Here is a 47,936-nt window from a genome sequence, read left to right as displayed (position 1 = left end):
CCAAGGGCCTCAACGGCGCGTGCCGGGTCGACGACGCACCCGAGGATGCCCTGTGCGTCCACGGTCCACACATGGCTGCCGTCCAAGACGACGTCCTGAAGGCAATCGGCCTGCTAGACCCACAGTGAAAGCAAGGCCCGGACCCGGATATCCGGGCCTTCGTCATGCCCGAAAACTTTCCTCCCGGTCGCTGCTGTCCGTGGCCTGGCTTCCGGCCCCAGGGGGTGAAGAAGCCGAGCCCGAGGGAGGAGACGTAGTCACCTGCGTCATGGCCCTGCCGCGATCACCAAGCCGAACTCACCCCGGAGGCAGTACCGATGACCCTGCAGACACCCAGGGCAACACCCACGCCGAACGCCGCTACTCTGAACACGCCACCCTGGGCCAGGGCCGAGACCTCACAGGGACGCTCTCAGGCAGAGGGCCGCAGCAGGACCGCCGACCGCGAGGCGTACCCCACGCGGACGACACCACCTCAGGTGTCCGCCGTCTCTGCACCTCCTTCCGCAAGGAGACCCCCGATGGCCCAGGAGCCGCGCTCCCCCATCCCTGTCCAGCCCGCCCCGCCCAGCCCGCAGAACATGCCGGCACCACCTCCCCCGGAGAAGCCACCGCTCCTGTCGCTTCGCACTGCGGTGATCCTCTTCATGGCCGTCGCCACCGGAGTCGGCATAGGGGCGCTCACCTTCGTCACGACGAAGTCGTACCCCGAGGCCATTCGTAGCGGCCTAATCGCTGCCGGGGCCTGCACGGTGGGACTGCACACTCTGATCGGCTGATTTCACAGAGGCCCCGGGGACATGTCCGGGGCCTCTGTGCGTTCCACTCGGATCAGGTACTCACCTCAGCGACCGGTGCCCGCGATCAGGGCTCAGAAGGGTGGTTCGTCGCTGTACTTCTTCTGAGTGTCGCTCACATTTTGAGGTGGGCTAGTGGCCCAGGGATCGCCCAGCGACTGCGCGCGAGAACTGCCCCAACCCCCTGTTTGATCCGGAGAAGTTGCCCAAGGGGATGGGCCCTGCTGTGGGTGCGGCGAGCTGTCGTCAGGTGCCACGCGGTCTACGGCGTCGTTCCAGAGATCACGGAGGTAATCGCGAGCCGTGCGATGGTCCTCATCGTCATCGTTGTAGCCTCCGGCATCGGGGAATCTTCGCCACGTCGGATCCTGCTCGGCCATGCGGCAGAGAGCCTCGTGTACCGCTTTCACCTTGGGCCAGGTGCTTGTGGTCTCGCCTTTGAGGAGCCTGCGGACTGTCTCACGACTCACTTGAACAGGCTCGTTCAACTGCCCAGCGGCCGTCGCGACTTGAGCCGGGGTGGGCCGCCCGGAGAGTCGGAAGTAGACATGCAACTCGGTCACGAAGTCTCTGAGAGGCCCCAGCGGGAGCTCCTCCGCACTCGGGAGGCGCAGCATCTGGGGCATTTCAACTCCCGCTCGTTAGGACACAGTTGGGGTCATCAAGCCTAGCTTGTCCCCTGCATGACACCCATGGAGAACAAGGAAATGCAGGTATTTGCCAGTACGACCTGGCAAGGACTTGGGAAGACACATCATGGGCCTGAGTAGCCCCGCATAGGCCCAGAAGAACTTTCCTTAACCAACCTCTGTTTTTGCTGGTCAGAGCGTGTTTCGGGGTGCTTTCGTTGATGTCGGCCGCCCCGCCTGACACACCGGTGTCTCGGTGGGTGGACAACGGCACGGCCGCCGCCGGAAACGGCGACGGCCCCCTGGTGGGCAGGGAGCCGTCTGCAGAAGACCCGATCAACTACGAAGGAGCAGCTCGTGTCTGACCCCGAGCGTAAGGGCCAGCAGCCCTCATCGGAAGGCCGTCGTAGCCGTTGGCAGCGACGCCTTCAACGGCTACGCAACGAGACCGGCCTCTATCTCGTGCGCGGCGCCGCCACTGCAGCTGGTGGCGTAGTCGTGAGCTATGGATGGGTCTGGATTCAGAGCAAGGCCTGATCACCCAGCATCGGGGCCCGCGGTGGCTATCCGAGCCAGGTGCGCGGGGTCGCAGCGCGGCGAACAACGCCACAGGACCCGGTCGCATTGCGTACCGGGCCCTGTGGCGTTGTGGGTGGTGGGGTTCGGGGGCGGCTCAGTCCCGGCGCTTCTTGCGGCGTCGGAGCCAACCGGCGAGTCCCGCCCGCCGACGGCGCCGCGGTGGCAGCGGCGGTGAGACAAGCCGCGGCGGACGGGAAGGCTTGGGCGGGACCGGCGGCACGGCAGGCTTGACGGGCTTCTGGTCGGTGGACGGCACGGCAGGAGCGGGAGGCGGGGTCCGAGGCGGGCCCGCAGGCGGACTCTGCGGAGCTGCGGGGGCCGGGGGTTGTGGCCGCTGCTGCGTGGAGTCGGGCGCCGCAACTGCCGACCAGCGGCCTTGGTGGGGCGGTGTGCTCGCGTGGAGGGGGTGCGGGCGGCCCGTTCGGTGGCGCGTTGGTGCGGGGTCAGGGCGGGCGGGCCCGGTGGCGTCGGCAGGGAGGGCGGCGCGGTCCGGGGCGTGGCAGGGGGCGGTGTCGTCGTGCGGCGCGTGGGAACGTCGCGGCGTCTCTGCCATGCCTCGTCGGCGAACAGCACCCTGTTCCATCAACACAGTCCTCGAGAGCGGTACATCGAGGCCAACTCGGCTGTTCGCCGCCGAGTTGGCCTCGGCTTGTCGGCTGTTGGGACGGATCGAATCGCCCCAGACCCTGAACTCCGCCTCTGTGACCGTTCGGAGTCGAGCCAGATTGGAAGCGTCGTCACTGTCGTGGAGGGATGCCCCCTCACGTCAATGGCGACTTTCATGCCGTGCCACTCGGGCCTCGGAACCAGGGACAACGGCGGTACGTGTCTGATGGAGTGACCTGGGGAGGGCACCTGACACGGCGGCGTTCCCAGGCCGGATCTGACCTTTCAGAGAAGAGGGCATGGATGCTGTCAGAGGCAATGACCGCGTTGGCCGCGGTGGGAGGCACAACGGTGGTGCAGGCCGCAAGCACTGACGCATGGGCGGGGCTGCGCCAGCAGCTCGGCCGTTGGCTTGGCCGGGGAGACCCGCAGCGCGAGAACGCCGAACTGGAGCGCCTCGACGAGACCGCCGGCGAGCTGGACACGGCCGAGCCGGCCGAACTCGAGCGGGTGCGCATCCGTCAGGAGGCGGCGTGGCAGGTCCGTATCGAGACCGTGCTGGAAAGCCTCGACGATACCCGGCGAGCCCAGGCCGCTGAGCAACTGAGCGCTCTGCTTAGCCAGCGCATTCCCCCAGGCGGCGTGTCAGCCGGCCAGAGCGTGCAAGCCGTCGGCGGTAACGTAGCTATCCGTGCCGACCATGGGTCCGCATCCGCCTGGAACATGGGCGGTGTGACTTTGGGAAACCCTCCGCAGCCGGGACTGCCCCAGGGCTGAGCGGGCCCGGTACCAGCACCTCAGCCTCAAGCCCAGCTCCCCCCGCATCGGTCCAGGCAACACGTGGTGGGGTCGCCGCCTACAGCATCGGGCAGCTCCACCAGCATTTTTCCGAGAGGCACGGTGCTGGCCGAATCGATCGTCCTCGGCCTGTCGCGTCGTGGACGGCGCAGCAGCTCGGTGTCCACCCCGCCATCCATGGCACGCCTCGACCAGCTGACGACGGCACTTTCGTACTCCCGAATTACGTAGAACGGGACCACGACTGGCAGCTGCGCGCCCAGCTGTTCAAGGCAGCGTCCACCGGCCAGACGGCGCTGGTACTCGTACGTGGGGAGTCCTGTACGGGCAAGACTCGTGCCTCCTTCGAGGCTATCCGCGCCTGTCTCAAGGACTGGCAGCTGGTTTTCCCGAAGAACGCCAGGAGGCTCCTCGCTCTACTCGATGCCGACGCCCTCGCCCCGCGCACCGTGTTGTGGCTCAACGACGCCCAGAATTTCCTCATCGGGACCGACGCGGAGGAGGCCGCCGCCGCATTGCAGAGTCGCCTGGAGCGCCCTGGACCGTTAGTGATCCTGGGCACGCTGTGGCCCGAGCACTACCGCACCCTGACCGCCACCCCAGAGTCTGCCAAGGGCACGTACCCGAACGCCCGGTCCCTCCTCCACGGAGTCAATCCAGTCGACGTTCCGGTATCTTTCACTGCCACAGCCCTGCAAAGTTCGCTCGTTCACCACGACCGATCGCTGGCCACGGCCATGAGCACGTGCACCAGCGGAAGAATCGCTCAGACCCTCGCGGCAGGCCCACAATTGGTTGACCACTATCACCAGGGCACCAGCCTCAACCCCTGTGGCCACGCTGTCGTCACCGCAGCCATGGACGCCCGCCGCCTCGGCCACACCTCCCCCCTGCCGGCCGCATTCCTCACGGCCGCTGCCCCTGGCTACCTGACTGAGCAACAACGTGCCGCCGCAGACCCCGACACCTGGTTCGCCCACGCTCTCAACTATGCGCGTGAAAGGGTCATGGGCGTGGTCGCAGCACTGGAACCTGTCGCCGGCACGGATGGCATGGGCGCCCTCCCAGGTATCTACCGCCTGAGCGACTACCTCGACCACCACGCACGCACCATCCGCTCCCGTGCCTTCCCGCCGCGCTCCTTCTGGACTGCGGCAGGCGACTACGCAGCCAGCACAGCGGACTTGGAGGCCCTGGCAGCAGCAGCCGATCATCGGGGCCGATATGGCATCGCTGCAGACTTGTACCAGCGGGCCGCCGACGCCGGGGGCACGGATGCCCTGTCGGAGCTGGCTTGGCGGCGGGGGCAGGCCGGGGATCTCCGCGGTGCAGAACAGCTGCTCCAGCGGCTCATCGACGCCGGAGACCCGGGCGCCCTGTCGCAGCTGGCGCAGTTGCGCCAGCGGGCTGGAAACTTTGACGGCGCAGAAGCCCTCGCGCAGCGGGCCGCCGACACCGGAGACCCGGGCCCCCTGGTGGAGTTGGCGTGGCGGCTCGGGGAGGCTGGGGATCTGGACGGTGCGGAACGAGTCGCTCAACGGGCCGCCGATGCGGGAAACGTCAATGCCCTGGTGCGACTGGCACGGCGGCTCGGGGAGGCTGGGGATCTCGACGGCGCAGAACGGCTCGCCCAACAGGCCGCCGACATCGGAGGCAGGGACGCTCTCATACGGCTGGCGCGGGCACACGAACGGGACGGAGACCCCGAAGGCGCGAAACGATGGCGACGATTCGGGCTGTAGGCCGACGGACCGGCTCGCCTGGTGGACCGCCTGCCTCAACGGCCTGCCCCGGCTAGCCCTGACGGCCCGCCAGCACTGAACACAAGAACTTGAACAGGGAACACCACGGCATGACGGGTTGTGCCCGCGAGCACCTCAACCACCAGCCCATGCGCCTGGCTGGCCGGGTTGGTGAACACCAGACGTTGGGCTTTGAGGACGCGGTAGAGGGAGTGCGGTCCCTGGCGGCCTGGGCGGCGTCTTCTCATGTCGCGGCCGAGCAGCCCAGCCGGCACTGCTCCCGGCGTCGCTAGCCGTTCAAGAAGTGGAGGCCGAAGGCGAACTTGGCCACGAGCGCGGCGGCAACGACGGCCAGCGTGATGAGACGGCCCTGCCACGCCTGTGGGCCCCAGCCGATGCCGTGGCGCTTGGGACCGAACCAACTCTGCTCCCCCTCAGCCCGGCCACCGCTACGGGCACGGGGGCGGCCCCGGCCCACCCAGGCCCGGTACACGAGGGCGGCCGCGACCCCGAGCCCGACCACGGCCCACCGGATCACGCGCGAGGTCACCAGGGAAGCGCCAGTGGGCAGCGAGAACGCAAGCGCGACGGTGACGCCTGCCTCCGCGAGGCAGACGATCCCGACGATCAACGTCAGGCCGGTAAGCCGCCGTTGGAGTCTGCCGGCGTCGTCAATTGGCGCCAGGGCCGCGTGCACCCGTTCGTCGCGGCTGGCGAGGGCACGGACCAAGACCAGGCTTCGGCGTGCCACCCGACTCTGCGATCTGACCGCACGTCCGGAGCCGGACGACACCTCGTCTGTGAGGTCATGGGGTGGCGGTCCACAAGCAGACCTCGCCGTTCTTCTTGAAGCTGTTCCACGGGTAGCTGGCGCTGGCCAGGGTCTGCCCATCAGGGCTGAACACCACCGAGAAGACGTCATTTGTGTGTGCCTCGGCCAGGGTGGCGAGTTCCTCACCGGTGTCCGTGTCCCACAGGCGTACCGCGTTGTCGTTGCCGCCGCTGGCCAGGATGCGGCCGTCCGGGCTGAAGGCCACCGAACGCACGATCGACAACGACTTCTGGTAGCTCGCCCCCTGTGCGCCGGTGAGCCCGGCGAGAGTCTGGCGCCGTTTGCCGGTATGGACGTTGCGGAGGTGGAGTTGACCGAAGCCGCCGCTCGCCAGGGTCTGCCCATCCGGGCTGAACGCCAGCGAGAGGATGGGGTCCCTCGGGGACATCAGGGAGAAGATTCGGTCGCCGGTGCCGGTGTCCCAGGCGAAGATGTGCCCGTCCGAGACACCGGCCAGCGTCTGCCCGTCAGGGCTGAACACCAGGTCATTGACATCGTCGGGATGCGAGCCCAGGACACGGTGCAGCTCGCCACTGTGCACGTCCCACAGACGGACCTTGCCGGAGCCGCCGGCGGCAAGGAGGCGGCCGTCGGGGCTGAACGCGACCGCGTCCAGCGTGGTCAGCAACCCGGTGTGCTTCAGCTCGCGGACCGGCTCCCCGGTGTGCGGGTTCCACAGCCGAATCAGCTTGTCAGTGCGGGTTGCGGCCAGGGTGCGGCTGTCCGGGCTGAACGCAACCGACTTCATCCCTGTCAGCGGTTTGCCGTGCCAGGCAGCCAGCTCACGGCGCTGGTCGCCGGTGGCGGCGTCCCACAGGAGAATGCCCCGCCCGGCGCCAGCCAGGGTGTGGCCGTCGGGACTGAACGCCAACGCGCAGGCACCGTCGGGGACAGTCAGCGTCATGCGCAGCTCGAAGCCGGTTCGCCGCACGGCGGCCTGCCGGCTGTGGTGGCCAGAGTTGGCGTCCGTCTGTGAGGGTTCGGTCCTGTCGGCAGCCAGGCCTGTCGCTGGGTCGTTTCCGCTGGCCGAAGGGTTTTCCAGGTCCTCTCGCGTGAGCAGCCGAGTGGGTGCTGCCCGGTCGAGCTGCTGCAGGGCACGGGAGACGTCAGCGGCGGTTTCGTGCCGCTCGGCCGGGTCCTTCTTCATGAGTCTGCGTACGAGATCGTCCCACGCGCCGGGGATGTCGGGCCGCACCGAACTGGGAGCGGGTGGTTCCTGGCTGAGGTGGGCCGTCAGATAGCCGACGCCGTCGGGTGCTTGGAAGGGCAGTCGGCCGGTGATCAGCTCGAACAGCAGACACCCGAGTGCGTAGAGGTCGCTGCTGGGCTCCGGGTAGCCGCGTGCCTGCTCGGGGGCCATGTACGGCGGCGTGCCGACGATGAACCCGGTCTGGGTGAGACGGTCGGCGGTGGCATACGGGTCGGCCGTCCTCGCGACGCCGAAGTCGAGGACCTTCACCGTGCCGGTGTGCGTGATGTAGATGTTGGACGGCTTGATGTCCCGGTGCATCACGCCCGCTGCATGCGCCTCGGTGAGGGCGTCGCAGACCTGCGCGCCCCACCGGGCCGCCTCTTCCAGGCTGACGTCACCTCGGGCCAGCTTGGCGTCCAGGCCCTCGCCCCGGACCAGTTCCATCACGAGAAACGGGCGAGCACTTCGGGATCTCACAGATGCACGTCTCCCGCCTCATCCACACCAGCTGCCGGCGCGTACGCGACGAAGCCACCCGCGACCAGCAGCCGGGCCACGACGCACAGGCCGCCTGAAGCTGAGCCCCGGACCTTGCGTTGCGCCCGCGCGTTCACGTCGTCGGGCCGTTGATGTTTCCAAGGGGGCTGGTCCCGCGACGCAGGAACGGCTTCCTCCCATGGCAAACGGGCATGCAATGGCGTCGAAGCACGGCGCATCCGTGTCGTTCCCGTCCGTTTACTGCACGACGGGCGGGTCCTGACCCTCGTCGAGCAGTTGGTCGAGTTCCGCGTCGGCCTGCCTCGACTGTGCTTCTCTGCCGAACGGCATCATGGCGTGGCTGCGCTCCAGGTAGAACAGCAGCGCCTGGTGGTTGATGTGGATGCGGGCCTCGCCCCGCTCATCGCGGACGCGTAGCAGGACGCCGAGCGGCGTGCTCTGCTCGGCCACAGGTTCCACGGTGACGTCTCCGATGCCTGCTGTGCCGGTGAGGCCGGCGGACAGCAGGTCCCGCGAGATGACCCAGCTGGCGCTGCCGTGGCCGGGCCGGGACACGATCAGGCCGACGACGAGCGGGTCATCGGTGGAATACCTGAGCATGATGTCGCACCGCTCACGTTCACCGCCGGACAGGGTGACGAACCCCCGTGCGATGCCTTCGAGTTGACTGTCATAGTCAGGACTCACCCTGCCCATCCCTTCCCCCGTTGCAGCTGTACGCCGACAACTCGCGCCATCGCACGTACGTCTCAAAGATCGAACCTAGACATGCAGCCGGGCATGTCCCCGACACCTGCCGGGTTGGGCATCAACCCTTCGCAACATGTTGGGAAAAGTTCACACACCACCTCACAGCCGCATTCCCAACGACGTGCTTTGCGGGCAGGGCGGCAGGCCGCCCAGTGCTGGATACGGCGCATCGACGTCCCAGGCACGTCGTTCAGGTGCTCGGTTTCGTGCCGTGGCAGGACATCGACCCGATCTTGTACAGCAGGCCGTACGACGTCGGCCCCGACGGGCCGCCGGCCGAGCGGCCGTATGCGCTGCTCGTCGAGGCGCTCGCCCGCACCGGACAGGCCGGCGTGTGCAAGGTCGCCGTCCGCTCCCGGGAACGGATCGCACTGCTGCGGCCACGCCACGGCATCCTCATCCTCCACACGCTGCTGTGGCAGGACGAGCTGCGCGATCCCGGAGACCTCGCCCCGTCCGCACCCGTCACCGATCGGGAGCTGGAGCTCGCCGAGGTACTGATGCGCGAGCTCCAGGGCGTCGGGGTCGGCCAGCTGCGGGACGAGTACCGGCAGGCGCTTGAGGAGCTGGTCGCAGCGAAGCTGTCCGGCGACGAGCTGGCCGCGCCGCCCGAGCCGGTGCCGGCGGTGGACTCGATGGCCGCGCTTCAGGAGTCGGTGCGAGCCGCACGCGCGCACCAGGACGGCTGCGGAAGGCGGGACGGCCGGGCGGTACTGCCGGGAGTGCGGGAGCGGAGAAAAGCAGTGACCGGCCGGGGGCCTCTCGCGGGCCCGGAGAGCCACGGAGGCCGGCCCCCGACCGGTGTCTGTGCTGGGAACCGCCGGAACTATTCGGGTCGATGTTCCCCAGAGCGCGGAGCGGCCCCGTTCCGTCGAGGCAGGTACCACAGGTGATCGCGTTCATCGGGCCCCCTGGCACGCCGTGACGGTGACGGTGGCGCCTGGGGCAGCACGCCGAACAGAGTCAGGCAGTGGCTTGCCACCCGGGTTCCAGGCTGTCGAGGAGGGCACGGAAGGCGCTGTCGGCCCGACTCCAATCGCCGTCCGCCAGAGGGGCGATCACGAGACCGAAGCCGGCGTCGGTCAGGAGAGTGGCCTGCGTCCGGGCCCGGGCCCGGGTCATGCCAAGGTCCCGGAAGACGGAGGTGAGCAGGTCCGTCCATCCGGTGACAAGGTCACGCATGACGGGCCCGTAGCGGTCCGGGGGCAGCACGCTGGCACTCATGATCTCGAGATAGAGCGGGAGTGAGGCGCGTACGTCGGGGGCGCTGAACTGTCGCCACACCTCCTCGATGAAGCGGCGCAGGCCCGCCGGGTCCGTGGGCGAGCCGACGGCCTCCAGCAGGTTGCGGGTGCGCAGGAGGGGCCGGCTCTCGAAGACGGAAAGCGCTTCGGCGATCATTCGCTCCTTGGTGCCGAAGTAGTAAAGGAGCATGCGGTCGCTGGTGCCCAGGGCGCTGGCCAGCGGGCGCAGGGAGGGGTCCGTGATCCCGTTGCGCAGCACGTACTCACGGACCCGGTCGAGAAGGTCACGTCGCTTGGCCGGATCGGGCGGGCGAGGCATGCAGGCTCCCGGATGCGTGAAGGGCGGCGGCACCCAGCCGTCCGTTTCAGGTCTTTTGTATAAATCTTTACTGTAGCGGGCGTTACATGTATATTTACGTGTAGCACCTGCTACGCGAACCGGGCGCCACACCCGCCCGGCGCGCACCGGCGGACCGTCCGCCGCAGGCTCAGAAGGGACTGATCCCCATGGCCACCCAGGCCATCGGCCGCTCTGCCATCTCCCGCCGAGGAGACCGGTCCTCTCGCGCCGCCACACCCTCGTGGGCCGCCCGGCAGTGGGCCCTGTGGTCCCGCATGCTGGCACCGGTGAAACCGCTGGACGCACCCCGCGGCCGCGCCACCGCATGGGACGCCTCCTGGCCCCTGCAACAAGAACTGACCTCCGCGGGCCGAGCCCGGCATCTGGTGACCGCACAACTGCGCGACTGGGCCCAGGACGAGCCGATCGACACCGCCGAGCTCCTGGTCAGCGAACTGGTCACCAACGCCCTGCGTCACACCCAGGGCCCACTCAGGCTCAACCTGCGGCTGCGCCACTCCCGCCTGCTGTGCGAGGTCGAAGACACCGAGCCCGCCAGCCCCGTACGCAACACCGTCGACCCGGACGCGGAAGGCGGCCGCGGCACCGAACTCCTCGACCTGCTCGCGGACACCTGGGGCACCATCCGGACAGCCACCGGCAAAACCATCTGGTTCGAACTGCAAGCCAAAGACCAGAATCAGCCGCAAGCAGGGCAAGCAGCGTGACGACAGCAGCCTGAAGGGCCCTTGCGGTCGCTGTCCTGGGACGGCCGGAGGGTACGACGGACCACCCGCCCTGGGCGGCCCCGGATCACGGAGGGTGTCCAGCGTGCCCCGTTTCCGCGGATGAGCCGATCTACGCCGCGCTGGCCGCCCGGTGGAGCGCGGCAGGGCGTTGTCGTGCCCGGCCGGCCAGGCGGACCGGGAGTGGACGATGCTGGCAAGCCGCCCGCCGTGGCCCACCCGATAGAAGACCGGCGTCGGTGCAACTGCCTTTCCCCGGGCACGCACGACGCCACCCGGCCGGCAGCTCCGGAAGCCTGCCCGACCACCCGGGGCTGCCGGGACCGGCCGGTCTGGTTGGGCCCCCTTCCCGCCTGGCAGCCTCACTGCATCGAGCGAGACGCCCCCGCTGGCCGGGCGGGTATCCGAACGTGGTGAACACCTGTGACCGCAGCACTGTGCCGGCATCCGTGACCATCGGCGGCATCGTCCGGGTCGGCGACGACGCCCGCATCAAGGCCCTCGAACGCCTCGCCCAGGTCGCCGACATCGCCGCCCTCTTGCTGCTGCGCCGCCGTCTCAACGAAGATCTGCCCTCGCAGCCGGTACCTGCCTGCGGCACTGCCCCCCGCGGCCGAGCGGCCGCGTCGACGCCCCGCGCCCGCCGGGTCTGGACAGGACGTCTGGTCAGGGGTTCTCTGGATACACGGCCCACCGCCTCATGCGCGACACCGCAATTCCAGGGGGCGCCGTGTACGACACGATCCATGTGGACGTCCACGCCACCGGGCCCGGCACCTGCCGGGTGACCGTGGCGGGGGACCTCGACGTGATCAGCGCCCCCACCGTCCGCGACACCCTGCGCGAGGCGATCAGCAGGCACCCGGGCGGCGTCGAGGTTCACTGTGCGCAGATCTCCTTCTGCGACTGTTCCGGCCTGTCCGCGCTGATAGCCGCCGCCCGCGCGGCGAAGGCCGACGGCGTGGAACTGCGGCTGCACGCGGTTCCGCACGTGCTGGCCCGGCTGCTGCGGCTCACCCACGTCGGCAGCGCCTTCACCATCGAGCGACCATAGGTGGGCCGTGTCTGAACCTCTGGTTCATCAGCCCCAGGCTTCAACTGCGGTGGAGATCATCGCGTTGGCTTTATCGACGACTCACGCCGTTCTCGTGGACAAAGCCACCAGGGTGGACTGCGGAACCGGCCAGCGAGCTGACCGGAGGGTGGGGGAACGGGGCGTGACGAGCTCGAGCCGGACGAGCTGCAGTGCTTCGTACTGCGCCGGTGATCGCGCTCCGCGGCAGGGGGTTGCTGGCCTTGACGACAAGTTCCAAGAGACCAACGACGCCGCAGCGACTCCTCGTCCATCATTGCTGTCATGGACCTTGCTGGAATCGCGGCGATCCTTGCCCTCGCGGGGATACCAGTGAGTGTGCTTCTGGGGCGATGGCAGATGCGCACAGCCCTGGCTCAGGCAAGAGAGAGCCACCGCACAGCCATGGAGGTCGCAGAGGCGAACCACCGAAGCGCGTTAGAGCTAGCCCGTCATGGTGCTGAGGCTGAACGTGATCGGTGGCTGCTGGAAGCCCGACGTGCTGAGTATCGATACTTTCAGAACGCATTGGGCCAACTCCGACGAGCACTGTCCTCGCAAGCCACTACCGAAGAGGAACTGCGAGCGGCTTACGACGAGGTCCACGACAGCAGCCACCGCATCGCAGAAGTTGGCCCGGACGAGGTCCACAACGTCGTTGCCGTCATTCGCCGCCAGTGCTACACGATTCCGATCTCATGGCCAAACTCGGCAGAGCAACGGATAGATCTGTGGACAGAAACCGTCGCACCTCTCCGCGTCGAACTCGATGCGGCCATACGCGCTTCCGTGGGCAGCCCGAGGCCGCCGGTCCAGGGCGACACCTTGCGCCTACGTCGTCCTTAAAGCGGACCTCAAAATCCTCGTCTTGGTAGTTCAGAGAAGTGACAAGGCCAAAGCTGATCGCTCCGGACCAGACGGCGTGGGGCATCCGTGGACGACCTCCAGGCCCCCCTGGCGGGCAGTGTGGGATCTCGAATCCCGTGTCATTTTCTCCGGCGCAGTGTCACGCCGATGTCATGTCGCAGGTCAGCGCTCGCGTCTCACGTTTCCTGTCGCAGTGAGCCCGTCGGATTCTCACCGCTTCTCGTTCGTGCTGTCGGATTCTCACTGCATCGCGCGCCCCCGTCGTGGCGTGTAGTCCTTTCCCCTCTCCTGGGTAGGTTGCCGTGTATCGACAGGGGGAGGGCACATGCTGAAGAAGATCGCTGCCATGGGGGCGGCTGGGGTGCTGTGCTGGGGGCTGAATCCGGCTCCGGCGAGCGCGGCGACCGCGTCGATGGAGTACGTGCACATCGAGAGCGTCGCGGACGTGGGTGAGTGCCTGGACTACCGGTCCGACTGGGGGCCGTACACGACGACGTGCAACGAGGGCGCGTACCAGACGTGGCTGATGTCCCCGTCCGCGGAGACGGAGACGGAGCTGCGGCAGAATGCCGGGGCGCGGCTGTGTCTGGTGGCGCGCAACGGGGTGCCGGTGATGCGGGACTGTATCGCCGGGGACCAGGCGGCGCTGTGGACGCTGCACGATGGCGGCGGGGCAGGGTGGCAGCTGGTGAACAAGGCGACGAAGACGTGTCTGGTCGCGGGATCCGACGACCACCACCGTGTCGGCCTGAACACGTGCTCGACCGGGGGCTCGCGAAGTTGGACCCTGTACACCTGACCATCCTGGAGTCGGTCATCCCCTACGACACCACGAGTTCAACCTCGGCAGCCCGGAACCATGATCAGCCTCAGCCACCTTGCACCGTGGGCCAGCGATAGGACACCAGGCACATACCGGAGGCTCTGCCTCCATCGAGAGCGCGACTTCCGCGAAAGCCAGGTGGTCTGAGAATCCGGAGCCGCCGTGCCCGCAGTACACCGACAGAGTCCAGCCCATCGCCTACGACCCCGACCGCGGCCGCTCGACCTGCGCCCCGCCACCCAGGCCTATGCCGCGCAACTCCGGCTCCTGGGCGGCCAGCTCGCCCAGCAGATCAACGACAAAATGGACCGCGATGTCGTCCGCAGCATCCGCGTCCTGCCCGTCGGCGTCCTCACCATCAGCACGCGGCGAACGCCCTGCAGGAGACGCCTCGGCCGCAGGCGCCGGTGCGCACCAGCGAGGACGCCTCGCCGGTTTCCGCCACAACCGCGAATTGCTCCTCGCTCACCGCCCGCAGCACGATCCCACCGACCCACCGGTGCTGACAGCCCTCGAGTGTCAAAACGCCGTTTTGAAGAATCCGGCGAACCGGGAGCCCGCGGCCCAGTTCACCGACGCCGTCGCCGAACTGGGCCGCCTCACCTCCGAGTCCCCCGCCCGACGCGAAGCCATCCATCAGGCGGCCATCGCCCGCGCGCGCCGGAGGTGATGCTCCTGTCCGCCGCCCCGCCTTCGACGGCGCATGACCCGGGCCAACACTGCGGTGGATCTACGGGACCGTGTAGTCGCGCTCACCGCGCAAGCCGATCGGAGCCATCCGTGGACCAGCCGCTCGCCGACGCCCCCTGCCCCACGCCCGAACAGCGGAGGCGTGGCACCGCGAACAGGAAGACCTCGAGCGGACGTGGCTGGACGACCACATCCGCACTCTCCTCCGCCCGTACATAACCGCCTGACGAACGGATCCACCCCGATGCCTGCTCCCACGATGCCGCCTGTCCCCCGCCAGCAGCCCAGGTCGACCCCACGGCCCGTACGGGAACGGCCGCCGTACAAGGACCTGTTCCGCGATCCGGTCTACGCCGACGGACCGTACCGCGAGGTCGAGGACGACGACTGAGGATCTACGGCCAGGGCGTTTACCGCGGTATACGCCTGACGCTCCGCCTCTTCAAAACGGCGTTTTGAAGACCGTCAGCCCCACCGGTCCCCACCGATGAACCCCGCGGTTTCAAAACAGCGTTTTGAAACCCACCCGATCCGGCGACTCACCGGGCCCTCACCGGCCCGCTCCGTACCGTCCGTGCCATGCTGTCCCGGTCCGCTAGTACTGGCCCCTCAGGGGTCGGGAAGCATACGGAACTTACGGAGAACAACCCATGGCACGGATCACCGCGCTTATCAACCGCAAGGGCGGAGTCGGCAAGTCGACACTCGCCGTGAACCTTGCGGCCATCACCGCCCACGTACTCGGCCCCGCTCCCAAGGACGAACCCGACTACGTCGCCGCGGTCTCATCAGACCCCCAAGGCTCAGCCACCTGGTGGTCGGAACGAGTCGGGGACGACCTCCCCTTCTCCTTCATCCAGACCAAGACCAGGCAGGACCTGCCGTACTTCGTCGAACTGAAGAAATCACGGAAGGTCAAGCACGGCTTCTTCGACACCCCCGGCTGGATGGACCTACCCGAAGACGAACGCGAGGTCGCCGGCGACCCCTTCGGCAAGAGCGCCGCAGCCGACGCGATGCGCGCCGTCCTGGACGTCGTCGACGACATCATCATCCCCATCGAGCCCGAGCCCCTCGGCTTCATCCCCACCCAGCAGACCATCGAGGAAGTCGTGCGGCCGCTCGGCCTCAACTACCTCGTCGTCGTCAACAACTGGGACCCGCGCGACGGCGTCGCTGACCTCGAGCAAACCCAGGCCTTCGTGAAGGCGCAGGGCTGGCCCCTGGCCCGCACCGTCATCCGCCACTACAAGGTCCACACTCGGGCGGCACTCGAAGGCAAAGTTGTCACCCAGTACCAGAAGAACCGGGTCGCCATGGAGGCCCGTGAGGACTTCTACCAGCTGGCCCTGGAGATCGGCGCGGGCGGAAAGGTCCGACGCTGATGGCTGCACGACAGGACTGGAACGTGCTGCTGGGGACAAACAACCCCAAGGCGTCCAAGGGCGGGAAGAAGGGCGATCCGAAGGCGGAGGATGCGTCCGCGCTGCAGGAGCCCGCAGGGCCGCCGACGACCGTGCTGATGCACACCATCACCGGGAACCCGGAGAACCCGCGGCAGCCCGAGGACTACACCGACGATGACTCCGAGTTCGTCGAACTGAAGGACACGATGGTCGAGGTGGGCCAGCTTCAGCCTCTCGCTGTTGTCTCTCACGACCGTTACGTGCTCAGCAAGCCCGAGTTCGCCAAGGCTGTGAAGGGGCACGACTGGGTTGTCGTCACGGGCAACCGTCGTCTGGCCGCAGCGCGGCAGCTCGGCTGGACCCGCATCGACATCCGCGTCCAGGACCGTCTCGGTGACGACGACAAGATCGATGACGCCGTCATCATCGAGAACATCCACCGCAAGAACATCGACCCGGTCAGGGAAGCCGAGTTCCTCGCCCGCATGGTGGAGAAGCACGGCAGCCAGGAAGAGGTCGGCCGGCGGATCGGCAAGACGCAGATGTACGTCTCGCATCGCCTCGCCCTCCTCAAGCTGGCTCCTGAAGTCCAGGAGGAGCTCGAAGCGGGACGGTTGAAGCCGTCGCAGGTTCGCGGCCTGGCCGCCAAGCCCGTGGAAGAGCAGCTCGCCAAGGTTGATGAGATCAAGCAGGCCAAGCTGAAGCCGAAGAAGGACGTGCCGCCGGTTCAAAACGCCGTTTTGAAGCCGACGCTCGAGCCGGCAACGGAGGCGGACGCGGACCACGCAGAGGGGACTCTTCAAAACGGCGTTTTGAAGACGGCCAACCCTGAGCACACTGCGAAGCCCGACTCGGTCCCGGAACCTCGCGCGCACGATCAGCAGGTAAGCACCGCAGCCGCGGTCCACGCGGGTCAAGGCGCGGGTGAGGCGTCGCGGTCCGGCAGGCCGCTTCGGTACGACGAGCCTGGCTACATCAACGGCCTCCTCAGAACGAACATGGCCCCGTTGGACTTCGCCCTACTCAGCGGGTACATGCTCGAGGCGGTCGCTTGCGACCAGCCCCATCTACTTGGGCAGGTGCTCAAGGGTGCTTTCGCGAAGTTGGAGGGCGACTCGCTCAAGGAAGCGATGGCGGTCGTGCTCGACGCGGTGAAGGACCCCGAACGCTGAGTTCCGATCGAGGCCCCGCCCTCCCGCCGTCATAGTGGGGGAGCGGGGCCTTCTTCGTTTGCGGTCAGCTCTGGTGGAAACTGCGTGTCGGCGCCGCTGTTTACCAGCGCGACTCTGCCTGGACCGTGGCTGGTGTGGATTCAATGTGGGGTGGGCGAGTCTGGACGGCGTGCTGCAATGCCCAGAAGATCGGGAAGGGGCTGGCTGCCGTCATCTTCAGCTGTTTCCACCATCAGGAACCCCGCCGCGACGATCGTGTTGAGAAGCGCGGGAAGTGGCACGTTGACCACGCCGACCCGGCTGCGGATTCCATCGCCGAGCAGAGGATGCCGTTCCACTCGCTCATGGCGTCGATATCCCGGCTGAACGGTGCAGACGCCACCAGCATCACGTTCGACATACACACCGCCAAAGCACGGATGGGAGCCCACGACCGCCAGTCGGCCGCCGGGCCGCAGCACCCGGTAGGCCTCGCGGAACACAGCTGCCAGGTCGTCGAAGTCGGTAGTCGTCATGATCGTGGCGACAGCATCGAAGGACTGGTCCGGCAGCGGCAGGGAATCTGCGCTGGCCACCATGGCGTCGACCCCGAGGCGGCCGGCAATCTCCACCTGACGGGGGGAGACATCCACCCCGAGGACCTGCCATCCCAAGGCAGCCAGCGCAGGTGCATGGGCACCGCCGCCGCACCCCAGATCAAGGCACTTGCCATGGCCGGGACCCAGGAGCTTCTCGATCAGCCGGTCTGCGGCCTCAGCGATCGGCTGACCGATTCCGCTGGTCACAAAAGTGTCGTACCAGTCTGCGTGATCGTCGTAGCGAGGTTGAGGGGTCATGGGGGCAGCCGATCAAACAGCCGATGGCCCTGTCGAGCAATATGGGGGCCCAGCAGTTCTTGGCTGAGTACCACCAACTCAAGTCCTATACCGCTGTTCTCCGAGCGAGTCGGCGGATCATGAGGATGACTGCGCTCCAGCCAAGGTGCGCCTCGGCGTGGGCGAGGAGCCGCTCGCTCCCAAGGCAAGGTGGCCAAGCGGCTCGGCAAGACACCTCCCTGGGATCGCCTGCCCAGCGATCCGAGCGAGCTCATGTCAGCAGCGACCTCGAGCTGATCCGTCCAGACGCACAAAAGCGGCCCCCGTCGCCCGGTGGAAGTCCGGGCGACGGGGGCCACTCATGCACTCAGGTGAATGTGAGCCGTGGGCGCCGTACGTATGGCTCAGCGGGTCAGGTTGGCGAGGAAGGACTCGGTTGCCGACCACGGGGTCAGCTCGATGCCGAAGCTGCTGGGTGCGTCGGGTCCTTGTATGTGGACCAAACGACCGGACAGGTAGACGACGTCGCCGGTGCGGAATGCCCCGGTGTATGCGCCGAGGTAGCTGCGGAGGTGGGTGATGCGGCGGGCGAAGACGGACGGTTCGTCGACCGTGGACTCCGTGACCGTGTCCACTTCGATCCCGTAGAGCGCCGGCGTGACGAGGCCCTCGGAGTGATCCGTGATCCGGGCCAGGACGGAGATCGCCCCGACCTCTTTGGCGACCACCCCGGCGAACGTCTTGTCGCCGTCGGCCCTCAGCGGCTCACAGTTGATGTGCGCTCCCGCACCGGCTGTCAGGCCCTGCAGTTTGCGGGCCTCCTGGCGCATGAGCGCGTCGAAGCTTCCTCCCACCATGTACTTGGCGCGCCGTACGTACAGCCGGGTGAGGGTCTCGCCCTCATACGGGTAGATGAGGGCGCGTTCCGCGAACAGCGCTTGCGCCGCCTCGTAGCCGCGCGGCCCGTAGCAAACCAGATCGATGTCGGAGCGGGCGTTACAGGCGCCGACCAGGAAGGACCCGGTCACGCCGATGACGTCCGCAGCGTCGGCAGCGACGATCCAGTTGATGATGTCGATCAGGTCGTTGCTGACCGCTGTTTGGTCCAGGAGGCCGGGGTCCTGGTGCAGTGCGGTGAGGGTCTGGCGGCAGGAGTAGTGGGTGGCGATGTCCTCGCGGGGCACGCCGGTGATGACGCACCCCACGGCGGGGGAGTAGATGTAGCACTCGGGCCGGTCGGCGAGGATTCCGAACGCTTTGGAAACGACGCTGTTCTGCCGGTACGTCCGGCCGAACAACACCCGGTCGCCGCGGACGTCCGGGTAGTACTTGACGTACCCCAGGAAGTGCGTGCCGGGATGGACGTCGCCGATGACTTTGAAGATCACACCGGCGCGGTCCAGGAGGTAGTCGCGGTCACGGATGGTCGCCAGTGCTGTGCCCAGCGGCGAACTCGTCGAGGCCGGGGAAGAGGGCGGTATCGACCGTCCCGGTGTACTCATACTGCTCGAGTCCCTTCGTGAAGAGATGACGGCGGTACTGCCACTTCAGGTGCTTGTCCGTACGGGAGGGGTCGGTGGGCCGCATCAGGGCGAGGAAGAACAGGGCCTTGACGAGCAGGTATGCGCCCAGGTTCTGGCTGACCGGCTGTCCGATTGCGTTCAGGCTCGCGTCGTTCAGCACGGCGAGGTAGCTACGCCGCTGGCCGGGGCTGGCGGTGTAGCCCTTGTTGCCGCCCTTGAAGGCGATGATTTCCAGGGCCGGGAGGACGTCGTACCCGAGTGGGACCAGGCCGTGGTGCTGCCAGTCGATGACACCGGCCGGCAGGACGTTGGGCAGGCCGTAGTCGAGGTGGCCCGCCGTCAGCGGAACTGTGCCCAGACGGTCCAGCGCGTGCTCGAGCGCGGCGTGCGTCCGGGTGTTGTCCAGGTCCGGGTTCTCCTCGAAGACGTTCTGGGTGAACCCGGCGCTGTCCAGCCACAGCCGCAGCGCGCCGGGCGTGGGCTGCACGAGGTGGGCGGCCTGGGCGTGCAGCAGCCGGGCTGCGACCTGCGCGGCGGTGTCGGTGACGTCGTCGGCCAGGGTGCGGCCGCCGTCCAGTGAGGCAACCGCCCGGTCGTGCAGGGTCTGGTCGCCCAGCGACTCCTCCACGACGTAGTAGTGGCCGTCGTCGGTGAAGCCGTCCTCCAGAACATGCGGGACCGGGTAGCCCAGGTCCGCGATCCGGCGCTGGAATTCCGTCTCAGCCTGGAGCTCGGGCCCGCCGGTGCGCCGGTAGCGCGTTTTGTCGGCGGAGACGTACACCGCACCGTCGTCGGAGGCAGTCCGCTTCTTGACGAACCGCCAGCCGCTCTCGTTCTCGTTCATCAGCTCGCTCCTTCCGGCTCCTCTGCGAAGCCGTGGGTGACCGGGAACTCGGGGATGGCCCGGGACAGAGTCCGCACGTCCATGACCCAGCGCATATCACCGGCCGCGACGCGGCGTCGCAGTTCTGCGAGGACGTCACTCCCGGGTGTGTCCGACCGGGCCAGGTGGGCGCGGCGCCAGAATTTCAGCAGGGCTGGGAGCTGTGCCGCGGTGATGCCCGCCCGGATGTGCAGTGAGCACAGGGGCAGGAACCAGGTGAGGAACAGCTCTCGTAGCGCCGGGCTGACGCGGTGCACCTCGCACAGTCGGTGCAGCGCCGTGGTGTCGTCGTAGGGGATGCGCCCGTGCAGCGCGTACCGCAGCCGCGTTCCGTTGTGCCGCCGGAACAGGGCCCCGTAGGCAGCGACGTTCGCCGCGGCGTTCTCCGTGACCGTCATCACCGGCTGTGCGGCGTTGGACCGGGCAGCAGCGGCCAGCACGGTTATGTGCACGCCGACCCGCGGGTCCAGGACCAGGCCGTCGAGCCCGAGGGGCGCGAGGCTGATGCCGTGGTCGCGGGTGCGGGACAGGATCAGCCGATCCGGGACGTTCTGGGCAATGGTCAGCAGATGTCCCGGCGGCCTGGCCCGGTGGGCGTGGAAGTCATCACGTGCGAGCACCGGAGTGCCGGGGGACCGGTCCCAGACCAGCAACTGCCGGGTGTGAAGCCGGGAGCCCTGGTGCCCGCACATCCGGCAGTCATGGGCGACGGAGCCGGTCATGTGACCGCAGCGGGCGCAGAGATGGACCGCAGCGGGAATGACCGCCAAGGCGCCTTCCAGAAGGAGGCGTTCGGTCATCTCCAGCGCGAGGGCGGCCACGACGGGCGCGGTGTCGGTGAGGACGCCACCAGCCGGGGCCGCGCCCGGCCCGTACTTGGCGGCGATCGCGCGTTCCTCCCGTTCCTGGCGACGGACGGTGTCTCGGTCGGGGGCATCACGGTGGCGCAGGTCCCCGGTCAGAGTGACGGTGTTCCACAGATGCGGGACTGGCCCGGTGTCAAGGAGGGTGTTGAGTGCGTCCGCTGCCCGGATACCGGCCGCTTTGCCGGGCCGTTCGGCGATGGTGAAGGGGCCATTCTGCACGGGCCCGTTGAGGTACAGGACGTTCATGGCCGCGGCCTCCTCAGCAGTCAGGCTGGATGGTGCCGCGGGCGTGGAACAGGCCGTCGACCTGTTCGTAGACCAGGACGGCGGCGTTGGGTGTCTTGCGCACACGGGCCTCGTCGACCAGCTCGGTCACCGGCCGGCGCTCCAGGACGGCGCGCAGCGCGAGGATCGCGGTGTGGTGCGTGAACGCCACGACATCCGCCGCCAGCTCGGTGTGCAGGCCGTCAACGAAGGCCGTGGCCCGCCGCAGGACACCGCAGGCGAGGGACTCGCCGTCGACGCCGGGAGGCGTCCACAGGTGCTTGCGGGTCTGCCGGTCCTCCGTCCCCTCGGGATAGGTGGCGAACAGCTCGTCTTTGGTCATGTAGGTGGCTGCGCCGTAGTGCTGCTCGTTGAGGAGCTCGGTCATCTCAAAGGGCAGGCCGGGCATGGCAAGCGCGGCGGTGTCGAGGGCGCGGCGGTACTGCGAGGTGCGGATCGCCGGGTCGGGTCCGGTTCCGGTCAGGTCCCCCAGCGTCTGCCGCAGCCACAGGCACTGGAGGAAGCCACGGGGCGTCAGGCCAACCACGTCCCGGGACAGGGCATGCGCAGCTGGCCCGGTCCAAGGGCGAGGGTTGTCGTAGAAGCCGGTGTATTTGGTTGCGTTCTCGATGGATTCGGCATGGCGAACGAGGAAGAGCATCTTCATCCTTTCTGTGAAGGTGTCGTGCCAGAGCCCGCCGTGCCCACGCGGGAGGCGGGCACGGCGCTCTGTGTTCTCAGCGGCTACTGGTGAGCGGCGTTGGCGACCGCTCTGAAGCCAGCACTCACAGATGCGGCTCCGGGCGGCGCAGCCACGTCACGAGCCGGGAGCGGGACGGGGCCTTGTCCTTGATGCCTTCGGCGAGTAGCTCCTCCAGCTCCCTCAGCCGTTCTTCGGCGAAGTACTGGGGCTGGTAGTCCTCGTAGCGGCAGACCGAGCACAGGTGATCGTGTCCGGCGAACTCGAGCCACGGCGCGCAACCGACGTCCTGGCAGTCCGGCCGGCTGGGGTCCTCGCCGATGCCAGCGCAGTAGGGGCAGGGGGTGAAGCGGTAGTCGATGGGGGCGCCGTGGTGGATGTCGGAGTGGAGCTGGGCGAGGCCGCGGACTCCGATCTCGCGCAGCAGGGCGTCGGCCGCGAGGACCTGGCGGTCGATGTCGGTGTGGTGGTGGTCGGCGAGCATCTGGGCGGCGGTACGCCAGGCGAGGGTGGAGCGGTCGACCGTGATGGGGAACGTACTGGTCCACGGGTCGGTGGGGTCGGCGGGCGGTGCGTCGGTCGTCACGGTGAGCGGGATGCCTAGGCTGGTGAGCTGGGTGGTGACGTTGCTGATGCGGCGGGTGAACTGGTCGAAGACGGTGCCGGGGGCCGGGATCGCGTCGGCGTGGCCGTCTGCGGCGGGATGCGTCTGGTGGTTCATCAGCTGGCCTCCGCCAGGGTCTTGGTGGTGCGGGGGGAGCGGGGTCGGGGGGTGTACTGCGCGCGGAGCAGGAGCTCGCAGTTGCGGCGCTGTTGCTCGGGCGTGAGGGGCTTGGCCTTCGGGCCGTCCCGGTGCCAGAGCGGGGAGGCCGGCGGCTCGGGATAGGCGAGGGCGGGGTCGTCGTGCTGCGAGGTGTTGTTCACGGGGGCCTCCAGGTGGAGGAGCTCAGGCATGGTTGTCGTCGCGCCGGCGCTTGGGTTGGACGTCGGAGGCGAACCTCCCGAGGCGGGTCTCGGTGGGGTGCTCGGAGATCCAGGACTCAGCGCACACCTTGTGAGCGGGCTCTCTGGAGTGGGAGCGCAGCGGTGTGGGCTGCTCGCACAGCGCGCAGGGGGCGCATCTGCCAGTGGTCGTAGTGCTGGCTGTCGCGCCAGTCGAGAAGGCCGCCGGGAGCCGGGACGCAGCCCGGCTCGAACGGCGGCTTCTTGTCTCGCTCGCGGGTCACGGCCGCAGGTCGGGCAACTGCTGGAGGACCTGCGAGAGCAGGTCCGGTGTCGGTTTCCAGGGTCCGAGCTGCCCGCCGACGGGGACGGGCAACGGCAGCTCCTGGACGTCCTGGCCTGCGACTGCGCATCGCCAGGCCGGGCCAGGGCGTACCGCGACCGCGGTGCAGGGGATCGGGTCGGTGATGACGACGGACATCACGGTGCCGGGGTAGCGGCCGGCGGGGTGCAGCACGAGTCCGAGGACGGCCCCGTACGCCTCATCGAGGCCGGACAGGGAGACCACCAGGACGTCGCGTCCGTCGAGCAGGGACCAGACGTCGGCGCGCTTGACCTCTTGGGACACAGGGCGTCGCCCTCGCCCGCCAGGTCCTGGCCGAGGCCGAGCGCTGCGAGCTGGTGGTCAGAGGGGCGTGACGATGTCGTGCGCGGCGGTGAAGCCCTCGGCGAGCAGGGCCTTGGGGGTGGCCGCGAGCGCGAGGGTGTGCTGCCAGACGAGGACGTCGTCGGGCACCTGCCGGTTGGCGGGCCGCGCGGCGTTGCGGGCCCGGCAGGTGTCAAGGTGCGGCAGGAAACGCAGCGCGACGATCGGGCAGCCGTGGCGCCGTGCTCGCTCGACCAACTGCGCCCTGACGCCGGGTTCAACGTTGGTGGAGTCGAGGAACACCGAGGTGCCTGCGGCCAAGTGCTGCTCCAAGAGCAGGTTCTGGCGCTCGACCGCGGCCGGGGTAGCGGACTGGTCGCCCGCGTCTCCGCTGATCTCTTCGCGTAGTGCGTCAAGGCAGACGACCGTGGCGACGTCGGCGGCCGCGGCCGCGAACGTCGACTTCCCGGAGCCCGCTGCGCCCACGGCTACGAGGAGCGTGCCCGGCTGGATGCTGCGCATCAGGTCCGCGTCCGCAGACGTCGGGCCGTCGTCTTCCTGCGGGCTGTGGACGGCCGTCCATCGGTCGGGCCCGCCGGCGCGCGTGTGGCGCCAGTCCTGGCGCGCGCCGGTGACCTGATCCGCCCAGTCCATGGCGGCCTCCAGGTCGCGGTCGAAGGCGTCCAGGAATGTCTCGTGGCAGTCGAGGAACCGGCCGTCGCGGTGGAGCTGCCAGCCGAGAACGTCGCCGGATAGCTGAGCTGGAGCAAGGGTGTAGCGCGGGAACATGGTCTCTCCAGAGGTCATGAGAAAGCCCCCGGCGGGTGCCAGGGGCGCGGGTGTCCGGCCGGTACCGGTGAGGCCTGGCCGCGTGGGATGGTGGCGTGATGAACGAGCAGACGCACGTGGCCGATTGGGTGAGCACGGTCACCGCTGAGGCGCGCGCGACGAGGGGGCGGGTGTTCTCGGCGAGTGTGCCGATCAGTGACCCCGCCTCGGCCTTTGCTTCGGAGCCGCTGTTGGCTCAGGTCATCGATCAGGTCGAGGGTCAGGGATGGCGGCTGGAAAGCGTGAGCACCTACGGCTCGCCGGAGTCGTCCTACGCGGCCGCGCAGTTTTGCGCGCTGCTGGTCTTCCGGAGCACGTACAAAGGCTTGGTGTAGGAAGCCGCGCCAAAGTCGGCTGCCCGAACTTGCCCTACCCCGTGAGGCGGAGCTCGGCGGCCAGCTCATGCGCGCCCGCGCGGCGAGCCTTCGTGTCGTCGATGAGATCACCCAGAGCGACAGCGCCGGGGAGTGTGCTCCGACCCTGTGACGCCTAGGTAAGCGCGGGTCAATGCCATGGAGTAGAACTCGCAGGTCGTGGCTGCTCATAGATGTAGGTGCCGGGGGTGGGTTCGTAGCCGCGCGCGCAGGGGTCACAGCTCCCGATCCGGCGCAGAGGCAGCCGGTGGTCGTACCTGCGGCGGCACAGCGGGCATGTCCGGCGCGCGGATTCCGCGCGGTCGAGGGCCCACTCCTGGGCGAGCGTGGGAATTCGCTTCGGGCGGGCGAGGCGGATGTCGAGCAGCCAGGCCCGGGTGGGGTGGATGCAGGCGTATCCGGGCCGGAAGGCGCACGCCTTGCAACGCAGCACTCCCACGATGGGCTGCCCGCCGGGGGACATGCCTTGCTCGCGCAGCTGTAAGCGCGTGAGGAGGTGGGGCGGAACGGCGCCTCGGTCGTACTCGGAAACCAGCGGGTTCGCGGATTCTGAAGGTCGACCGGAAGCGAACCTGCTGGTCGTGGCCAGCCGTTGAGGGGGTGGGCACTCGGGTTGAGCGCTGCTTGAATGCTCCAGTGATCGAACTAGTGGTTCTCCTCGTAGCGGCCGGGCTGACGGGGTGGCTGTTTCGCCGGAAGGCGAAGCAACGTGCAGACAGTGCCGCTCAGGGAAGTGTGATCAAGGTTCCCTGCATGCTCAGTCATCCCTCGCTTGCAGGCCGGTGGCTCCGGGGGAGAATGTTGATTGGCCCCTCCACGATGGCCTGGGAGCCCCGCACCAAGGCCGGGGCGGCACTATCACTTCCGGCAGGGTTGCGGCAGGTCAGCCTGCGTTCACCTTCGCTGCGCGAAGCAATGAAGATCAACGGTGGGTCCAGGATCGTTGAGTGCAACTCCTCCGAAGGCGCTGTTCTCATTGCCGTGATGCCGAATGACTTGGATCACGTAATCACTGCCCTGAGCAGGAACGGAGCCGAGTAAGCAGCGGCACATTCAGGCACGTCGGCGCCGTGTGCACCGCCGTCGTCCGGCTGCCCGGTGAGCAACGTCAGACGGCGGCGGCTTCCTGAATCCCCTACAGCCTCGCAAGTTACTGGCCGAACTAGCACAATCTGCCAGTAACTCGAAGAAGCTGAAACGCACGGCTGACAAGCAGCGAGAACGCCCCCACCTGCTCACTTGCGATGATTCCCCGTACCAAAGTCCTCACGGAACCCGCGTGAACTCCAGTTGGCAGCATCCCGGACGTCAGGAGCGGGGCCGGCACTTTGGACTTGCGAGCCATGGTCAGCCCCTCCACTGCGCGGGGAGCGAGCGCTGTGAGCGCAGGTATCGCGGGCCGGGGACGTGCGGGCGGGGGCGGCCGATGCGGCGACGCGGGCGGGAGGTGAGCACGGTGGTGCCTCCAAGTTGGCGCACAGCGCTGCGCCCCGCCGAACGGTCGGCGGGGCGCAGCGGGTGACGGTTCAGGCGGGCGTGTGCGTGCGGTGCGGGCTGGGGGTGGCGGGTGCCGGGGAGGTGTGGCCCGGGCGGGGGTGCTGCGGCTGTTGGTCGGGGGCGCCGTGCAGGTGGGTGCCGATCAGGTAGCCGAGGAAGAGCCCGAGGGCGGCCATGACTTTGTGTCGATTGGCGCGCCACCAAGTCGGCTGCGGCGGTTCTATCAGCACACCCATCACTTTCGGCGGGGGCGGCAAGCTGGTCTCCCTTAGTCGGGGGCATGGGTCGTGCTTAAGGCCGGACGGCCTGCCCGCGTCCTCGCTCCATGCGGGTGCGAGGGCCGGGCGGGTCGGCCGGAGGTCAGCGTGCGGTCTCCGGGGTGCTGTGGGTGGAGTGGGGTGCACGTTGCGGGTCAGCGGCTCTGTTCGTCTGGGCGAACTGGAGCGCGGCCAGCACGAGTAGCGCGGCGACAACGGCTTGGAGGGTGAGCGGCAGGCCAGTGCGTTCCCGGATGACGACGACCTGGACTCGCGAGGATCCGGGCATGGCAAATCTCCTCAGCAGGTGGGGGCTTGGGGGCAGACGTTCAAGGGCCTACACCCCGTGGGGGTGCAGGCCCTTGAGGACTTGGTACGGATCAGAGGCTGGACGGCAGCCGCTTGCCGCTGTCGCCGTCGAACGCGGCTCCGGTGGGGGACAGGCGCACGGTCATGGACTGAGCGCGTGAGCCCTCTTTCCACTTGCGTCCGCCAACGGCGATGCGCACGGTCACGTCGGCCAGCGGGTCGGCCACGGGCAGCTCGATCTCGGGGTCGCGCGGGTACCAGCCGTCCTTGCGGATGGTGCTCGCGGTCTTCCCGTCGGCGTCGATGCGCAGAAAGCGAGCGTTGGCGTCGAAGTACGAGCGCAGCTCCAGGATCACGCGCGTCTTGTCGCTGCTCCATCGTCCGACGACGTCGGCTTTGACGCCGTCGATGGACAGTGCCGCCGTGGCGCGGCCGCGGTACTCCGCAGCCGTGGCCGTGCGCTGCTGATGTTCTTGGGCGTCGCTGGCGTTCTGCCAGATGGCCGCAGAGATGATGCCGAGTGCCGCGATGGCGGCGACGTAGGGCCAGGCGCGGCGGCGCGGTGGCCGCTGCGTCTCGCCCTCGACCTCGAGGTCCGGGTCGGAGGCGGGAGGCTCGGGCACGGTGTGCCATCCCGGTGTTGTGGTGTCGTCGGTCTGCTCGAACCACGGTGCGGGTTGAGGTTCCTGGCCCATGCGCACGACGTTAGCGCGTAGCTGCACGGCCTGGCTGTGGTCTCCGGAGAGCTCTGCGATATCGGCGCGGGTGGAGATCCAGGCCGCTACCTGAGCCGACATGAACCCGTGGGTGTTGATGTCCTCCCGCTCCCCGATCGCGGCCAGGCCCGCAGCCTCACTGAACCGTCCCTCGCGCGCGGCCTGGAGGGCTCGTTCATGACGGGGGTCCCGGGCGTGCGGGATCGGGACCTCGACGGGAACGTCAACGTCGATGACGTTCGGAGGCAGCTCCCAGTCGTCCCAGCCGTCGTCCACGATCTCGGCCTCATACACGGGCTCTTCGCCGACCTGGGCAGGCAAGTGCGCGGTCTCGCCGTCGGCATCCTGGCCCTCGTCGGTGTCGGCTGCGTCCTGTTCCTGTCCGACCTCGACGACGGGGTCGGACATCGTGGCGGCGTGGCGGTCGGCGTGGGCCTGCTGCGCGGCACGGCGCCGGGTGCCGGTGTCGGTGAGCTTGGTGTCCTCCTCGTCGATGACAGTCTGGATGATGTCGAAGTAGCCGCTGCCCACCTTCCAGACGGCCTGGCCGGGCCCCAGTTCGGGGATGCGGTCGATGAGCACCTGCGGCATGCCGAGGATCGCGCCGACGATGGCTGCTTCTTCTGGGCCGAGTCGCCCGACGTGCGCGACCTCGCACAGCCGCGCCAGGTCCTGCGCCCGTCCCTCCCCGAGGTCCGACAGGGTGTGCATCAGTACGTTCAGCTCCAACGCGGCCTTGCGGCTGTTCTTAAGCAGGCGCTGGATCAGTTCCGCGGTGGCCGGCGAGAGCAGCAGTTGCCAGGCTTCTTCGAGGACCAGGTGCCGGTGCACCGCGGTCGACTGCGGCAGCCAGATCTGTTCGACCCAGCACGCCACCGCGGCCATCAGCGACGGGATCGCGGGCGAATTGCGGTCGAGGGTGGTGAAGTCGAAGCTGAGGATGGGCAGATCGGTCGGAGGCAGCGACGAGTCGAGACCGTCGAAGATGCCGCGCAGCGACCCTTCGGTGTAACGCGACAGGGCCATCGCGGTCATCTCGCCCCACTCGGCGAGCCGGGCTGCGGACCACTGGCCGTCTTCCGGATCGACCAAGGCCCGCACGAGGCCGTTGAGGTGCGTGGCCTTCGGGTGGGTCAGCGCGTGCTGGAGAGCGTGGGTGGCGCGGATGTCGAGTGCATCGGGTTCACTGGCCAGGATGAGCGAGCGCACCAGCTGCTCGCGGACCTGAGGCGAGAACAAGTCGCTGACCGGATTGAGGGTGAAGGCGCCGGCCTCGATGACGCGGCCGCCGAGGCTTTCGACCAGGGGGCGCCATTCGCCGGTCGCGTTGTCCTCTCCGAAGCTGTCGACGACGACGGCCTGGTGCCCGTTCTCGGTGATCTCCCGTCGGATCCGGACCTTGCCCGTGGTGCTCTTGCCGCTACCGAGACCTCCCAGACCGATCGAGTTGGTTGAGGGCAGGGTGTGCGTGTCGACGACGACAGGGGAGAGGTGGAACGGTCGCTCGTCCAGGAGAGAGCGGCCGATCGGGATGCCGGGGAACCCCGAGGCGCTGGCGACGAGGGGCGCGGTAATCGCTGCGTGGGACGTGGCGAGACGGATCATCAGAGGATGGCCCCCTTCTGTGTCGAGGCTCCGTGCGGGGTGGTCATCACGTGGGCGCGGTGCTGCTGGCCGGGCAGCCAGTCCAGGCCGATGCGGTGCCGGTCGGTGATCAGTGACGCTTCCCATCGGGCGTCCATCACCGTGTCGGGGTCGTCGCCCCACACCGTCAGGTAGGCGTCGAGGTCCACGAGGGTGTCGCCCTCGATGAGTGCGCCCTGTGTGGTCCCGGCGGCGGCCTCGTTGGCGGCTGCTTTCACCTTGTCCGTGGTGAAGGCGCTTCCGGCAGCGGACTGCCAGCGCGCCGAACGGCGGGACTGACCAGCAGGCAGTGGCCGGTACAGCACGGCCAGGCTGCGGTTGAAGTCCCAGAACTCCGGCCGTTCGCTGCGGCTGCCGCCTTGGGTGTGCCGCTTGAGAGGATTGCCGATGATGATGTTGGTCATCAGTGCGCCGTCGGTGACGTCGGGCCAGCGTGTGATGCGCGCCGTGGCGGCGTAGCGTCCGTCCTCCAGCTGCACCCATCCCGGACCGCGTTCGATGACATCGGGGACCGGCTCGGGCTCCGCCTGGTCGAGGTAGCCGAGGCGGCCGAACTCGCCGGCCAGGAGGTCGAGGATGCGCTCCGGGTGCCCGAGGGACTTGGGCACGTGGACGGACAGCGTCTGTGTGTGGTCGGTGTACTCACCGACTTCCGCGTGGTGCGTGACGTGCACCTGAATGCCTGCGCTGCGGGCCTGCCCTGCCGTGTGGGTCAGGGCGCGGGAAAACGCGGCGTGCCAGGCCGCGCGGCGGGCGGGATCGTGCATGGTGCCGTGGTCGGGATACAGCACCCACGTCACGGTGGAGCCGCTGCGCTCGGTCATCGTGCGTGGCGACGTCCGCTCGCGCAGTCGCCGGTAGCCGACTGCGGCCCACCTGCCGAGGGAGCGCGGTCCGGGGGCTGCGTTGAGGACCAGGGCGGCCGCGCCGACAGCGCCGAATGCTGCGGGGGGCGGCGGGGCGATCATGGCGGACATCAGGACCGCGCTGCCCGCGAGCGCGTTGGCCTTGGTGAGCAGCGTTTCAGCGGGGCTCAGGCCGCGCTGCAGGGCGGGAATGCGGTAGCCGGGAGTGAGTGAGTACATGGGCGGGAGCTCCTTCACGGTCGGTGCCCGTGCGGGCTGTGCTGTGGTCCTCCGGGCCCGGCAGACCATGGCCCCGGGCGCCCGCAGTTCCCGACGAAGCGGGACGCGGGCGCCCGGGACCATGAGCAGCCGCGGTTACGGAGTGCGCGGCGGGGTCGGGGGCGGGGGTGTCGGTGCGGGTCGGGTGGTTGCAGGCCGTGGGGTACGGGACGCGGTGTTGGCCGAACTGGGGTTACCTGCGGCCGCGTTGTAGGCGGCGCGCGCCTGCCGGCGTGCCTGGATGATCGGTTCGTGCCGTGCTGCCCGGTCTCCGGCTTCGCGTCGGGCCTGCGCCACGGCGGAGGCCGTGGTCAGTCGGCCAGGACGTTGAGCGATCTTGATGCCGTAGGAGCCGAGCAGCTGGCCGCCGTCCTCGCGCATCGCCCTACGGGGCGTCATCACGGTCCGCGCGTGGCGGGGTGTGTCCTCCTGTTCGTAGAAGTCGGGAACGCCCGCGCGCACGGCAGTGCGTACCAGCCGGTTGTCGGTGCGGTTCTCCACGAAGCCGCGCGCCGCGCGGGCAAGCCGGGGGCCGAAGTACGGGATGCCGTAGAAGATCATCCGCAGCATGATGATGTCGGCGACCACGAGCAGCACGGCGTCCATGACGATCGAGCCCTTGACCACGGGCACGAACGGGGCGATCAGGAGTAGCGCGAACGGGGCGAAGATCAGGCCCAGCAGGCGCATTGCCCACGTCTTGACGGCACCCATGTCGCCTCCTCGTGCCAGCGAGGCCAACACCAGGGGTGCCATGCAGACGAATGCCAAGATCCCGAGTTGGCGGGTCATGAAAACGAGCACGGCGATGCCCAGGAACACGACGAGGACGCAGAGCATGAGGAAGCGGGCCAGCGGGTTGCTGGCGTCCGCGCCGTTCTTCAGGTCCTCGCGGATCGTGCCGAACAAGGTTCCCTCGTCGCTGCCGAATGCCTGACTGAATGCGGTGCTGACGGCCCGGTTCAGCAGCATCACCGCGCCGGGGACCGACGCCATGCCGGCCACGGCGGTGAGTGTCCAGCCGGTCGAGGCGCCCATCTGCTTCAGGCGCGGTGCGCCCTGCCATGCGGTCAGGGCGCACACGACGACTACCGACATGAAGATCGCGACGGCCAGGTGCTGCCCGAGCCACATGAACGAGGCGTAGACCGCGTTGTCCGGGGTCTTGGGCGCCCACGCGTCCTTCGGCGCGATCAGTCCCCTGATCGCCCCGAGGAAGTCGTCGACCATGTCTTTAGCGCTGTCGGCGGCGCCGCCGACGAATCCGCCGCCCCCGCCACCGTGGGGGCTGGGTACGTCGGGCGGGCCGTCTCCGTTACCGCGCTCGCAGTATTCGCGGCCGGGGCCTTTGATCATGTCGCACGGATCGGACATGCGTCATCAGCCCTTCGCCTGCGTCACGGTGGAGAACAGGGTGTCGCCGTAGAGGGCGAGCACGATGGCCACGAAGAGCGTGCCGACGCCGAGCATTCCCTTCCGCAGCGCGGTCTGCGGGTTGTTGGCTGCCCCGAGCAGCATTCGGATTGCGATGACGACGATCACCGCCGCGATGGCCTTGGTGACCAGGCCGCCACCGGTCAGCCCGATCGTCTTGAAGAAGTCGGAGAAACCGGTGCTGAGGTCCTGCGGCTTGGCGATGGTGACGAAGTTTCGCATTTCAGATCTCCTTGTTGTTGCTGGCTACGGGACGACCGACCGCGATCACATCGGGCATGGTGTCCATGGGGTCGTACCGGACATTGGATCCGGGGCGGGGTGCGTCGATCATCCAGCCGTTCCCGACATAGATTCCGACGTGATGAATTGCACCGTGACTTGATCCGTAGAAAATCAAGTCTCCGGGGCGAACATCTCCGGGCTTTACCGGCTCGGCGGCCGCGTACTGCTGGGCGGCCGTGCGGGGGAGTGAGATTCCAGCCTTGGCGTATGCGTAGAGCGTGAGCCCTGAGCAATCGAATCCCACCGTACTTTCCCCGGAATACCCCTTAGGGGAACAGCAGGTTCCCGTACTCGGCCCGCTCGCTTTTCCACCACCCCACGAATAGGGCCTGCCGATCATTTCCTTTGCGGCACTGATTGCCGTAGCGACCTGATCGGTGTTGGCCGACTTCCCCCCTGCCGGTGTGTTGGCCAGGGCACTGATCGACCGAACGTAATTTTGCGTCTCCTTGTAGGGAGGCACTCCGCCGTACTTCTTTACGGCGCCTGTCCCCGCGTTGTAGGCGGCGAGCATATTTTTCTGCTTGTCTCCGGGAACATCCTTGACGTCGTCGGCGATGTTGCAGAGGTACTTGGCCGCCGACGGGATGGCGTCCTTGGGGTTCGAGATATCTCGTTTCCCGTCGCCGTTACCGTCCACGCCGAAGTTTTCCCAGGTGGACGGCATGAATTGAGCGATGCCCCGCGCGCCGACAGGCGAAGCGGCATCGGGATTAAATCCCGATTCCTGCGTGAGAAGCGCGGCCAACAGATTCGGGCTGATTGCCGAACAGGTGTGTCCGGACTCCTCGACCAGGCTTCTGTATTTGGCGGGGACGGAGAGGCTGAGCGCCGTGCTGACCACTGGATCGTTGCCAGCGACCTGGATGAGGCTTGCCACTGCGACGGCCGCAGTTGCTGCGGCCAGGCCGGCCGTGAGAGCGACGCCGGATCGCAAAGGGACCCCCTTTCCCGTTGGTCTAGCTGTTTTCGCTGTTCAGACAGTGTTCTGAGCCTGTCCGGGAGCCTGCCTGGGGTCTGCCGAGGGTCCGCCGGAGCCTGTCCGGGCCCGTCCGTGGCGGACGGGCCCGGACAGGCTCTGGACGGGCGTCAGACGGACGTCCGGCAGGCTCGTGGACAGGTCACACGCCGGACGTCTCCGCGGCCAGCAGAGAGGCCAGCTTGAAGCCGCGCGCCGTACTCGAATCGTCTTTCTCCGACTTCATTCCGAGCATTTTCGCGACCTCCTTGCCCGCCTCAGAAGGGCGATGGTCCGTCACACCGAGCACCGGCGCGATGTCCAGAGTCGGAAGGAAATTGACACCCTTATCGCGCATCAGCTCGATGATCTGCTTGCGCGGCGACTCGGGCGCCTTCTCGAACGCGGCTTGCTGCCGCCCCTGGACCTCATCCACAACACTCCAGATGAACTCATCCGAGAAATTAAATCCCCGAATCAGAGTGGATGCGCCTCCGGCGAAGAGAACCCCTTGCCCCTTCACGCCCGGGTCAAGAAGCGTCGGGTTGATCGGGGCGACCGTCTCGAAATAGTTGTCTCCGAGAGCGACCTTTGCCGTCCCTTCCGACGCCACATACAGACACAGCCGGTAAAGGAATTGCTCACGCACCATGACGGGGATGGCGTTCTGTTCTGGCCGCTGCGTGAGCATCAGAACTCCGATGCCCGATTCCAGCGACTTGGAGACGAGCGACCGCGCCTTCTCTGCGATCCTGCGGGCCTCTTCCTTACCCGCCGTCGACCCGTCGTGAGCGAAGAAGTCCGCGGCCTCGTCGACGATGAAGAAGACAGGGCGGAACGTCGGCGCCTTCTGGCGCTTCTGAACCGCTTCCCGGATCTTTTCGTACCGCCCGTCGCTGCGCGCGTTGAGTTCGTCAAGCATGTCCTCCATGACGGCAGGATCATCGGACGCCTCGTAGCGACGGGATACCTTCTGGAAGCGCGTCAGGCCACAGAACTTCCCGTCCAGCAGGTACAGGTCGAATTCCCCGTACGCAATCAGCAGACAGGTAATGAGACCGTTGACCAGAGTGGTTTTACCCATCTGAGTCATGCCTGCGACCAGCATGGACGCTTTGTCGAATGTGGGGACTCCAGCAAGTTGCCCCACGACGTCATGCCCAAGAGGAACTCCGGCGAATGTCTCGACTTCCTGCCGGGTGGGCGGCGTAAACGGCTCGCTGAACGGCGGGCCGTGCAGGACCAGTAGGCGCGCGCGTCGCTCGGTGTCGCGCGAGCGCTCCAGTTTGGTCGCCTGGCGGGACGCGCCGAACGTGCCGGCGACGTTGCCCAACTTCTTCTCGACGTCGGCGTACGTGCGGCCCTTGGGCACGAGAAAGTCGTACTCCGTGCCGGTGCGCACCTGCGTGACCGTTGCCTCGTCGGCCCGGATGTTCTCGTCCTTGCCGATCACTCCGGCCGTGCGCAGCGCCGATGTGAGCTCCGGGTGCGCGGGGACGCTGTTCTCTGCCTCCTCCGCAGCAGTCACGGCCTCGGTGGCGCTCTTGTCCGGGCCGGGGCGTGCCTGGCTGCTGAGCAGCCGTAGCAAGCTTGTTCGCAGCTTCCAGGCGCCATAGCCCAGCAGCACGAGGAACCCGGCTGTGAGCAGCGCCGTTGCCCAAAGCGACAGCCCCAGCTTGTCCTTGATCGCTCCGAGGATGCCGAAGACGACGACCAGGCCGCCGATCCCTCCGGCCAGTTGTGCTGACAGGTCCTCGCTGGCCTGCTTCTTCCCCATGCCCCTCCCTCTCTGCAATTGACCGCCGTTCAGTGGTGAAGCTGGTGGTGCTCGCCGGGTCTGCTCCCTGGGTCTGCGACGCGAAGATCGCTCGCCAGGTCACTCGCCGGGTCTGCACCGTCGACTGCGTTACGTCCGGCAGTCGCGGAAAGGGCCAGGCCGCGCATCGCGCGGCCTGGCCCCAACCGGTGTATGCCGGGTGTGTGACGAAGGTTCAGACTTCCTGCTGCTCGTCCTCGGTCTCCTCCTCGTCGGCGCCCTCCTGGGCGAGGACCTCGCGCCACTGCTCCCGCAGCCGGTCCTCCGCCGCCACGAAGCCGTGCTTGCGGAACTGTCCGTTCGCGGGCCGGTAACCGCCGGGCGGGTTCGTGCCGTGGCGCAGCCACCGCAGGACGACCCGAATCTGCGCGTCACTGAGCTTCTGTGCGGGTGCCGGAACCGGCACACCCGCAACGGAAGCCAGTTCGTCGAGCGTGTACGGCGCGCCCTGCGGCCGTGCCGGAATCGTGCCGGGACCGCCGTTGACCTGCGTGCCGTCACCGGACGGGAGCAGTTCGGGCGTGACGGAACCGGCACGCGGCCGTGACGGCAGAGCCATCGGGGCGGCGGGGTCCCAGGTGCCGAGGGCGGGCAGTTCGATCGCGTGGACGATGTCCGGGAGCGGCTCGCTGAGAGACGCGTTCGTCGTGGTGGCCTGCTCCTTGAGCGCCCCGTGTGCGGCGTCCTCGGCTTCGAGCACCGTGAGTCGGTACTGGGTCTCTGCCTCGGTCACGCGCTTGCGGATGCTGGCCGCGGCCTCCAGGAACTCGACCCGGGCCGCGCCTTCTGCCTCCAGCGTCTCCAGGCGGTCGGCCAGGGTCTGGCGGGAGTCGGCGATGGAGCGGCGGGTGGCCGGCGATGTCCGGCGCCCCAGCGACGGCAGGATCAGCCACCACGCGATCTTCGTCGCTGCGATCGCCACGGGCACGATGACCACGGCCAGGTCGAAGGTGCCGCTGCCGGTGCTCTTGAGGATCAGGTCCGCGGTGGGGATTGCGGCGGTGATGCCGGTCAGCACCACACCGGCCCACAGCACGCGCCTGGCGCGGGGCTTGTGGTTCCCGGCCAGAATCTCGGTGGCCTGGAAGGCGACCCAGAGGATGTCGAGCGCGGCCAGGGTGGGCACGGCCCAGGCACCGAAGTGCGGGTCGAGGATGGTGAAGTTCACGAAGACGCTGACGGCGGCCACGCCCAGCGTGAGCGCGAGCAGCAACGCCGTCACCGCCGTGCGCGGGGTGATCCACTCACGGGGCGTGTCGTCGGCCGCGGGCGCGGCCTGCTTGGACTTGAAGGGGTTGAGCACGGGGGCCTCCTAACGGGCGATGAGGACGGCGAGAAGGACGATGAGCGGGCTGAACATGCCGCACAGGTAGACGAAGCGCATGACGCCTCCGGGTCAGTTGGTGGACGCGCCGGACAAGCGGCCGACCTTGGTCACATGGGCGTCCTGCGCCTCGATCAGCACCCGCGCCTGCTCCGCCAGCGGGGCGTACTGCGGCGAGCCCCAGTACTGGCCTCGGTAGGCCGAGGCGTCCGCGATGCACCAGGTCCGTGCTTCGGGGTGGCCGGCGCGCGCCAGGGCCTCGGCGTACCGGAGGTCGGAGTGCGAGTACTCGTCGTGCACCTCCGCGATTTCAACGGCGCGGTCGTCGAAAGCCTCAGCCGCGGCGCGCAGTCGCTCCTGCGCGTCGACAAGGCGGGAGAGCGCGGCCAGCCACTCCGTCGCGGCCTGCGGAGTGCGCAGGTAGTCGTAGGCCTCTTCCAGAGCCTTCGACTCCCGCTCGTACGCCGCCCACCGCTGCGCAGCGTCCTTGACCGTCGTGCAGAGAGCAGCGACGTACGCGGCGTCCAGCCAGCGCGCATACGCCGTCTCGTACACCTCGTGCAGGATCTTCCCGGCGATCTCGCGCAGCCGGTATTCCGCCGCGTCCTCGGACTTCGGCGTGTACTTCAGTCGCGGGTCGGCGCGGTACTCATGTGGCACCTGCGGCATCGTCGAGATGCCGGTGAACGGTTTGAAGTTGTAGTCGAGGCCATAGCCGCGCGGGTTCGGCTCCACCTTCTCCAGGTAGGCCGGGAGGTACGGGGCGAGTCGGTTGAGGACGTCGCTCATCTCGTCGCCGGAGAACGTCCAGTAGCCAACAGACATAGGGACTCCGTTCTGTGTCGGGGCGGTGAGGTGCGGTTCGGCGGTGCGCGGCGATGAACTGGGCCCCTCGAAGACCGTCTTGATGGACAGGCCGGAGGCGTCCAGAGGCGAGCGGAGGGGAGAGAGCAGGGTCACTGTGTGCTCCTGTCACTGGGTACATGGAGGCCAGCAACGCGGTGCCCGACGTCCCACGCAGGCGCGGCCGCCATCGCGGCGGTCCGCAGCAGCAGGTGGGGCAGAGGGCGGGCCGCGCAGATGGTGGCGGCCCGGCGGGCCGATCAGGCAGCCGTCAGGCCGCGGCGAGGGGCCGGTGCGGGGCGACGATCTGGCCGTCGGGCAGCAGCTCACCGGTGTCCTCAAAGAGCACCAAGGCGTTGCACAACAGGCTCCAGCCCTGCTCCGGGTGAGCAGCCACGACCTGCGCGGCCTCGCGGTCCGAGCTGGCGGCCGACGGGCACTTCGGCGTGTGCGTGCACAGCGAGTCCGGCATCCGGGTGGTGCCGGTGAGGGGCGTCACGGTGTCGAGTTGAGGGCTGCTTTCCATGGGGCTCTCCTGCGGGGGAGGGAGCGATCCCGGGATTGTCCCGGGCTGGAGACGTGCAAAAAGGGCCGGCAGCCCGTTCATACGGACAGCCGTTGTGGTGCTGCGAGGTGGGCAGGAGTTGCTCGCTACTCCCGTCCAGCGGGAGTCAGCCGGTGCGCTTGCGGGCCGCCCGGCGCTTCATCCGGCGGCGGTCGTCCTCGTCGGTGCCGCCCCACACGCCGTGCTCCTGGCCGCTCTCCAGCGCCCACTGGAGGCAGCGCTCCATGACCAGGCAAGCACGGCAGACGGCCTTGGCCTCCTCCTTCTGGAGCAGGTCGGCGGTCGACTTCTCGCCGGGGAAGAACAGTTCAGGGTCTTCGTCGGCACACGCCGGCCGAAGCCGAACAGGAACGGTGGTGGCGACGGGGGCGTAGGAGGAGGTGCGTACGATGGTCTGCATGAGGGCCTCCCAGAAGGTCCGTAGTACGAAGCGGCCCCGGGGATGCGAGCCCCGGGGCTGTTTGCTTGTCGGCGGCCGGACGGCCGGAGCGGGGGAGCTCCCGGCGCTCTCCGCCGACCCCGCCCGGAAAGGCGCGGGGACGACGGGCAATGCCGGGGGATCAGCGCTGCTGCTTGGACTGCCGGGCGCGGTAGGCGTCCTGGAGGCGGGCGAACCGCTCCTGGATCGGCGCTCCGTCCACGCACGGCGTCTCGCCCTGGCAGGCAAGGCAGTTGGCGGTGTGCGCGGTGGAGTCGCTGAACGCCTTCATGTAGCGGACGTACAGGTCATCGGCCGGACGGGCACTCATCGGCGGTTGGCCTCCGACCGCTTGTTCTGCTCCCGGTTCTTCTGCGAGAGCGCCTCGCGCTCCGCGTCGGTGAGGCTGGTGATCACGCCGCCACCTCCCAACCGGCCAGCGCCGGAGTGAGGTTGGGCAGGAGCGCCAGGTCGACGTCGATGCGGGCGGCGTCCTCGGGCTCGTATCCCTTGGCGTCGTCCTCGCGCTCGATGTCGTCGACGATCCCGGCGGTCGGCCGCGACGCGGTACGTGCCATGCTGTTCTGCACAGGTCCTCCAGTCAGGTCCTGGACAGCCCCGGGGGGTTCCAAGTCGCCGGGGCTGTCGTCGTTCTGGCTGCCGTACGAGCAGCCACGGCCCCGGCCACCCCGATCGCTCGGGGTGGCCGGGGCCGTGGTTGTTCGTGCGGGTTCAGCGCGCGGGGCACTGGGGGTGGAGCGTCTCAAGCGGGACCGCCGGGCCCTCCGTAGGGGCGTCGCCGGCGGGCATCGCCCGGCGGTTCTTGTCAGCGGCCGCCACGCGGGGCAGCACCGCGTCCCAGTCGGCCACGCGTCCCGCCGGCCTGCGCTCCGCGCGAGCCCGCAGGGTCCGGTCGGTCTGCGGACTGAACGCCTTGGGCAGCACTGCGGTGGCCTGGCGGCTGGAGGCTTCCGTGATGGCGTCGGCCAGGGCCTGGCGCCATTCAGGGATCGTCATGTCCCACTCGATGCGGCGGTTGCTGCCCCGGCAGTGGATCGCGGCGTCGACGTCGGCCTTGCCGGTGTGGTGCGGGACCAGCTTCTGAACCTTGCTCTGCATGCCGGTGATGGGCACCCAGGTCTTGCAGTCCTCGCAGACCAGGACAGCCTTGAGCGGGTTGCGGAGGTCGATGTGCGAGGGCAGGAGCTGGGAGAGCTTGAGGGCAGGGAGGGCGCTGACTCGCTTCCGGCGGGTCCGGCGGGGGCGTTCCTTGGCGGTGGGCATCGCGGCGGTGATGGCCATGGTGGATCTCCTCATGTGGGAAGGGGAGGGGGTGCGTCGCGGTGCTCTCTCCGCCCGTCAGGCCGCGCGGGAGGTCCCGGCGTCCTGACGGACGGACAGCGCATAGCGCTGCGACGTGCAGTAGGAGTCGAGAACCCGGGGATTTGGTGTTGCCATCAACCCGGCCCCCTCTTGCGAGGTGGACGACTTCCTACGGTCTTGCGGTGTTTCGGGTGGAGCAGGGAACCGAGGGTCCGGCTCCCACATCCGGCGGCGTACGAGACGGCGTCCGGGTGAGGGAGCCGGGTCCATGAGGACCCGGCAGAGCTAGGCCGCGAGGGGCAGAGGTGCGGCGGTGGCCGGCGGCGCGATGCGCAGCTGCGCGGCGTACGGGATGAGCACATTGACCAGGCGCTCGCGCACCAGCTCGGTGACGGTCGGGTCGGTGACGGTGATGTCGTGGGCGGCGAGCAGGCGGCTCTCTCGAGCCTCGATCGCGGCGATGGCGGCGGTGATGTCCAGGCCGTCCAGCTGCTCGTGGGGCAGAGGGCCGGCGGCGTACATCTCAAGCGGCGTGCCGAAGGCGACGTCCAGGTCGATGTCGGCGAAGTCCGGGAGCGGCACCTCGACCGCCTCCAGGAGCGCGAGCGTCTCCGCGTCGAAGTGCTCGGTGGCGAGGCTGGCGGCGGGGCGGCGGGTGACGTTCATGGGGTAGTGCTCCTCTCGGACGTGCTGAGCTCGGGAGGCGTCCCGATGGCGAGTGGGCAGGGCGAAGCCGCACCTCTTCGGCGCCCCCGCCCTCACCTCGCTAGCGAGGTTCGGCGCTTCTTCAGTACACCGCTGCTCGTTAACGATGTCAATAAGCACGTTAGCGAGGTACGCTCTATCGGCGGCGGCCATACACACCGGGATGCCCTTGCCGGTTCCTCGATAGCCAGCGGCCGTAGGATCGCTAACGAGGTAGGGAGATGTATGGCGAGTGAGACGGGCGCGCAGCGGCCCAAGTACCAGCGGATTGCCGACGACCTGAAGGCGGCGATCGAGTCCGGCGACTACGCGCCCGGCGATCGACTGCCAGGCGAGAGCGCGCTCGCCGCTCAGTACAAAGTTGCCGTTCTCACCGCGCGCCAGGCGCTCAAGATCCTGCGGATCGAGGGCCTGGTGGAAACGAAGAAGGGCGCCGGCGCCCGCGTCATCGAGTTCCGCCCGATCCGACGCCACGGCATCCAACGGCTCGCCCGAGAGCAGTGGGGTGCCGGTAAATCCATTTGGTCCGCTGACGAAGAGCGTCCTGTCACGATCGACGTCCGAGTCGCCAGCGTGCCGGTTCCGGCGCACATCGCCCGAATGCTGGAGCTCGATGAAAACGAGCCCGTATGCGCTCGGTCCCGTCGCTTCGTGCTGGACGACAGACCGGTCATGCTCGCGACTTCCTACCTGCCCCTTGAGCTGGCCGAAGGCACCGCGATCATGCGCGTCGACACCGGAGAGGGCGGTACGTACGCCCGGCTCGCTGAGCTTGGCCACGGGCCCGTGCACTTCCGCGAGGAGATCCGCTGCAGGCTTCCCGTCGCCGAGGAAGCCGAAGGGCTGGCGATGCCCCTGGAGCGTCCCGTCATCAAGCTGTGTCGAACGGCCTACGACGCAGACCTTCGAGCGGTCGAAGTGAACGAGATGACCATGGACAGCGCGGCATACATCTTGGAATACGCGTTCGATGCCTGAGCTTTCGAACCTGCCCACTGCGACCCCCTCATGACTGCTCGTCGTGTGGGGGCCATCACACTCGCACTGAGCCGACCGGAACATCACAGCGGCTTGTCGAAGCCTGTGCGCACTCTCGTTCACGGGTTTTCAACATCCACGTACACATGGGATTTGGGGCCCGAGCCCTAGGCTCGCGCTCATGACGATGACGGAGGGGCAGAGGGTGGGGAAGCAGCGTGCAGGGTGGAGGCCGGATCTGCTGCGCGAGCAGCGAGAGGCCCACGGCCTGACTCTGGAGAAGGCCGGTGAGCGTCTCCGGGAGGTTGCAGAGCGGGCCAAGCTCAAGGGAATTCCTGCCGCGAATCCTCAGACCCTGTGGCAGCACGAGCAGGGCGAGGTCTTCCCCGGCCCTCACTACCGGCGCGCTTACTGCCTCCTCTACCGGGCCACCGAGCCCGACCTCGGCTTTCGTGCCGCCCTCCCGGGTGAGGAGACATCCTTCAAACTCACGCCGATGGACGACCGCCTCAACGGCGCCCATGTCCTGGCTGTTGAGCGGGCGATTCACCGCATTGCGCCGGGCTCGGACGAAGCCGACCACTTCGACTTGCAGCAGCGCATCATCGACGCGTGGAAGCGCAGGCACACGGGCGGTGACCCGCACCGCCCGGCCCTCATCCTGGTCGGCGGTTTCGCTGGCAGCGGGAAGACCGAGCTCGCCCGCTTTTTCGTCCAGCTCACCGGCTGGCCGCTACTCGACAAAGACCCGCTCACCCGCCCGCTCGTGGAGCGACTCCTGGTCGCGCTGGGCGGCGACGCGAACGACAGGCACACCGATCTCTACCGCGAAAAGGTCCGGCCGGTGGAGTACGACTGCTTGATGCAGTCGGCCATGGCCAACATCAAGTGCGGGATCAGTACCGTGCTGACTGCACCGTTCATCGCGGAGATGACAGACCCGGCCTGGGTGCAACGCCTGGCCAACCGCGCGGGATCGATGGGTGTCGACGTCTTCCCTGTGTGGGTTCGCTGCGACGAAGAGTCGATGCGCGAGTACATCGGATTCCGCTCCGCGGCCCGGGACGCCTGGAAGCTGGCGCGGTGGGAGGAGTACATGGCCACGATCGACCTGGAGCTGCGCCCGGCGGTGCCGCACCTGGTCGTCGACAACCGGCTGGGGACCGCGGTGACGCTCGCGGACCAGGCCCGGCAGGCGATGAGGGCGATGTACGCGTGAACTCGAAGCAGGGCGTGATCCTTTACGGCCCGCCAGCGGCGGGCAAGGACACCGTCACCACCGAGCTCACCGAGCTGAGCTCGAAGTACGCGCAGTTCAGGCGACTCAAGGTCGGGACGGGCAAGTCCGCCGGCTACCGAATGGGCACAGCGGAGCAGCTGCTCAAGCTGGAGGCCGCGGGCGACGTCGTCTACGTAAACGCGCGGTACGGCAACACGTACGTGATCGACCAGCCCGGCGTCAACGCAGCGTTCGCGGCCGGGGTGCCGGTGGTGCACCTCGGGCAGGTCAACGGCATCCAGGCCCTGGTCGATGGCTACCCGGCCGACTGGACGATGGTGCTGCTGTGGTGCCCGCGCGAGGTATCCGCGCAGCGGTCTGCGGGGCGAGGCGACAGAGACACCACGGCGCGCCTGGCGGCGTGGGATGCAACCCGTGAGGACCTGGACGCTCACCCGGACATGGCCTGGGATCTGACCGTGGACACCACGGTGGCATCCCCGCAGGAGGCGGCGCGGCTCATCGACCAGCTGCTGACGAAGCGGGCGGGAACGGCGACGGCATGATCGCAGGCTACGGCTGGGCGAGTCGGTCCAAGGCGTCGGTGAGCGTGAGCTCGCTGTCGTCCTTGAGGTCGGTCCACCGTGCCAGCGTGGACGCGGCCGCGCGCAGCATCTCCGGCGGAAGACCGGCGGCCGCGAGCGTGTCCGCGGCTTCTCCCAGCTCGGGACCCCAGCGCCAGGCGCGGGCCGCGGTCTTGGCGACGTACTCCGGCTCCGCGAGGTACGAGTCGGTCCGCCGGGAGGCGACCTCGATGAGTTCTTGGTCGACGCCGTGCTCGCGTGCCATCCCGACCGCGAGCGCCGCAAGCACGCGGCTCGTCTTCTGGAACGACGCGTACGACAGCTTCAGCGCGGACGCCTTCCCGACTTCCGCACCCAGCGTCCTCGTCTGCACGGCGGTGCCGGCGAACAGTGCCTCGATCCGCTCGGTCGCATCGGCCGGGCCGGACAGGTACAGCGTCGGGGTCTTCCCCCGCACCGGCGGGGAGCCGACGACCCCGCCGTCGACTACGGTCGCCGCGGGTTCGAGTAGCGCGGCGCTCCGCTGGGACCGCTCGGGGTTGATGGCGTTGGCTTCCACGTACACGCCGGTGAAGCCGAGTTCAGCGACGTCGTGGGCAAGGTCTTCGGCGGCTGCGGGCGGGCAGAGGCTGATGACGATGTCGCCGCGATCCAGCAGTTCGCCCAGTGTGGCCACCGGCGTCAGGCCGAACTGTGCGGCGCGCTTCGCGGTTGCGGGGCTGCGTCCGGTCTCGCACCACAGGACCTCGGCGGCGTTCGCCTGGGCGCAGGCGGCGACGGCGGCGCCCATGCTGCCGGGGTGGAGGATGCCGACGGTCGGCTGGTCCACGGTGCTACTCCGTCTCGTTGAGCAGGATGGTGATGGCGTCGGTGACGTCGTCGACAACGTGCTGCGCGACTGCGATTCCGTCGTGCCATGGGCGGCCGCGCAGCCAGATGGTGCGCAGGCCTGCGGCATGTCCGCCGCCGATGTCGCTGCCAGGGTTGTCGCCGATCATCCAGCCGCCGTCAGTGAGGTCGGTTCCGCAGCGACGCGCGGCGAGCTCGAAGAGCTGCCGGTCGGGTTTGCGGGTCTCGATGTCGCCGGAGACGGCTATACCGTCGACGTGGTGGGCGAGTCCGGTCACGGTGAGTTTGGCGCGTTGGATGTCGCTGGCGCCGTTGGTGGCGATCCCAATCGTCCAGCCTCTGACGCGGAGTCGAGCCAGGCCCTCGAGGACCTCGGGGGCGCAGCGGACGGCGGCCGCAATGCGGTTGACGTAGTCGTGCCACAACTGGGCGGGGTCGTCGGGGAGGTCGAAGCGGGCCATGAGCCGTTGGAAATCGGCGGGGTTGGCCCGGTCGGCGAGTTCGGTGTGCAGCCATTCCTGGATGACCGAGTTGTAGCCGTGGTCGTTACACAAGGCGGCGATGGCTTCAGTGAAGGCAATGCCGCGGTTGACCAGGGTGTTGTCCAGGTCGAAGAGGGCCAGCATGGGCAAGACCCTATCGGCGTATCAGAAGTTGATCCACGAGACCCATCGGATCGTGTATCTTTCAGGGATTCATTGATCATGGAAGGGTGGGGTCATGTTGCACGCGGATCCCATGCAGCGGGTCGACGCCCTGCTGGACGACATGCTGCCGTCGCCGCACATTCGGCAGCAGTTGCGTCGTGCCGCCGGGCTGACGCAGCAGGAGGTCGCGGACGCTGTGGGCGTGAAGCGACTCGCGGTGGCCCGCTGGGAGTTGGGCCAGACGCATCCGCGCCGGCCGCACCGGGCGGTCTACCTGCATCTGCTCAGGCGGCTCGCGGAGCGGTATCCCGACGCGGCGGGCCCGGATGCGGGCATGCCGACGCCAGCCTCGGAATCAAGGGGGTCGGGGTGACGTAGCCGCCACCAGCCGCGCGCGCCACGTAGCGGATTAACCACCCGCTGGCCTCGCGCGGCCCTTCGTTCCGACCGGATGAACCACCCAGTCGGCCGCTCAGTCCCGGTTGCCGCCGGTCCTGAGCTGCGGCTCATCGAGCCGCATTTCCAAACAGACGCAACACCGGCCACTAGCCACGGCCACCACAGCCGCAGCAGCTCCCGCTGTTGCACGGCCCCTAACCGGGGCCACACGCAGCGCCCCGACCAAGGGGCTCTGCACCAGAAGCAACCAGAGAGAACGGAGGTCCGCCCCTGGCTCATCTGGTCGCCCGCTCCTCCCGGAGGGGGCTCACCCGTCGATCCGTTGGCCGCCCGTCCCGTGTGGCGGGAGTGGTGCGGCCGTGAATCTGAAAGGTGTCTTCGTCATAGTGCCCGATCTAGCGGCGCAAGAAAAGCCGAGTTTTGCCCGTTTCCTGACGCTTAGCCCGAGTCGTGCGCACTGCACAACGGAGGTCACACGCCAGTTTTGCGCGTTTCGCGTAGGTCGTCATGATCACATCTTGATCGCAGAGCGCCTGTGTCAGCGAGGCGTTGTGGCGCCGAAGCCGGTGGGTGCTCCCGAGCAGGGCGTCCTGTCCAGCGGAACGACGTCCACGCTCCGAACCCGGCCCACGGACGTGCTCAAAGTGGCCGTCGGTGGCAGGAATCTATCCACAGGCAATCCGTTGCAAGGTGCCCGGATAGATCTTGCTATCGCTCTGAGTCAGGTGTTTCAGTGAGTGCCGTGGCGGCGAACGCCGCGGAGTACGTGGGCCGTTCGGCCGGGTGGGATCGGCGGCGCAGTCGGCGGGCCGTGCCAGGTGAGGCCGGGCCGGTGGTTCAGCTGGAGCTGGGCAATCCGCTGCAGCTGTCGAAGGTGATGCGCGGGCGGCTGCTCGCTGCGGTGCGTGCGCTGGTGGCGTCTCCGGCGCTGGCCGGGGTGTCGGACGGCGCCCGATTGGCGTCGGTCGTGCTGACGGCGAAGGCGAAGGTCCGCGACGATTACGAGACGTCGATCTGGGCGGCTGAGCTGGGCCGGTGGCTGGGTGTGTCGCAGTCGACGGTCGCCCACACGGTGCTGCCCGAACTGCGCCGTGCCGGGATGCTCGGGTCGAAGATCGCGACCAACGTGTTCGGGCACGCGACCGGTCTGGAGTGCTGGGTAGTGCCGATGTACCGAGCGCAGAAGGCCGGCGACCGGCGGCACGCACTGGCGCTGTCGCGGTCGGAGCTGGCGGTGCTGCTCAGCCTGATCGAGGTGCTGTTCGGTCCGGGGTGGGCCCCGAAGGGCAAGGCGCCGGTCCCGGCCGGGCTGCTCTCCGGACGTACGGGCCGGGGTGCGGCGACCGATCGGCTCGGGCTGCTTCTGATGGTGCTGACGACGGGTTCGGCGGGCTGGCTGCAGCTGTGTCCAGGGGCGGTGGACACCGACCGTGGGCGTCCGGCGGCGACAGTCGCACGGCTGCTGGGCTGCACAGCGGCGGCCGGGGCGAAGGTCCTCAAGCGCCTCCAGGAGCACGGCGTCGCAGACGTGGTGCGGCAGGAGACCGGCTCGGGCCTGCACGCGAAGTCACGGGTGCGCCTGGTGCCGGTGGCTGAGGCCCACGGCGTGGCCGTACGGGAGGCCCGCCGGGCAGCAAACGCCGTGTTTTCAGACCTCGCCGTTACTGCATCCGGAGATCTTGAGTCCGGCGAGACGGGCGAGACCCTTGTGCCGACTGGGATCGAGGGTGCCGGACAGGACGGGATCACCGGATCGGCAGACCTCGCCGCAACTGCACAGCACCACGCTCTCCACGCTTCTGGGGTTACTCCTGGGGGTTCTCTCGCGCTCTCTGGTGGCTTTTCCGGCGAAGGCCGCGGTGGGAACCACGGTCTGCCGGACCGCGCGTGCGTGCGCGAGGACGGCGGCCCGCTCCGCGGGGAACAGCAAGAGAAGTCCCCGGTCGTCGAAGGCGTGAAGGGCGGCTGCGGGCCGGTGGCCGGTGCTCCGGTACGGGTCGTGGACGGTGCGGGTCAGGGCAGGCAGCAGCGGGGGAGGGTGCACCTGCCGCCGGAAGACCTGCGGACCGTCCTGGCTCCGGTCGACCTGGTGTGGGCGCGACTGAAGCGTCCGGCCGCCCGAAAACTGGTGGAAGCCGCCGCCCGTAGCGAGCTGGCCCGGGTGGTCGGGTTCGCCGGCCGCACAGACGCGCCCCAGGTCCTCGCCGACCGGCTCGCCCGGCGCCTGGAGGACCAGATGCGGCTGGCCGGGCCGATCAAGGACCCTGTGGGCTGGCTGATCAGCCGTGCCCTGCCCCAGCGTCAGCAGTGCGGCGACGTGCGGTGCGACGACCGGATGCTTCTCGACTCCGGGCAGGACTGCCCACGCTGCGAGGACCGGCAGGCCGTCCGCCGTGCGCAGCGCAGCACGGTCGCGGCCGCCATCGACGCCTCGATGCCCGGGGCTTCGGACAGCGAGCGCCGTGCGGCCACTGACCGGCAGCTGCACGAGACGGTGACCGCCCAGGCGTGGATCCGCGAGCATCGGTGGGCGCAGGTCCGCGAGCAGCAGGCCGCCGCAGCCCAATCCCGCGCTGAAGCCGCGGCCGCGAAGACCTCCGCTGGTGAGCTGGCCGCGCCTCCGGCCCGGGTTGTACTGCCCGCTCCCCGCCCGACGCCTGCGGCTCCGAAGCCGCAGGCCGACGCCGTCGGTCAGAAGCTGGTCCTCGAGGAACTCACCCGCGAGCAGGTCCTCGACTGGCGCACCCGTGCCGCCAAGGACCACCAGGTCGTCTTCGACCACATCGACCGGTACGGCGAGGTCTCGGCGCAGCGTCTGTTCACGAGGTCGTTCGTCGCGACCGTGCAGCGGCTGTCCGGCCTGGAGCATCTGGGCCTCGGCTCTACGCCGTGGGGGTCGCGATGAGGGGTGCTACGCCTGGTACTGACTGGCCGAAACAGGAAGGTGGATTATCGGTGGGATGGGTGCGCATGTTCGGATCGCTGGGCAGTGAAGTCGGCTTCCGAGCCGGATGGTTGGATGCCGGTATCTGGTGGGACGACGGCTCGTTGGACTGTCAGCGGACCGCAGCCGTGCCATTGGCAACGGGGCTCGGCAACGGGGATGGAGGGCCCTCCGGTGAGTGACCGCAGTGCGATCGAGTGGACCGAGGCGACGTGGAATCCGACCACAGGGTGCGACCGCGTCTCCGACGGTTGTGACAACTGCTATGCGTTGGCGCTGGCGAAGCGCTTGAAAGCGATGGGATCGCCCAAGTACCAAACCGACGGCGACCCGCGCACGTCCGGACCAGGGTTCGGGCTGACGATGCATCCGGACGCGCTCAGGGTGCCCTACGGGTGGAAGAGCCCGCGCACAGTGTTCGTGAACTCGATGAGCGACCTGTTCCATGCCAGGGTGCCGCTCGACTACGTGCGG

Annotated in this window: 51 protein-coding genes and 1 pseudogene (1 of these 52 running past the window's edge); 19 read left to right on the top strand and 33 right to left on the bottom strand. The window is 68.4% G+C overall.

Annotated elements, in window-relative coordinates:
- Nucleotides 1-521: 521 nt before the first annotated feature.
- From ACFC96_RS41340 to ACFC96_RS41330, 3 genes are all read left to right on the top strand, one after another.
- On the top strand, nucleotides 522-779 hold the full coding sequence (locus ACFC96_RS41340) for a hypothetical protein (protein ID WP_376617578.1): 258 nt from the start codon (nucleotides 522-524) through the stop codon (nucleotides 777-779).
- A gap of 2,135 nt (nucleotides 780-2,914) precedes the next feature.
- The gene (locus tag ACFC96_RS41335) at nucleotides 2,915-3,388 is read left to right on the top strand and encodes a hypothetical protein (protein ID WP_376617576.1); all 474 of its coding nucleotides are present in this window, start codon (nucleotides 2,915-2,917) and stop codon (nucleotides 3,386-3,388) included.
- Between the two features lie 470 nt (nucleotides 3,389-3,858).
- The gene (locus ACFC96_RS41330) at nucleotides 3,859-5,151 is read left to right on the top strand and encodes a tetratricopeptide repeat protein (RefSeq protein ID WP_376617574.1); all 1,293 of its coding nucleotides are present in this window, start codon (nucleotides 3,859-3,861) and stop codon (nucleotides 5,149-5,151) included.
- A 289-nt stretch (nucleotides 5,152-5,440) separates the two neighbouring features.
- Here ACFC96_RS41330 and ACFC96_RS41325 read toward each other — a convergent pair whose 3' ends face one another.
- Both ACFC96_RS41325 and ACFC96_RS41320 read right to left on the bottom strand, forming a co-directional pair.
- Nucleotides 5,441-5,782 (bottom strand): hypothetical protein, encoded by a 342-nt coding sequence (locus ACFC96_RS41325; RefSeq protein ID WP_376617573.1) that lies wholly within the window; start codon nucleotides 5,780-5,782, stop codon nucleotides 5,441-5,443.
- A 175-nt stretch (nucleotides 5,783-5,957) separates the two neighbouring features.
- A complete protein-coding gene (locus ACFC96_RS41320; protein ID WP_376617572.1) occupies nucleotides 5,958-7,619 on the bottom strand; it encodes a WD40 repeat domain-containing serine/threonine protein kinase in 1,662 nt (553 codons plus the stop codon).
- 14 nt (nucleotides 7,620-7,633) lie between these two features.
- On the opposite strand from ACFC96_RS41320, the pseudogene ACFC96_RS41315 reads away from it, so the two are divergent.
- Nucleotides 7,634-7,750, top strand: a pseudogene (locus tag ACFC96_RS41315) (RNA polymerase sigma factor SigF); the annotation flags it as partial.
- A 160-nt stretch (nucleotides 7,751-7,910) separates the two neighbouring features.
- Here the strand turns inward: ACFC96_RS41315 and ACFC96_RS41310 are convergent.
- On the bottom strand, nucleotides 7,911-8,360 hold the full coding sequence (locus ACFC96_RS41310) for an SsgA family sporulation/cell division regulator (protein WP_376617570.1): 450 nt from the start codon (nucleotides 8,358-8,360) through the stop codon (nucleotides 7,911-7,913).
- Between ACFC96_RS41310 and ACFC96_RS41305 the strand changes: the two genes are divergently transcribed.
- The gene (locus ACFC96_RS41305; protein WP_376617568.1) at nucleotides 8,321-9,316 is read left to right on the top strand and encodes a Ku protein; all 996 of its coding nucleotides are present in this window, start codon (nucleotides 8,321-8,323) and stop codon (nucleotides 9,314-9,316) included. The genes ACFC96_RS41310 and ACFC96_RS41305 overlap by 40 nt on opposite strands.
- A gap of 70 nt (nucleotides 9,317-9,386) precedes the next feature.
- Here the strand turns inward: ACFC96_RS41305 and ACFC96_RS41300 are convergent, their stop codons facing one another.
- Nucleotides 9,387-9,986 (bottom strand): TetR/AcrR family transcriptional regulator, encoded by a 600-nt coding sequence (locus ACFC96_RS41300; RefSeq protein ID WP_376617566.1) that lies wholly within the window; start codon nucleotides 9,984-9,986, stop codon nucleotides 9,387-9,389.
- Nucleotides 9,987-10,174: 188 nt separating this feature from the next.
- Between ACFC96_RS41300 and ACFC96_RS41295 the strand changes: the two genes are divergently transcribed.
- From ACFC96_RS41295 to ACFC96_RS41265, 7 genes are all read left to right on the top strand, one after another.
- Nucleotides 10,175-10,735 (top strand): ATP-binding protein, encoded by a 561-nt coding sequence (locus ACFC96_RS41295; protein ID WP_376617564.1) that lies wholly within the window; start codon nucleotides 10,175-10,177, stop codon nucleotides 10,733-10,735.
- A 718-nt stretch (nucleotides 10,736-11,453) separates the two neighbouring features.
- Nucleotides 11,454-11,807, top strand: coding sequence for an STAS domain-containing protein (locus ACFC96_RS41290; protein ID WP_376617563.1), 354 nt, complete (start codon nucleotides 11,454-11,456; stop codon nucleotides 11,805-11,807).
- A 1,210-nt stretch (nucleotides 11,808-13,017) separates the two neighbouring features.
- On the top strand, nucleotides 13,018-13,491 hold the full coding sequence (locus tag ACFC96_RS41285) for a ricin-type beta-trefoil lectin domain protein (protein WP_376617561.1): 474 nt from the start codon (nucleotides 13,018-13,020) through the stop codon (nucleotides 13,489-13,491).
- Nucleotides 13,492-14,047: 556 nt separating this feature from the next.
- On the top strand, nucleotides 14,048-14,185 hold the full coding sequence (locus ACFC96_RS41280; protein WP_376617559.1) for a hypothetical protein: 138 nt from the start codon (nucleotides 14,048-14,050) through the stop codon (nucleotides 14,183-14,185).
- A gap of 264 nt (nucleotides 14,186-14,449) precedes the next feature.
- Complete coding sequence (locus tag ACFC96_RS41275) at nucleotides 14,450-14,596, top strand: hypothetical protein (protein ID WP_376617557.1); 147 nt, start codon at nucleotides 14,450-14,452, stop codon at nucleotides 14,594-14,596.
- Between the two features lie 259 nt (nucleotides 14,597-14,855).
- Nucleotides 14,856-15,590: a ParA family protein gene (locus tag ACFC96_RS41270; protein WP_376617556.1), complete on the top strand. Its 735-nt coding sequence runs from the start codon at nucleotides 14,856-14,858 to the stop codon at nucleotides 15,588-15,590.
- Entirely contained in the window at nucleotides 15,590-16,783 is a 1,194-nt protein-coding gene (locus tag ACFC96_RS41265; protein WP_376617554.1) for a ParB/RepB/Spo0J family partition protein, read from the top strand. Before ACFC96_RS41270 ends, ACFC96_RS41265 begins: the two co-directional genes overlap by 1 nt.
- 140 nt (nucleotides 16,784-16,923) lie before the next feature.
- Here the strand turns inward: ACFC96_RS41265 and ACFC96_RS41260 are convergent, their stop codons facing one another.
- From ACFC96_RS41260 to ACFC96_RS41215, 10 genes are all read right to left on the bottom strand, one after another.
- Nucleotides 16,924-17,619, bottom strand: coding sequence for a class I SAM-dependent methyltransferase (locus tag ACFC96_RS41260; protein WP_376617552.1), 696 nt, complete (start codon nucleotides 17,617-17,619; stop codon nucleotides 16,924-16,926).
- A 383-nt stretch (nucleotides 17,620-18,002) separates the two neighbouring features.
- A complete protein-coding gene (locus tag ACFC96_RS41255; protein ID WP_376617550.1) occupies nucleotides 18,003-19,100 on the bottom strand; it encodes a hypothetical protein in 1,098 nt (365 codons plus the stop codon).
- Complete coding sequence (locus ACFC96_RS41250) at nucleotides 19,015-19,965, bottom strand: phosphotransferase (RefSeq protein WP_376617548.1); 951 nt, start codon at nucleotides 19,963-19,965, stop codon at nucleotides 19,015-19,017. The genes ACFC96_RS41255 and ACFC96_RS41250 overlap by 86 nt, the downstream gene beginning before the upstream one ends.
- Complete coding sequence (locus ACFC96_RS41245; protein ID WP_376617546.1) at nucleotides 19,965-21,116, bottom strand: hypothetical protein; 1,152 nt, start codon at nucleotides 21,114-21,116, stop codon at nucleotides 19,965-19,967. The genes ACFC96_RS41250 and ACFC96_RS41245 overlap by 1 nt, the downstream gene beginning before the upstream one ends.
- Nucleotides 21,117-21,129: 13 nt before the next feature.
- Complete coding sequence (locus tag ACFC96_RS41240) at nucleotides 21,130-21,795, bottom strand: histidine phosphatase family protein (RefSeq protein WP_376617545.1); 666 nt, start codon at nucleotides 21,793-21,795, stop codon at nucleotides 21,130-21,132.
- A gap of 124 nt (nucleotides 21,796-21,919) precedes the next feature.
- Nucleotides 21,920-22,555 carry a hypothetical protein gene (locus tag ACFC96_RS41235; protein WP_376617543.1) on the bottom strand — a complete coding sequence of 212 codons (636 nt, stop codon included), beginning with the start codon at nucleotides 22,553-22,555 and terminating at the stop codon, nucleotides 21,920-21,922.
- Complete coding sequence (locus ACFC96_RS41230) at nucleotides 22,555-22,788, bottom strand: hypothetical protein (RefSeq protein WP_376617541.1); 234 nt, start codon at nucleotides 22,786-22,788, stop codon at nucleotides 22,555-22,557. The genes ACFC96_RS41235 and ACFC96_RS41230 overlap by 1 nt, the downstream gene beginning before the upstream one ends.
- Nucleotides 22,789-22,874: 86 nt before the next feature.
- Nucleotides 22,875-23,060 (bottom strand): hypothetical protein, encoded by a 186-nt coding sequence (locus tag ACFC96_RS41225; protein ID WP_376617539.1) that lies wholly within the window; start codon nucleotides 23,058-23,060, stop codon nucleotides 22,875-22,877.
- On the bottom strand, nucleotides 23,057-23,404 hold the full coding sequence (locus ACFC96_RS41220) for a hypothetical protein (RefSeq protein WP_376617537.1): 348 nt from the start codon (nucleotides 23,402-23,404) through the stop codon (nucleotides 23,057-23,059). The genes ACFC96_RS41225 and ACFC96_RS41220 overlap by 4 nt, the downstream gene beginning before the upstream one ends.
- A 57-nt stretch (nucleotides 23,405-23,461) precedes the next feature.
- Nucleotides 23,462-24,229: an AAA family ATPase gene (locus ACFC96_RS41215; protein WP_376617535.1), complete on the bottom strand. Its 768-nt coding sequence runs from the start codon at nucleotides 24,227-24,229 to the stop codon at nucleotides 23,462-23,464.
- An 80-nt stretch (nucleotides 24,230-24,309) separates the two neighbouring features.
- Between ACFC96_RS41215 and ACFC96_RS41210 the strand changes: the two genes are divergently transcribed.
- The gene (locus tag ACFC96_RS41210) at nucleotides 24,310-24,585 is read left to right on the top strand and encodes a hypothetical protein (RefSeq protein ID WP_376617533.1); all 276 of its coding nucleotides are present in this window, start codon (nucleotides 24,310-24,312) and stop codon (nucleotides 24,583-24,585) included.
- A 169-nt stretch (nucleotides 24,586-24,754) separates the two neighbouring features.
- Here the strand turns inward: ACFC96_RS41210 and ACFC96_RS41205 are convergent, their stop codons facing one another.
- The 17 genes from ACFC96_RS41205 to ACFC96_RS41125 all read right to left on the bottom strand — a co-directional run bounded on the left by ACFC96_RS41205 (nucleotide 24,755) and on the right by ACFC96_RS41125 (nucleotide 39,803).
- On the bottom strand, nucleotides 24,755-25,159 hold the full coding sequence (locus ACFC96_RS41205; protein ID WP_376617583.1) for an RRQRL motif-containing zinc-binding protein: 405 nt from the start codon (nucleotides 25,157-25,159) through the stop codon (nucleotides 24,755-24,757).
- 991 nt (nucleotides 25,160-26,150) lie between these two features.
- Nucleotides 26,151-26,297, bottom strand: a complete 147-nt coding sequence (locus ACFC96_RS41200) for a hypothetical protein (RefSeq protein WP_376617531.1) — start codon at nucleotides 26,295-26,297, stop codon at nucleotides 26,151-26,153.
- A gap of 184 nt (nucleotides 26,298-26,481) precedes the next feature.
- The gene (locus ACFC96_RS41195; protein ID WP_376617529.1) at nucleotides 26,482-26,667 is read right to left on the bottom strand and encodes a hypothetical protein; all 186 of its coding nucleotides are present in this window, start codon (nucleotides 26,665-26,667) and stop codon (nucleotides 26,482-26,484) included.
- A 91-nt stretch (nucleotides 26,668-26,758) separates the two neighbouring features.
- Entirely contained in the window at nucleotides 26,759-29,008 is a 2,250-nt protein-coding gene (locus tag ACFC96_RS41190) for a hypothetical protein (protein WP_376617527.1), read from the bottom strand.
- A complete protein-coding gene (locus tag ACFC96_RS41185) occupies nucleotides 29,008-30,132 on the bottom strand; it encodes a hypothetical protein (protein WP_376617525.1) in 1,125 nt (374 codons plus the stop codon). The genes ACFC96_RS41190 and ACFC96_RS41185 overlap by 1 nt, the downstream gene beginning before the upstream one ends.
- Before the next feature lie 135 nt (nucleotides 30,133-30,267).
- Nucleotides 30,268-31,545, bottom strand: a complete 1,278-nt coding sequence (locus tag ACFC96_RS41180) for a hypothetical protein (RefSeq protein WP_376617523.1) — start codon at nucleotides 31,543-31,545, stop codon at nucleotides 30,268-30,270.
- 6 nt (nucleotides 31,546-31,551) lie between these two features.
- Entirely contained in the window at nucleotides 31,552-31,827 is a 276-nt protein-coding gene (locus ACFC96_RS41175) for a hypothetical protein (RefSeq protein ID WP_376617521.1), read from the bottom strand.
- Between the two features lies 1 nt (nucleotide 31,828).
- Nucleotides 31,829-32,827 carry an NlpC/P60 family protein gene (locus ACFC96_RS41170; protein ID WP_376617519.1) on the bottom strand — a complete coding sequence of 333 codons (999 nt, stop codon included), beginning with the start codon at nucleotides 32,825-32,827 and terminating at the stop codon, nucleotides 31,829-31,831.
- Between the two features lie 184 nt (nucleotides 32,828-33,011).
- Nucleotides 33,012-34,625, bottom strand: a complete 1,614-nt coding sequence (locus ACFC96_RS41165) for an FtsK/SpoIIIE domain-containing protein (protein ID WP_376617517.1) — start codon at nucleotides 34,623-34,625, stop codon at nucleotides 33,012-33,014.
- A gap of 214 nt (nucleotides 34,626-34,839) precedes the next feature.
- Nucleotides 34,840-35,967: a hypothetical protein gene (locus ACFC96_RS41160; RefSeq protein WP_376617515.1), complete on the bottom strand. Its 1,128-nt coding sequence runs from the start codon at nucleotides 35,965-35,967 to the stop codon at nucleotides 34,840-34,842.
- A gap of 93 nt (nucleotides 35,968-36,060) precedes the next feature.
- Nucleotides 36,061-36,948 (bottom strand): hypothetical protein, encoded by an 888-nt coding sequence (locus ACFC96_RS41155; protein ID WP_376617513.1) that lies wholly within the window; start codon nucleotides 36,946-36,948, stop codon nucleotides 36,061-36,063.
- Nucleotides 36,949-37,102: 154 nt separating this feature from the next.
- Nucleotides 37,103-37,291 (bottom strand): DUF5999 family protein, encoded by a 189-nt coding sequence (locus ACFC96_RS41150; protein WP_376617581.1) that lies wholly within the window; start codon nucleotides 37,289-37,291, stop codon nucleotides 37,103-37,105.
- 211 nt (nucleotides 37,292-37,502) lie between these two features.
- Nucleotides 37,503-37,796: a WhiB family transcriptional regulator gene (locus tag ACFC96_RS41145; protein ID WP_376617512.1), complete on the bottom strand. Its 294-nt coding sequence runs from the start codon at nucleotides 37,794-37,796 to the stop codon at nucleotides 37,503-37,505.
- 160 nt (nucleotides 37,797-37,956) lie between these two features.
- Entirely contained in the window at nucleotides 37,957-38,145 is a 189-nt protein-coding gene (locus ACFC96_RS41140; protein WP_376617510.1) for a hypothetical protein, read from the bottom strand.
- An 82-nt stretch (nucleotides 38,146-38,227) separates the two neighbouring features.
- Nucleotides 38,228-38,392, bottom strand: a complete 165-nt coding sequence (locus ACFC96_RS41135; protein WP_376617508.1) for a hypothetical protein — start codon at nucleotides 38,390-38,392, stop codon at nucleotides 38,228-38,230.
- A 154-nt stretch (nucleotides 38,393-38,546) separates the two neighbouring features.
- Nucleotides 38,547-39,116, bottom strand: a complete 570-nt coding sequence (locus ACFC96_RS41130; RefSeq protein WP_376617506.1) for a hypothetical protein — start codon at nucleotides 39,114-39,116, stop codon at nucleotides 38,547-38,549.
- Between the two features lie 306 nt (nucleotides 39,117-39,422).
- Nucleotides 39,423-39,803, bottom strand: a complete 381-nt coding sequence (locus ACFC96_RS41125; RefSeq protein ID WP_376617504.1) for a hypothetical protein — start codon at nucleotides 39,801-39,803, stop codon at nucleotides 39,423-39,425.
- Nucleotides 39,804-40,067: 264 nt separating this feature from the next.
- Between ACFC96_RS41125 and ACFC96_RS41120 the strand changes: the two genes are divergently transcribed.
- The 3 genes from ACFC96_RS41120 to ACFC96_RS41110 all read left to right on the top strand — a co-directional run bounded on the left by ACFC96_RS41120 (nucleotide 40,068) and on the right by ACFC96_RS41110 (nucleotide 42,605).
- Nucleotides 40,068-40,820: a GntR family transcriptional regulator gene (locus ACFC96_RS41120; RefSeq protein ID WP_376617503.1), complete on the top strand. Its 753-nt coding sequence runs from the start codon at nucleotides 40,068-40,070 to the stop codon at nucleotides 40,818-40,820.
- 181 nt (nucleotides 40,821-41,001) lie between these two features.
- A complete protein-coding gene (locus tag ACFC96_RS41115; RefSeq protein ID WP_376617501.1) occupies nucleotides 41,002-42,039 on the top strand; it encodes an AAA family ATPase in 1,038 nt (345 codons plus the stop codon).
- Nucleotides 42,036-42,605: a guanylate kinase gene (locus ACFC96_RS41110; protein WP_376617499.1), complete on the top strand. Its 570-nt coding sequence runs from the start codon at nucleotides 42,036-42,038 to the stop codon at nucleotides 42,603-42,605. Before ACFC96_RS41115 ends, ACFC96_RS41110 begins: the two co-directional genes overlap by 4 nt.
- A gap of 7 nt (nucleotides 42,606-42,612) precedes the next feature.
- Here ACFC96_RS41110 and ACFC96_RS41105 read toward each other — a convergent pair whose 3' ends face one another.
- Together ACFC96_RS41105 and ACFC96_RS41100 are read right to left on the bottom strand one after the other, a co-directional pair.
- Nucleotides 42,613-43,452 (bottom strand): DUF1932 domain-containing protein, encoded by an 840-nt coding sequence (locus ACFC96_RS41105; protein WP_376617498.1) that lies wholly within the window; start codon nucleotides 43,450-43,452, stop codon nucleotides 42,613-42,615.
- Between the two features lie 4 nt (nucleotides 43,453-43,456).
- Nucleotides 43,457-44,098, bottom strand: coding sequence for an HAD family hydrolase (locus ACFC96_RS41100; protein ID WP_376617496.1), 642 nt, complete (start codon nucleotides 44,096-44,098; stop codon nucleotides 43,457-43,459).
- Nucleotides 44,099-44,192: 94 nt separating this feature from the next.
- On the opposite strand from ACFC96_RS41100, the gene ACFC96_RS41095 reads away from it, so the two are divergent.
- From ACFC96_RS41095 to ACFC96_RS41085, 3 genes are all read left to right on the top strand, one after another.
- On the top strand, nucleotides 44,193-44,492 hold the full coding sequence (locus tag ACFC96_RS41095; protein ID WP_376617494.1) for a helix-turn-helix transcriptional regulator: 300 nt from the start codon (nucleotides 44,193-44,195) through the stop codon (nucleotides 44,490-44,492).
- 858 nt (nucleotides 44,493-45,350) lie between these two features.
- Nucleotides 45,351-47,423: a hypothetical protein gene (locus tag ACFC96_RS41090; RefSeq protein WP_376617492.1), complete on the top strand. Its 2,073-nt coding sequence runs from the start codon at nucleotides 45,351-45,353 to the stop codon at nucleotides 47,421-47,423.
- Between the two features lie 213 nt (nucleotides 47,424-47,636).
- Nucleotides 47,637-47,936 carry the start of a DUF5131 family protein gene (locus ACFC96_RS41085; protein WP_376617490.1) on the top strand. 447 nt of this gene lie beyond the right edge of the window, so the window shows 300 of its 747 coding nt (coding positions 1-300); its start codon is at nucleotides 47,637-47,639; its stop codon lies off the right edge, out of view.

This window comes from Streptomyces sp. NPDC055955 (genome assembly GCF_042270245.1).
Taxonomy (GTDB): Bacteria; Actinomycetota; Actinomycetes; order Streptomycetales; family Streptomycetaceae; genus Streptomyces.
This window is presented reverse-complemented; position numbering and strand designations above follow the sequence as displayed.

What these genes read in the sequence shown, in the direction of transcription:
- ACFC96_RS41340 (WP_376617578.1), top strand. Translation starts at nt 522, where the DNA reads ATGGCCCAGGAGCCGCGCTCCCCCATCCCTGTCCAGCCCGCCCCGCCC.
- ACFC96_RS41335 (WP_376617576.1), top strand. Translation starts at nt 2,915, where the DNA reads ATGCTGTCAGAGGCAATGACCGCGTTGGCCGCGGTGGGAGGCACAACG.
- ACFC96_RS41320 (WP_376617572.1), bottom strand. Translation starts at nt 7,619, where the DNA reads ATGGAACTGGTCCGGGGCGAGGGCCTGGACGCCAAGCTGGCCCGAGGT.
- ACFC96_RS41300 (WP_376617566.1), bottom strand. Translation starts at nt 9,986, where the DNA reads ATGCCTCGCCCGCCCGATCCGGCCAAGCGACGTGACCTTCTCGACCGG.
- ACFC96_RS41295 (WP_376617564.1), top strand. Translation starts at nt 10,175, where the DNA reads ATGGCCACCCAGGCCATCGGCCGCTCTGCCATCTCCCGCCGAGGAGAC.
- ACFC96_RS41290 (WP_376617563.1), top strand. Translation starts at nt 11,454, where the DNA reads ATGCGCGACACCGCAATTCCAGGGGGCGCCGTGTACGACACGATCCAT.
- ACFC96_RS41285 (WP_376617561.1), top strand. Translation starts at nt 13,018, where the DNA reads ATGCTGAAGAAGATCGCTGCCATGGGGGCGGCTGGGGTGCTGTGCTGG.
- ACFC96_RS41275 (WP_376617557.1), top strand. Translation starts at nt 14,450, where the DNA reads ATGCCTGCTCCCACGATGCCGCCTGTCCCCCGCCAGCAGCCCAGGTCG.
- ACFC96_RS41270 (WP_376617556.1), top strand. Translation starts at nt 14,856, where the DNA reads ATGGCACGGATCACCGCGCTTATCAACCGCAAGGGCGGAGTCGGCAAG.
- ACFC96_RS41265 (WP_376617554.1), top strand. Translation starts at nt 15,590, where the DNA reads ATGGCTGCACGACAGGACTGGAACGTGCTGCTGGGGACAAACAACCCC.
- ACFC96_RS41260 (WP_376617552.1), bottom strand. Translation starts at nt 17,619, where the DNA reads ATGACCCCTCAACCTCGCTACGACGATCACGCAGACTGGTACGACACT.
- ACFC96_RS41255 (WP_376617550.1), bottom strand. Translation starts at nt 19,100, where the DNA reads ATGAGTACACCGGGACGGTCGATACCGCCCTCTTCCCCGGCCTCGACG.
- ACFC96_RS41250 (WP_376617548.1), bottom strand. Translation starts at nt 19,965, where the DNA reads ATGAACGAGAACGAGAGCGGCTGGCGGTTCGTCAAGAAGCGGACTGCC.
- ACFC96_RS41245 (WP_376617546.1), bottom strand. Translation starts at nt 21,116, where the DNA reads ATGAACGTCCTGTACCTCAACGGGCCCGTGCAGAATGGCCCCTTCACC.
- ACFC96_RS41240 (WP_376617545.1), bottom strand. Translation starts at nt 21,795, where the DNA reads ATGCTCTTCCTCGTTCGCCATGCCGAATCCATCGAGAACGCAACCAAA.
- ACFC96_RS41235 (WP_376617543.1), bottom strand. Translation starts at nt 22,555, where the DNA reads ATGAACCACCAGACGCATCCCGCCGCAGACGGCCACGCCGACGCGATC.
- ACFC96_RS41230 (WP_376617541.1), bottom strand. Translation starts at nt 22,788, where the DNA reads ATGCCTGAGCTCCTCCACCTGGAGGCCCCCGTGAACAACACCTCGCAG.
- ACFC96_RS41215 (WP_376617535.1), bottom strand. Translation starts at nt 24,229, where the DNA reads ATGACCTCTGGAGAGACCATGTTCCCGCGCTACACCCTTGCTCCAGCT.
- ACFC96_RS41210 (WP_376617533.1), top strand. Translation starts at nt 24,310, where the DNA reads ATGAACGAGCAGACGCACGTGGCCGATTGGGTGAGCACGGTCACCGCT.
- ACFC96_RS41200 (WP_376617531.1), bottom strand. Translation starts at nt 26,297, where the DNA reads ATGGCCGCCCTCGGGCTCTTCCTCGGCTACCTGATCGGCACCCACCTG.
- ACFC96_RS41195 (WP_376617529.1), bottom strand. Translation starts at nt 26,667, where the DNA reads ATGCCCGGATCCTCGCGAGTCCAGGTCGTCGTCATCCGGGAACGCACT.
- ACFC96_RS41190 (WP_376617527.1), bottom strand. Translation starts at nt 29,008, where the DNA reads ATGATCCGTCTCGCCACGTCCCACGCAGCGATTACCGCGCCCCTCGTC.
- ACFC96_RS41185 (WP_376617525.1), bottom strand. Translation starts at nt 30,132, where the DNA reads ATGTACTCACTCACTCCCGGCTACCGCATTCCCGCCCTGCAGCGCGGC.
- ACFC96_RS41180 (WP_376617523.1), bottom strand. Translation starts at nt 31,545, where the DNA reads ATGTCCGATCCGTGCGACATGATCAAAGGCCCCGGCCGCGAATACTGC.
- ACFC96_RS41175 (WP_376617521.1), bottom strand. Translation starts at nt 31,827, where the DNA reads ATGCGAAACTTCGTCACCATCGCCAAGCCGCAGGACCTCAGCACCGGT.
- ACFC96_RS41165 (WP_376617517.1), bottom strand. Translation starts at nt 34,625, where the DNA reads ATGGGGAAGAAGCAGGCCAGCGAGGACCTGTCAGCACAACTGGCCGGA.
- ACFC96_RS41145 (WP_376617512.1), bottom strand. Translation starts at nt 37,796, where the DNA reads ATGCAGACCATCGTACGCACCTCCTCCTACGCCCCCGTCGCCACCACC.
- ACFC96_RS41140 (WP_376617510.1), bottom strand. Translation starts at nt 38,145, where the DNA reads ATGAGTGCCCGTCCGGCCGATGACCTGTACGTCCGCTACATGAAGGCG.
- ACFC96_RS41135 (WP_376617508.1), bottom strand. Translation starts at nt 38,392, where the DNA reads ATGGCACGTACCGCGTCGCGGCCGACCGCCGGGATCGTCGACGACATC.
- ACFC96_RS41130 (WP_376617506.1), bottom strand. Translation starts at nt 39,116, where the DNA reads ATGGCCATCACCGCCGCGATGCCCACCGCCAAGGAACGCCCCCGCCGG.
- ACFC96_RS41125 (WP_376617504.1), bottom strand. Translation starts at nt 39,803, where the DNA reads ATGAACGTCACCCGCCGCCCCGCCGCCAGCCTCGCCACCGAGCACTTC.
- ACFC96_RS41120 (WP_376617503.1), top strand. Translation starts at nt 40,068, where the DNA reads ATGGCGAGTGAGACGGGCGCGCAGCGGCCCAAGTACCAGCGGATTGCC.
- ACFC96_RS41115 (WP_376617501.1), top strand. Translation starts at nt 41,002, where the DNA reads ATGACGATGACGGAGGGGCAGAGGGTGGGGAAGCAGCGTGCAGGGTGG.
- ACFC96_RS41100 (WP_376617496.1), bottom strand. Translation starts at nt 44,098, where the DNA reads ATGCTGGCCCTCTTCGACCTGGACAACACCCTGGTCAACCGCGGCATT.
- ACFC96_RS41095 (WP_376617494.1), top strand. Translation starts at nt 44,193, where the DNA reads ATGTTGCACGCGGATCCCATGCAGCGGGTCGACGCCCTGCTGGACGAC.